49 protein-coding genes and 1 riboswitch are annotated in these 57,671 nt (G+C 71.5%); of the genes, 24 read left to right on the top strand and 25 right to left on the bottom strand.

Features of this window, described 5'->3' with window-relative positions:
- Positions 1–37: 37 nt before the first annotated feature.
- From ADK57_RS44555 to ADK57_RS44535, 5 genes are read left to right on the top strand one after another with little or no spacing between them, the layout of a single operon-like run.
- Entirely contained in the window at positions 38–895 is an 858-nt protein-coding gene (locus ADK57_RS44555) for a transporter substrate-binding domain-containing protein (RefSeq protein ID WP_053755489.1), read from the top strand.
- Positions 892–1,728, top strand: a complete 837-nt coding sequence (locus ADK57_RS44550) for an amino acid ABC transporter permease (protein ID WP_053755488.1) — start codon at positions 892–894, stop codon at positions 1,726–1,728. Before ADK57_RS44555 ends, ADK57_RS44550 begins: the two co-directional genes overlap by 4 nt.
- Positions 1,725–2,534 (top strand): amino acid ABC transporter ATP-binding protein, encoded by an 810-nt coding sequence (locus ADK57_RS44545; RefSeq protein ID WP_053755487.1) that lies wholly within the window; start codon positions 1,725–1,727, stop codon positions 2,532–2,534. Before ADK57_RS44550 ends, ADK57_RS44545 begins: the two co-directional genes overlap by 4 nt.
- Before the next feature lie 55 nt (positions 2,535–2,589).
- Positions 2,590–3,381, top strand: a complete 792-nt coding sequence (locus ADK57_RS44540; RefSeq protein ID WP_053755486.1) for a PIG-L deacetylase family protein — start codon at positions 2,590–2,592, stop codon at positions 3,379–3,381.
- A gap of 30 nt (positions 3,382–3,411) precedes the next feature.
- The gene (locus ADK57_RS44535) at positions 3,412–4,503 is read left to right on the top strand and encodes an amidohydrolase family protein (RefSeq protein WP_053755485.1); all 1,092 of its coding nucleotides are present in this window, start codon (positions 3,412–3,414) and stop codon (positions 4,501–4,503) included.
- 10 nt (positions 4,504–4,513) lie between these two features.
- On the opposite strand, the gene ADK57_RS44530 is transcribed toward ADK57_RS44535, so the two are convergent.
- Together ADK57_RS44530 and ADK57_RS44525 are read right to left on the bottom strand one after the other, a co-directional pair.
- Positions 4,514–4,996: an SUKH-4 family immunity protein gene (locus ADK57_RS44530; protein ID WP_053755484.1), complete on the bottom strand. Its 483-nt coding sequence runs from the start codon at positions 4,994–4,996 to the stop codon at positions 4,514–4,516.
- Positions 4,997–5,080: 84 nt separating this feature from the next.
- Complete coding sequence (locus ADK57_RS44525; RefSeq protein WP_053755483.1) at positions 5,081–12,130, bottom strand: nucleic acid/nucleotide deaminase domain-containing protein; 7,050 nt, start codon at positions 12,128–12,130, stop codon at positions 5,081–5,083.
- A gap of 251 nt (positions 12,131–12,381) precedes the next feature.
- Between ADK57_RS44525 and ADK57_RS44520 the strand changes: the two genes are divergently transcribed.
- From ADK57_RS44520 to ADK57_RS44495, 6 genes are all read left to right on the top strand, one after another.
- Positions 12,382–13,287, top strand: coding sequence for an SCO1860 family LAETG-anchored protein (locus ADK57_RS44520; RefSeq protein ID WP_053755482.1), 906 nt, complete (start codon positions 12,382–12,384; stop codon positions 13,285–13,287).
- 235 nt (positions 13,288–13,522) lie between these two features.
- Positions 13,523–14,377 carry an ABC transporter permease gene (locus ADK57_RS44515; RefSeq protein ID WP_053755481.1) on the top strand — a complete coding sequence of 285 codons (855 nt, stop codon included), beginning with the start codon at positions 13,523–13,525 and terminating at the stop codon, positions 14,375–14,377.
- Positions 14,374–15,261, top strand: a complete 888-nt coding sequence (locus ADK57_RS44510) for a carbohydrate ABC transporter permease (RefSeq protein WP_053755480.1) — start codon at positions 14,374–14,376, stop codon at positions 15,259–15,261. Before ADK57_RS44515 ends, ADK57_RS44510 begins: the two co-directional genes overlap by 4 nt.
- A gap of 56 nt (positions 15,262–15,317) precedes the next feature.
- Positions 15,318–16,967 (top strand): extracellular solute-binding protein, encoded by a 1,650-nt coding sequence (locus tag ADK57_RS44505; RefSeq protein ID WP_053755479.1) that lies wholly within the window; start codon positions 15,318–15,320, stop codon positions 16,965–16,967.
- A gap of 40 nt (positions 16,968–17,007) precedes the next feature.
- A complete protein-coding gene (locus ADK57_RS44500; protein WP_420711979.1) occupies positions 17,008–18,069 on the top strand; it encodes a LacI family DNA-binding transcriptional regulator in 1,062 nt (353 codons plus the stop codon).
- A gap of 32 nt (positions 18,070–18,101) precedes the next feature.
- Positions 18,102–20,042, top strand: a complete 1,941-nt coding sequence (locus ADK57_RS44495; protein ID WP_078973677.1) for a DUF2264 domain-containing protein — start codon at positions 18,102–18,104, stop codon at positions 20,040–20,042.
- Here ADK57_RS44495 and cobC read toward each other — a convergent pair.
- The 6 genes from cobC to cobM are packed head-to-tail and all read right to left on the bottom strand — an operon-like array spanning position 19,990 to position 26,307.
- On the bottom strand, positions 19,990–21,051 hold the full coding sequence (cobC, locus tag ADK57_RS44490) for an Rv2231c family pyridoxal phosphate-dependent protein CobC (RefSeq protein ID WP_234390593.1): 1,062 nt from the start codon (positions 21,049–21,051) through the stop codon (positions 19,990–19,992). The two genes, ADK57_RS44495 and cobC, sit on opposite strands and share 53 nt — an antisense overlap.
- Positions 21,041–21,964 carry a sirohydrochlorin chelatase gene (locus ADK57_RS44485; protein WP_053755477.1) on the bottom strand — a complete coding sequence of 308 codons (924 nt, stop codon included), beginning with the start codon at positions 21,962–21,964 and terminating at the stop codon, positions 21,041–21,043. The genes cobC and ADK57_RS44485 overlap by 11 nt, the downstream gene beginning before the upstream one ends.
- Entirely contained in the window at positions 21,961–22,551 is a 591-nt protein-coding gene (locus tag ADK57_RS44480) for a precorrin-8X methylmutase (RefSeq protein WP_053755581.1), read from the bottom strand. Before ADK57_RS44480 ends, ADK57_RS44485 begins: the two co-directional genes overlap by 4 nt.
- A gap of 5 nt (positions 22,552–22,556) precedes the next feature.
- Positions 22,557–24,251 (bottom strand): precorrin-3B C(17)-methyltransferase, encoded by a 1,695-nt coding sequence (gene cobJ, locus ADK57_RS44475; RefSeq protein ID WP_053755476.1) that lies wholly within the window; start codon positions 24,249–24,251, stop codon positions 22,557–22,559.
- The gene (locus tag ADK57_RS44470) at positions 24,248–25,492 is read right to left on the bottom strand and encodes a bifunctional cobalt-precorrin-7 (C(5))-methyltransferase/cobalt-precorrin-6B (C(15))-methyltransferase (protein WP_053755475.1); all 1,245 of its coding nucleotides are present in this window, start codon (positions 25,490–25,492) and stop codon (positions 24,248–24,250) included. The genes cobJ and ADK57_RS44470 overlap by 4 nt, the downstream gene beginning before the upstream one ends.
- The gene (gene cobM, locus ADK57_RS44465; RefSeq protein ID WP_053755474.1) at positions 25,489–26,307 is read right to left on the bottom strand and encodes a precorrin-4 C(11)-methyltransferase; all 819 of its coding nucleotides are present in this window, start codon (positions 26,305–26,307) and stop codon (positions 25,489–25,491) included. Before cobM ends, ADK57_RS44470 begins: the two co-directional genes overlap by 4 nt.
- A gap of 110 nt (positions 26,308–26,417) precedes the next feature.
- Between cobM and ADK57_RS44460 the strand changes: the two genes are divergently transcribed.
- Complete coding sequence (locus ADK57_RS44460; RefSeq protein ID WP_053755473.1) at positions 26,418–27,146, top strand: ZIP family metal transporter; 729 nt, start codon at positions 26,418–26,420, stop codon at positions 27,144–27,146.
- 14 nt (positions 27,147–27,160) lie between these two features.
- Here the strand turns inward: ADK57_RS44460 and cobI are convergent, their stop codons facing one another.
- The 10 genes from cobI to ADK57_RS44410 all read right to left on the bottom strand — a co-directional run bounded on the left by cobI (position 27,161) and on the right by ADK57_RS44410 (position 40,868).
- Positions 27,161–27,892, bottom strand: coding sequence for a precorrin-2 C(20)-methyltransferase (gene cobI / locus ADK57_RS44455; protein ID WP_107091804.1), 732 nt, complete (start codon positions 27,890–27,892; stop codon positions 27,161–27,163).
- Positions 27,889–29,355 carry a cobyrinate a,c-diamide synthase gene (locus ADK57_RS44450; RefSeq protein ID WP_053755580.1) on the bottom strand — a complete coding sequence of 489 codons (1,467 nt, stop codon included), beginning with the start codon at positions 29,353–29,355 and terminating at the stop codon, positions 27,889–27,891. The genes cobI and ADK57_RS44450 overlap by 4 nt, the downstream gene beginning before the upstream one ends.
- The gene (gene cobO, locus ADK57_RS44445) at positions 29,352–29,951 is read right to left on the bottom strand and encodes a cob(I)yrinic acid a,c-diamide adenosyltransferase (RefSeq protein ID WP_053755471.1); all 600 of its coding nucleotides are present in this window, start codon (positions 29,949–29,951) and stop codon (positions 29,352–29,354) included. Before cobO ends, ADK57_RS44450 begins: the two co-directional genes overlap by 4 nt.
- Positions 29,951–31,954: a putative cobaltochelatase gene (locus tag ADK57_RS44440; RefSeq protein ID WP_053755470.1), complete on the bottom strand. Its 2,004-nt coding sequence runs from the start codon at positions 31,952–31,954 to the stop codon at positions 29,951–29,953. Before ADK57_RS44440 ends, cobO begins: the two co-directional genes overlap by 1 nt.
- Positions 31,951–35,622 (bottom strand): cobaltochelatase subunit CobN, encoded by a 3,672-nt coding sequence (cobN, locus tag ADK57_RS44435; protein ID WP_053755469.1) that lies wholly within the window; start codon positions 35,620–35,622, stop codon positions 31,951–31,953. Before cobN ends, ADK57_RS44440 begins: the two co-directional genes overlap by 4 nt.
- A complete protein-coding gene (locus tag ADK57_RS44430) occupies positions 35,619–37,127 on the bottom strand; it encodes a cobyric acid synthase (protein WP_053755468.1) in 1,509 nt (502 codons plus the stop codon). The genes cobN and ADK57_RS44430 overlap by 4 nt, the downstream gene beginning before the upstream one ends.
- Positions 37,124–38,065: a cobalamin biosynthesis protein gene (locus ADK57_RS44425; protein WP_053755467.1), complete on the bottom strand. Its 942-nt coding sequence runs from the start codon at positions 38,063–38,065 to the stop codon at positions 37,124–37,126. Before ADK57_RS44425 ends, ADK57_RS44430 begins: the two co-directional genes overlap by 4 nt.
- Positions 38,066–38,164: 99 nt before the next feature.
- Positions 38,165–38,308: riboswitch (cobalamin riboswitch) on the bottom strand.
- A 144-nt stretch (positions 38,309–38,452) separates the two neighbouring features.
- The gene (locus ADK57_RS44420) at positions 38,453–38,674 is read right to left on the bottom strand and encodes a hypothetical protein (protein ID WP_053755466.1); all 222 of its coding nucleotides are present in this window, start codon (positions 38,672–38,674) and stop codon (positions 38,453–38,455) included.
- Positions 38,675–38,717: 43 nt separating this feature from the next.
- On the bottom strand, positions 38,718–39,965 hold the full coding sequence (locus ADK57_RS44415; RefSeq protein ID WP_053755465.1) for an inorganic phosphate transporter: 1,248 nt from the start codon (positions 39,963–39,965) through the stop codon (positions 38,718–38,720).
- A gap of 153 nt (positions 39,966–40,118) precedes the next feature.
- A complete protein-coding gene (locus ADK57_RS44410; RefSeq protein WP_053755464.1) occupies positions 40,119–40,868 on the bottom strand; it encodes a lysozyme in 750 nt (249 codons plus the stop codon).
- Positions 40,869–41,064: 196 nt separating this feature from the next.
- Here ADK57_RS44410 and ADK57_RS44405 point away from each other — a divergent pair, with 196 nt between their 5' ends.
- The 3 genes from ADK57_RS44405 to ADK57_RS44395 all read left to right on the top strand — a co-directional run bounded on the left by ADK57_RS44405 (position 41,065) and on the right by ADK57_RS44395 (position 44,832).
- Positions 41,065–41,796: a class II aldolase/adducin family protein gene (locus tag ADK57_RS44405; protein ID WP_053755463.1), complete on the top strand. Its 732-nt coding sequence runs from the start codon at positions 41,065–41,067 to the stop codon at positions 41,794–41,796.
- A 91-nt stretch (positions 41,797–41,887) separates the two neighbouring features.
- Positions 41,888–43,018, top strand: coding sequence for an alpha/beta hydrolase (locus ADK57_RS44400; RefSeq protein ID WP_053755462.1), 1,131 nt, complete (start codon positions 41,888–41,890; stop codon positions 43,016–43,018).
- A 395-nt stretch (positions 43,019–43,413) separates the two neighbouring features.
- Positions 43,414–44,832 carry a hypothetical protein gene (locus tag ADK57_RS44395; RefSeq protein WP_199830812.1) on the top strand — a complete coding sequence of 473 codons (1,419 nt, stop codon included), beginning with the start codon at positions 43,414–43,416 and terminating at the stop codon, positions 44,830–44,832.
- A gap of 10 nt (positions 44,833–44,842) precedes the next feature.
- Here the strand turns inward: ADK57_RS44395 and ADK57_RS44390 are convergent, their stop codons facing one another.
- Positions 44,843–45,256 carry a VOC family protein gene (locus tag ADK57_RS44390; protein ID WP_053755460.1) on the bottom strand — a complete coding sequence of 138 codons (414 nt, stop codon included), beginning with the start codon at positions 45,254–45,256 and terminating at the stop codon, positions 44,843–44,845.
- Positions 45,257–45,581: 325 nt separating this feature from the next.
- On the opposite strand from ADK57_RS44390, the gene ADK57_RS44385 reads away from it, so the two are divergent.
- From ADK57_RS44385 to ADK57_RS44375, 3 genes are all read left to right on the top strand, one after another.
- Positions 45,582–47,180, top strand: coding sequence for an ABC-F family ATP-binding cassette domain-containing protein (locus ADK57_RS44385; RefSeq protein ID WP_053755459.1), 1,599 nt, complete (start codon positions 45,582–45,584; stop codon positions 47,178–47,180).
- Positions 47,181–47,541: 361 nt separating this feature from the next.
- Entirely contained in the window at positions 47,542–47,763 is a 222-nt protein-coding gene (locus ADK57_RS44380) for a helix-turn-helix domain-containing protein (protein WP_004002281.1), read from the top strand.
- Positions 47,764–47,880: 117 nt separating this feature from the next.
- On the top strand, positions 47,881–48,684 hold the full coding sequence (locus ADK57_RS44375; protein ID WP_053755458.1) for an enoyl-CoA hydratase/isomerase family protein: 804 nt from the start codon (positions 47,881–47,883) through the stop codon (positions 48,682–48,684).
- 4 nt (positions 48,685–48,688) lie between these two features.
- Here the strand turns inward: ADK57_RS44375 and ADK57_RS44370 are convergent, their stop codons facing one another.
- Positions 48,689–49,396, bottom strand: a complete 708-nt coding sequence (locus ADK57_RS44370; protein WP_053755457.1) for a hypothetical protein — start codon at positions 49,394–49,396, stop codon at positions 48,689–48,691.
- 87 nt (positions 49,397–49,483) lie between these two features.
- Between ADK57_RS44370 and ADK57_RS44365 the strand changes: the two genes are divergently transcribed.
- Genes ADK57_RS44365 through amaP form a run of 5 tightly spaced genes read left to right on the top strand, consistent with a single transcriptional unit; the run spans position 49,484 to position 51,860 of the window.
- Positions 49,484–49,969 (top strand): Asp23/Gls24 family envelope stress response protein, encoded by a 486-nt coding sequence (locus ADK57_RS44365; protein WP_053755456.1) that lies wholly within the window; start codon positions 49,484–49,486, stop codon positions 49,967–49,969.
- Between the two features lie 34 nt (positions 49,970–50,003).
- Entirely contained in the window at positions 50,004–50,198 is a 195-nt protein-coding gene (locus tag ADK57_RS44360) for a hypothetical protein (RefSeq protein ID WP_053755455.1), read from the top strand.
- Positions 50,195–50,614, top strand: a complete 420-nt coding sequence (locus ADK57_RS44355) for an Asp23/Gls24 family envelope stress response protein (RefSeq protein WP_053755454.1) — start codon at positions 50,195–50,197, stop codon at positions 50,612–50,614. Before ADK57_RS44360 ends, ADK57_RS44355 begins: the two co-directional genes overlap by 4 nt.
- A complete protein-coding gene (locus ADK57_RS44350) occupies positions 50,611–51,276 on the top strand; it encodes a DUF6286 domain-containing protein (protein ID WP_053755453.1) in 666 nt (221 codons plus the stop codon). Before ADK57_RS44355 ends, ADK57_RS44350 begins: the two co-directional genes overlap by 4 nt.
- 5 nt (positions 51,277–51,281) lie before the next feature.
- The gene (gene amaP, locus ADK57_RS44345; RefSeq protein WP_053755579.1) at positions 51,282–51,860 is read left to right on the top strand and encodes an alkaline shock response membrane anchor protein AmaP; all 579 of its coding nucleotides are present in this window, start codon (positions 51,282–51,284) and stop codon (positions 51,858–51,860) included.
- Positions 51,861–51,867: 7 nt separating this feature from the next.
- Here amaP and ADK57_RS44340 read toward each other — a convergent pair whose 3' ends face one another.
- The 5 genes from ADK57_RS44340 to ADK57_RS44320 all read right to left on the bottom strand — a co-directional run bounded on the left by ADK57_RS44340 (position 51,868) and on the right by ADK57_RS44320 (position 56,703).
- Complete coding sequence (locus ADK57_RS44340; RefSeq protein ID WP_053755452.1) at positions 51,868–52,623, bottom strand: SDR family oxidoreductase; 756 nt, start codon at positions 52,621–52,623, stop codon at positions 51,868–51,870.
- A 5-nt stretch (positions 52,624–52,628) separates the two neighbouring features.
- Complete coding sequence (locus ADK57_RS44335; protein ID WP_053755451.1) at positions 52,629–54,413, bottom strand: glycoside hydrolase family 15 protein; 1,785 nt, start codon at positions 54,411–54,413, stop codon at positions 52,629–52,631.
- Positions 54,414–54,513: 100 nt separating this feature from the next.
- Positions 54,514–55,308: an SURF1 family protein gene (locus ADK57_RS44330; protein WP_053755578.1), complete on the bottom strand. Its 795-nt coding sequence runs from the start codon at positions 55,306–55,308 to the stop codon at positions 54,514–54,516.
- 71 nt (positions 55,309–55,379) lie between these two features.
- Entirely contained in the window at positions 55,380–55,613 is a 234-nt protein-coding gene (locus tag ADK57_RS44325; RefSeq protein WP_053755450.1) for a hypothetical protein, read from the bottom strand.
- Between the two features lie 103 nt (positions 55,614–55,716).
- On the bottom strand, positions 55,717–56,703 hold the full coding sequence (locus ADK57_RS44320) for a DEDDh family exonuclease (protein WP_053755449.1): 987 nt from the start codon (positions 56,701–56,703) through the stop codon (positions 55,717–55,719).
- A 272-nt stretch (positions 56,704–56,975) separates the two neighbouring features.
- Here ADK57_RS44320 and ADK57_RS44315 point away from each other — a divergent pair.
- Positions 56,976–57,671 (top strand): VIT1/CCC1 transporter family protein (locus tag ADK57_RS44315; RefSeq protein WP_053755577.1); only part of this gene is annotated, 696 nt, incomplete at its 3' end.

Below are 57,671 nucleotides of genomic sequence, written 5' to 3'. Positions count from 1 at the left end.
AATCGGAACCTACAGTTCCCCCACAGGAAGGCCCGCCGTGAACACGCTTCTCGGGCGCCGGACCCGCGTCCTGGCCGCCACCACCGCGACGGCCGGGCTGGTGCTCGTGGCTGTCTCTGCCTGCACCTCCAGCGACGACGGGGGCAGCGGTACGAAGACCGCCGCCGGCGGGGTCGAGCTGGTCAAGGCCGGTCAACTCACCACGTGCACGCACCTGCCGTACCCGCCCTTCCAGTCGGAGATCGACGGCAAGGTCCAGGGCTTCGACGTCTCCCTCATCGACCTGGCCGCCAAGGACCTGGGCGTGAAGCAGGAGATCCTCGACACGCCGTTCGAGAACTTCAAGACCGGTGCCTTCCTCAACTCCGGCGAGTGCGACCTGGCCGCGGCCGGCATGACCATCACCGAGGAGCGCAAGAAGAACGTCGACTTCTCGGACCCGTACTTCGACGCCACCCAGGCCGTTCTGGTCGACAAGGACAGCGGGCTCACCTCCCTCGCCGACGTGAAGGCGAAGGACGCCAAGCTCGGCGCCCAGGCCCAGACCACCGGTGAGGACTACGTCAAGGAGCAGGGCTTCGACCCGGTCTCCTTCGAGTCCTCCGACGCCGTCCTCAACGGCCTGCGCTCCGGCCAGGTCAAGGCCGTCGTCATCGACTACCCGGTCGTCCAGGGCTGGCTGAAGGATAAGGCCAACGCCGACGCCTTCAAGGTCGTCGACAACCTCAACACCGGTGAGCAGTACGGCTTCACGGTGAAGAAGGGCAACACCAAGCTCGTCGCCGCCATCAACAAGGCCATCGCGGACGCCAGGGCCGACGGCACGTACAAGAAGCTCTACGAGCAGTGGATCGGCCCGTACGACGAGTCCGCGGCCTCTCCGTCCGCCTCATGAGCGACGCCACGAAGCTCGAAGTCCAGCCCCGCAAAAAGGGCCTGACCCGACGTCAGAAGCGCAGCCTGTCGCGCGGCATCCAGTACGCGGCCTTCGTCGCCGCCGTGATCGCCTTCGCGGTCTCGGCGGACTGGGGGCGGCTGAAGAACCAGTTCGCGCAGGCGGACATCGCCGAGCAGATGTTCCCGGACGTCATCACGCTGGCGCTGAAGAACACCGTGCTCTACACCTTGTCCGGCTTCGTCGTCGGCCTGGTGCTCGGCATGGTCATCGCGCTGATGCGGCTGTCGTCGGTCGGGCCGTACCGCTGGTTCGCCGGCGTGTACATCGAGATCTTCCGCGGCCTGCCGGCCCTGCTGATCTTCATCTTCATCGGTGTCGCCGTCCCGCTCGCCTTCCCGGGCACGGAGATCATCGGCGGCACGTACGGCAAGGTCGCACTCGCCCTGGGCCTGGTCGCCGCCGCCTACATGGCGGAGACGATCCGCGCGGGCATCCAGGCGGTGCCCAAGGGCCAGCTGGAGGCGGCCCGTTCGCTGGGCTTCTCGCCCGCGAGGGCGATGGTCTCGATCATCATCCCGCAGGCGTTCAGGATCATCCTCCCGCCGCTCACCAACGAGTTGGTGCTGCTCTTCAAGGACTCCTCGCTGGTGCTGTTCCTCGGCGTCACCCTGGAGGAGCGCGAACTGTCCAAGTACGGCCGTGATCTGGCCAGTACGACCGCCAACTCCACGCCCATCCTCGTCGCCGGCCTGTGCTATCTGCTGGTGACGATCCCGCTCGGCTTCGTGGTACGCCGTATGGAGGCGAAGGCCCAGGAGGCCGTGAAATGAGCGAGAAGACTCTTGGAACGCACCCGGAGATCGAAGTACGCGGCCTGCACAAGTCGTTCGGCGACAACGAGGTGCTGCGCGGCATCGACCTGGAGATCAACCAGGGCGAGGTCGTGTGCGTGATCGGCCCGTCGGGCTCGGGCAAGTCGACGTTGCTCCGGTGCGTCAACCTGCTGGAGGCACCCACCAAGGGCCAGGTCTTCATCAGAGGTACCGAACTCACCGACCCCGACGTCGACATCGACGCCGTCCGCCGCCGTATCGGCATGGTCTTCCAGCAGTTCAACCTCTTCCCGCACCTGTCGGTGACGGAGAACCTGACGCTGCCGCAGCGGCGGGTGCTCAGGCGCGGCAAGGCACAGGCCGCCGAGGTGGCCGCCGAGAACCTGGAGCGGGTGGGGCTGGCCGAGAAGGCGGACGCGTACCCCTCCTCGCTCTCCGGCGGCCAGCAGCAGCGCGTGGCGATCGCCCGCGCGCTGGCGATGGGCCCCGAGGTGATGCTGTTCGACGAACCGACGTCGGCGCTCGACCCGGAATTGGTGGGTGACGTACTCGCGGTGATGCGCATGCTCGCCGACGAGGGCATGACGATGATGGTCGTCACCCACGAGATGACCTTCGCCCGCGAGGTCGCCGACCGGGTCGTCTTCATGGACGGCGGGGTGATCGTCGAGGACGGCGCCCCGGAGCAGGTCATCGTCAACCCCCGCCACGAACGCACCCGCCACTTCCTCTCCCGCCTCCTCGACCCCGCCATGGCTGAGGTGGAAGAGGAGACGTCGGACCAGGTGGGCGGGAGCGACTGAAGAGGACATACGTTCCTCTGTCGGTCAGACCGTCAGGACCGCCATCATTCGGTGCATGACGACTCTCGACGACGCGGGCGGCTTCGGAGCCGGCGCCGCGCTTGCGCCGCTGCCGGAGGACTGGGAACGCTGCCTCGCCGTGGCCGCGCACCCGGACGACATCGAGTACGGGACGGCGTCCGCCGTGGCCCGTTGGACGGCCCAGGGCAAGCAGGTCACGTACCTGCTGGTCACGCGGGGCGAGGCGGGCATCGACGGGCTGCACCCGGACGAGGCGGGCCCGCTGCGCGAGGCCGAGGAGCGGGCCGGAGCCCGTGAAGTGGGCGTGGACACGGTCGAGTTCCTCGACCACCGCGACGGGACGATCGAGTACGGGCCGGAGCTGCGCCGCGACATCGTGCGGGCGATCCGACGACACCGCCCCGAGGTCGTGGTGTCGGGGGCCTACACCGTGCGCATGGTCGCCGGAGTGGTCAACCAGGCCGACCACCGGGTGGTCGGCCTCGCCGCGCTCGACGCGGCGCGGGACGCGGGCAACCGGTGGATCTTCCCCGAACTCGCCGACGAGGGTCTCGAACCCTGGGGCGGGGTCCGCTTCGTGTGCTTCGCCGGCGCCGAGCGCCCCACGCACGGTGTGGACGTGTCGGGCGAACCACTGGAGCGGGGCATCGCGTCGCTCGCCGCCCACGCCGAGTACACCAAGGGCCTCGGGGCGGCGGGCTTCGAGCCCCGCCCGTTCCTGACCTGGGCGGCCCGGCAGGGCGGTCCCGTACTCGGCGTCGAGGCGGCGGTCCTCTTCGACGTGTACCGGCTCGCCTTCGAGGGACCACCGCCCTGGGAACAGTGACCGCTCGGAGAGCTGACTAAGGTGCGGTGCATGAGCGATCACGCGGTGCTGCACGTGAAGGGCCGGATCCTGGCCGGGCCCGAGGACGTCCGGGACGAGCTGTGGGTCGTCGACGGCCGGATCTCCTACGAGCGCCCCGTCGCCGCCCGTGACATCCGCACGGTGTCGGGCTGGGCGCTGCCCGGTCTGGTGGACGCGCACTGTCACGTGGGCCTGGGACCGCAGGGCCCGGTGGACGTCGATGTCGCGGAGAAGCAGGCGCTGACGGACCGCGAGGCAGGCACCTTGCTGATCCGGGACGCGGGCTCACCGTCGGACACCCGCTGGATCGACGACCGCGCGGACCTTCCGAAGATCATCCGCGCGGGCCGCCACATCGCCCGCACCCGCCGCTACATCCGCGGTTACGCGTGGGAGATCGAGCCGGAGGACCTGGTCGCGTACGTCGCCCGGGAGGCCCGCCGCGGCGACGGCTGGGTGAAGCTGGTGGGTGACTGGATCGACCGCGAGGCGGGCGACCTGGCACCCAGCTGGCCGCGGGACGCGGTCGAGGCGGCCATCGCTCAGGCACACCGCCTGGGCGCGCGGGTGACGGCGCACTGCTTCGCCGAGAACTCGCTCCGTGACCTGGTGGAGTCGGGCATCGACTGCATCGAGCACGCGACGGGCCTGACGGAGGACTTGATCCCGTTGTTCGCGACGCGCGGTGTGGCCATCGTCCCGACCCTGGTCAACATCGCCACGTTCCCCGCGCTGGCCGACGGCGGCGAGTCCAGGTTCCCCCGCTGGTCGGCCCACATGAGGCGGCTGCACGAACGCCGCTACGACACGGTCCGCAACGCGTACGACGCCGGCATCCCGGTGTTCGTCGGCACGGACGCGGGCGGCACCCTGCCCCACGGACTGGTGGCGGCCGAGGTCGCGGAACTGGTGACGGCCGGAATCCCGCCGGTGGCGGCCCTGTCGGCGACGACCTGGGACGCCCGGAAGTGGCTGGGCCGCCCCGGTCTGGAGGAGGGCGCGGCCGCGGACCTGGTGGTGTACGAACGGGACCCCCGCACGGACGTACGCGTGCTGGGGGCCCCGGTTCGGGTGGTGCTGGACGGGCGGGTCGTGGGCTGAGCCGGGGCCGTCAGTCCTCGGCGTAGTCCCCGATGGCGACGTCGTGCAGGAGGGAGTGCCAGAACCCCGGGTCTTCGCTCAGGGCCGTTCCGTCGATCCGGACGAGCGCTTCTCTCAGCTCGCCCGCCCGTTCCTCCCATTCTTCCGGTTCGCTTTCCTCGTCGCCGTACGGAAATCGTGCGGCGAATTCTTCGAGGCATTCGAGGAAAGCACTCGCGGATTCGTTGACGTGCCAGACGCTTGAATCCTCCGTGTTGAGGGAGACGATTTCACCGGAGTCGATGTCGATGCAGTACTCGTCGTAGTCACCGCCCTGCCCGAGCTTGAGGAGGTGCCTCTCGGAGCCGTTCGCCCGCACGGACCGGGCGGCCGGACCGGTCGCGGCGAACAGCAAGTGGTCCGAGGGCAGGCCGACTTCGGCGAGAAGGCGGCGGGCGGTGGCGTCGCGCACGGACGAGAGGGATTCCGGCGTGTACCTGTGATGCGGCGGCATGGTGAGGGCTCTTTCCCAACGTCAGGCCGGTGACATGATCGAGAGGCCGACCGAAAGAATATCGGTCGGCCTCTCGCGGCGAGACTACCAGATTCCCGCTTTGGCATCGGCGAACAATTGCCGCACCGCGCCTAGTTGGGCATTACGGGACTGTGCTCCCTGGGCGGACGTCGTCCAGTTCCAGGACCACGAGGTCGGAATTCCCTGCAATGCCGGGGCGCAGGAATTCCGGCAGGGCTGGAGTTCCGAGTAGACCTCGGTGATGTTGCCCTTCCCCAGCTGCCGGAGCAGCTTCGCCTCCGCGTGGTTGCCCCGTCCCTTGGAGGAGAAGGCGACCGCGATCTGTTCCATGCCGTTGGCGTCGGTGTAGCGCGCCGCGGCGAAGTTGTTGCCGGTCTTGCCCAGCCGCAGCCGCTCCTGCATGACCGCCTGGCTGAGATCGGTACTGCCGTAGTCGACCTGGCAGTTGTGTACCAGGACCGGCGTCGTGCCTGCCAGGACCTCGTACGTGTGGACACCCGCGACCGAGAAGTTGTGGACGGTCGCCTTCGTCGTCGAGTGTGCGACCGCCGTGATCCGGATCCAGCTGCCGCTGCCCGTGCTGAGCCACTGGCCGGGTTCGAGTTCACCGGCCTTCAGCCAGCGGCCGACGTCCGGCAGCCAGAACGGGTGGCCCTCGGTGGCGGTGATCTTGGAGGTCTTGGCGCCCTCGCCGCCATCGGTGTCGACGGTGACGGTGACCAGATGCCTGGTCCCCTCACCCTTGATGGTCTCGGTGACGGTGCGGGTCTGGGCGTCGTCCGTTTCCACGTCCGACGCGGTGACCTTGTCCCCGATCTCGACGTCCTCGATCGCCTTGGTGGTGCCGTCGGCCATCAGGACCTTGGTGCCGGGCACGAAGCTGTTGCCCAGCTTGCAGGAGGCACCCGTGGCCGGCGGCGCCTCCGGGACCTTCGGCGCGGCCGGAGCCGGTGCGGGCGCCGGGGCCGCCGGAGCAGGCGCCGGGTCGGCCGACGGCGGGTTGGCTCCGCCCGTGGACGGTGCGTCGGCGGCCCCGGTCGACGGAGGATTCGCCCCGCCCGTCGACGGCGTCGCCGCGCCCGGTGGTGTCACGTTGTCGACCTGGCGGCCCACGTCGCCCGCCGTGTCGATCGCGTCCAGTGCCTTGTCGCCGTACTTGGCCGCCTTCGCCGCCGTCGCCCCGTATCCCGCGAACGGGATCGCCGAGGCGCAGGAGAGGGCGGCGTCGACGTAGGCGCCCTCGGCCGCGTACCAGCCGCAGTTGGCGAGGTCGGCGACCTCGCCGAGGCCGGGGACGAGGCCGACGACGTCGAGGGCGAGGTGGCCCAGGTCGGAGAAGGACATCCCGAACAGGTGGCCGTCGATCTCCACGAAGGAGATCGGGTTGCCGCCGGCGAAGGCGTAACGGTTGCCGGTGTAGGGGTCGGTGGCCAGGCCCATGTCGGCCAGGGCGCCGCCGTACATGTCGCGGGTCAGGAAGCGGTTCAGACCTGGGTCGTACGTCCGGAAGCCCATGTCGTACGTGCCGGACGTGGTGTCGTAGCGCTTGCCGTTGAAGCGGTAGGAGTTGTACGGGTCCTCCGGCTCGCCGCCGCCCGATCCCGGCTTGTCCGCGCCCGTGAACTGGGCCGCGTCGTTCTTGCCGTACGCCGTGTAGCCGTACGTCGTCTTGGTGTTGCCGTCCTTGTCGGTCAGTGCCTCGACGTCGCCGTGCGGGTGGTAGAGGTACTGGGTCGTCTCCGGAGCTGCGCCCTCATCGTCTTCCTCGTCCTTGACCTGGGTCAGCTTCTGGCCCCAGGAGGCGTACTGGAAGGACGTGACCCCTTCGTCCGTCACCTCCTCCTTCAGGGAGTTGGACGTGATGCCCAGGTAGGTGAAGAGGGTCGTCTTCGCGTCCTCGCCGCTGCCCACCGCCTCCTTCACCGTGCGGTCGAAGGCGTCGTAGGTCATGCGGGTCGTCTGCGCCGCGTCACCGCTGCCCGCCGTGATCGACGCGGGGCGGTCGAAGCCGTCGTAGCGGTACTTCTGGATCGTCTCGCCGCCGAAGGAGACGGTGTCGAGGCGGCCCAGCGGGTCGTAGTTGTAGGTGGAGGACGCGCCGTCCGCCGTTGAGGTCAAAAGGCGGTTGCGGTCGTAGCGGTGGGTGGTGGTCGTGTCGTCCACCGTCTGCCAGATCACGTTGCCGGCCGCGTCGTGCCGGTACTCCTCGGTCGCCTCGTCGTCGCCGGTCTTGGCGACCTTGGCGATGCGGTCCTGCGGGTCGTACGTGTAGGCGTAGGTGTTGTCGATGGTGGAGCCGTGGTCGTCGGCGTCCATGAGCTTCAGGACGTCCTCGACCTTGTGGCCGTTGGCGTTGTACTTCAGGGCGTGCTCGGCGACGAGGGTGTCGTCGGACTTCTTCTCGCTGGTCTTCTTCGTCGAACCGTCGAGGTAGTAGTCGACGCTCAGCACATTGCCGTTGGGCTTGGTCTGTTCGGCCAGTTCGCCCCGGTCCGTGTATTCGAGCGTGGTGACCTGGCGGTCGTCCGCCGTCGGTGAGGCCGCGTTGGTGATCCGCTCCACCCGGTCCAGGACGTCGTAGTCCAGCTTGCTCCAGGTCAGGTCGTGGGTGGTGGTGAGCGTGTTGCCGTTGGCGTCGTAGGTCAGCGCGGTCGTGTTGCGGACGGCGTCCCCGTCGTGCTCGACGACCTTGCCGAGCTGGTTGAGCTCGTCGTACTCCAGGGTGTAGCGGTCGGTCTCGACGCCGGGGCTGCGGTCGGTGATCTCGATCTGGTTGCCGTTGGCGTCGTACCGGTAGGAGAAGTCCTTCTCCTCGTTGTCGGTGTCACCGGAGTTGTCGCGCACCAGCCGGACCGCGTCCGCGACCACCGTGCCGGTCGCCTTGTCGGTGAGGGTGACGGCCTGGCCGGTGTCCTCGCCGAAGGCGTACTTGCCGAGCGAACGCCACTCACCCGGGAGTTCGGTCTGGTCCAGGGCCTTGGTCCCGGTGCCGTCCTTGTGCTTGATCTCGTAGGTGGCGTCCTTCGCCGCCCCGTCGACCTTCGGGTACCGGACGTAGACCGTGTAGTCGCCGGCCTGCGGGATCGTCAGCTGCCAGACGAAGCGGTCCTCGCCCGAACCGGCCGCATGGGTCTGCGCGTTGTAGCCGTACGAGCCCTCGGCGGCCGTCTCCTCCCAAGTCCCCTGGGTCGCCGTGTTGTTGACGTCGGAGTTGTCGACGAGGGCGACCTGGAGACCGACCGGGACTCCGTCGTCCGAGCGGGACTTGAGCGCACCGCTCGGGTAGAAGGCGGAGTCGAGGGTGCGGGTGACCGAACCGCCCGCGCTGCTCAGGGTGTTCTGGATCTGCTGGCCGAGATCGTTGTACTGGTAGGCGTTTTGGATGTCGAAGGCGTCGGTGGACGTCTTGATCCACCCGGTGTCGAAGTAGGTGTACTCCGTCTCGTTGCGGACGCTCTGGCCCTCGGACGGCGGGGCACTGACCTTCTTCAGCCGGCTCAGCGCGTCGTACTCGTACGTCGTCCGGTCCGGCGTGTTGTAGCGGGCGTCGTCCGGGTCGTAGGGGCTCAGCGTCTTCTTGACCCGGTTCAGCTCGTCGTAGACGGTCTCGGCGGCGAAGTCCTTCGGGTCGTCGCCGGTCTCGATGCCGCGCGGGGTGATGACCCGGGTCTGGTTGCCGACCTCGTCGTACTCGAAGCGGGTGGTGCGTACGACGGCGTCGTCACCGTCGCCGTCGTGCGGGACGCGCGCCTCGACCAGGGCGGCGCGGGCGTCCAGGACCATCTCGGTCCGGTTGCCCTCGGCGTCCGTGGTGGCGACGGTCAGCCCGTCCCAGTCGTAGGTGCTGGTCGTCGACTTGCCGGCCGCGTCGGTGGTCTCAAGGAGACGGTGGTCGAGGTCGTAGCGGAACCTGCTGGTGTAGTCGTCGGGGTCCTCGGTCTCGTTCTTGCGGGCGTCGACGACCTTCACCAGGTCACCGACGTCGTTGTAGACGGCGCTCGCGCGCTTGCCCGCCGCGTTGACCGCCTCGATCGGCTGGTAGACCTCGTCGTACTTCGTCGTCGAGGTGAAGTCGCCGGGCGTCTCGGTGAGGTTGCCCTTGGGCTCGGTCGAGGTGAGCTGGTTGCCGACCTTGTCGTAGGTGAAGGTCGACACGCGGGGTGCCGAGCCCTCCTCGTCGCCGGGCTGGGTGGACTTCAGCGGCTGGTCCGCCGCGTCGAACTCGCTGGTGCTCGCCACCCCGTTCGGGGCGGTGAAGACGAGGGTGTTGTCGTTCGCGTCGTACTTCGGCGCCGGCGTGACGATGAACTCGCCGGCCTTCTGGTCCTTCGGCCTGCGGTTCTCCAGTGGACGCGCGAACACGTCGTAGGTCTGCGTGGTCGTGGCCCCGTCGGCCTCCTCGACCTCGGTGACGTTGCCGCGCACGTCGTACGTCGTCACCGTGCGGTTGCCGACGGCGTCGACGATGACCCGCGGATAGCCGGACGGGTCGTAGTCCTCGAACTTCGTGGTGTGCTCGCCCGCGTCGGTGGCGGAGGTGAGCCGGCCCCGGGTGTCGTAGGCGCTGGTGGACGTGTAGTCGTCCGCCGGCTCGCTCGCCACGCCCTTCGGGTCGGTGACCGCGGTCATGTTGCCGCGTGCGTCGTAGCCGAACTGCCAGGTGCGGCCCTCCGGGGTGACGCGGCGCACCAGGTCGGCGATGTAGCCGTTCTCACCGGTGGCGTAGGCGAGGGTGGCGGCGGGCCGGTCGTTCTTGACGCTCTCGGCGTCCTTCGCCTCCAGCGGGTAGCCCGTCTTGGGGTCGTATTTCCAGTTGCGGGCGGCCCCGTTGTTCTCCTCGAGCCGTGTGACGTTGTTGTCGGCGTCCCAACCCAGCTCGGTGGTGCGCTTCTTGGCGTCGGTGAGCTTCACGGGGCGGCCGTAGCCGTCCATCAGCTGGGTGGCCGGGTTGCCCTCGGCGTCGGTGACGACGGTCCGGATCGCCTTGCCGTCGTGGTCGTCGGGGTCCTCGTAGCGGTACTTGGTCAGCCCGCCGAGCCGGTCGGTGACCGACTTGGTGTAACCCAGGTAGTGCAGCTGGTCCTTGTCGTCGTGCGGACCGACGTAGTCCAGCCTGGTCGCGTTGGAGCGCGGGTCGGTGACCTCGACCAGCTTCACGCCCGGGTGGTCGAACTCCTTGCCGTAACCGAACCTGAAGACCTTCCGCAGATCCCCGTCCGCGGAGTTCGCGCCGTCCGTCAGCCGCGCGAGCAGGCCCTTCTCGGTGAAGGTGAAGTCGATCCGCCGCCCCGAGACGTCGGTGACGGACCGGACCTTGTCGATGATGAACGGGTTGAGGAGGTGCTTGCCCTCACGGACCTTCCCGTCCTCGTCGACGTACGTGTACGCCTCGCCCTTCTCCCAGTAGTCGACGGTGAGCGTGCGCCGGCCCTCGGCGTCGGTGACGTACTTCAGCAGCTTGGACGGGTGCCCGAGCAGCCGCTCCTCGTAGGTGAACTCCATCCGGTTGCCGTTCTTGTCCACCTGGGCGCTCGGGTAGCCCTGGCAGTCGAAGAGGAACCGGGTGCGGTCCGGACGCAGGAACTCCCAGGCCTCCCGCTGGTGGGGCTTGAGCAGACAGTCCTTCTCCAGCTGCTTGACCCGGAAGTGCACACCGGCCGGGGAGTCCCACTCGCCCTTCTTGTTCATGCTGAAGACATGGCTCGTGCCGTCGCCGTCCGTCAGCGTGATCTGCTTGGGCAGCAGCGCGGAGGGGTGGAAGTCCAGCGGGGTGCCGAGCCGTACCGGCGACGACGCCTGCAGCGACCAGCCGGGGCCCGCCGGAGTGCTCGACGCGTCCTGCGAGTTGTAGGCCAGCCGCAGGAACGTCGAGAAGCCGAGCGACGGGTTCGAGAAGGCGTTGTACGACCACACCGCGTTGCCGGCGTAAAGGTTGCTCATCAGCGCGGAACCCGCGCCGGTGTTCTTGCCGGCGTACGAGTGGAAGTCCTCCAGACCGAGCTGGTCGGAGGTCGGGTACTCGGCGGTGACCTCGTGCTTCGACGGCGGCACCCCGTCCGTCTCGGACAGCCAGTCGCCGGTGGCCCTCTCCCGCAGGTCCCACTCCAGCCCGAAGGTCAGCCGCTTGTCGAGCGGGTCGACCAGCACCGGGGCCTTCAACTGCGCGTCGAAGGTGATGGTTTCGCCGGGCGCCACGTCCTTCGGCAACGGGGTGGCGTCCTTGTTGAGCAGGTTGGTGACGTCCTTGCCGTCCAGCGTCCAGCGGTACGACAGGACGCGCTCGCCCTTCGTCCACACCGTGTCCGTGGTGTTGGTGAGCGTCGCCTCGACGGTGGCCGTCTCGCCGGGGATCATCCGCGCGGGCGTGAACGGCAGGAAGTAGGTCTCGGTCTCCGGGGCGGCGAGCAGCTTCGCACCCTTGGTGACCTGGCCCACGGCGGGCAGCTCCACGGCGCGCGCCGGGCCGGCCAGGAGCGTGCCCTGCTTGGTCCGTACGGCGATCCGGTAGTGGTAGGTGCGGCCGTCCCCCTTGAGAGCGGGCGGCGCGGTGCGGTCGGCGAAGGTGGGGGTGCCGCGCTCGACGGGGGCGATCAGTGTCTCGTCGGTCGGCGTGAAGTCCTTCGACGTCGAGCGGTGGACCTCGTACTCGAGGAGGCCCTTGCCGTCGTACGCGGTCCAGGCGAGATCGGCGCCGGTGGCGTGTGCGGTGCGGGGCGCGGCGATGCGGACGCCGTCGGCCTCGCCCGCGACGCGCGGGTGGGTGAGGGAGGCGGCCCCGCGGCTGCGGTCGAGGGTGATGCGGGGCGGCTTGTCGTCGCCGTCGTCCCGGTCGTCCTTCTTGGCGTCGCTGCCGAAGAGGCTGTCCCAGAAGCCGCGGTCGTCCTCGTCGTCGGCGAGTTCGCTGGCGGGGCGCCAGCCTTCGCGGGGGTCGCCGGTGTCGGGTTCGGAGGCGGCCGCGGGTCTCGCCTCGCCCGTGCGTGCGGGGGTCGAGGGAGCGGTGCCGATGATCAACGCCGTGGCCACGGCGCCGACGAGGGCGGCACGCAGACGGATACGGCGCAGGCGGTTGCGGGATGGGCGGAGGCGGATGCGGGTGTGGCCTAAGCGTGCCATGAAGGCTCCTTGTCCCCCGTGGGCACAGGGGTCGCACAGGAATCGCGGGCACACCTGTGTACCAAGGCTCTTCAAAGGCATGTCAATGACATGTCAAATGCAAGGGTGAGTTCCGGACTGTGAACGATTGCCGGAGAGTCTGCACGGATGCGCCACGATGGTGTGAACTCCCGTGGGATCACTGTCGAACGAGCGGCGGTGCGACATCCTTTCGAGGTCCCAAGACTGTTCCCTCTGGGGGTCTCACCACCTTGAACGGCACCAACTTCCGCATGCCCGCACGCCGTCTCGCGACCGTCGCGACGGCCACGGCCCTGGCCGCAGGTCCCGCGGCCCTGGCCGGCGCGGCCTCCGCCCACGCGACCCCCGACCAGGGTCGCGCGAGCGCCGTAGTCCTGCGCACCGGACTCGACGTCTCGCTGCTCGACAAGACCGTGAACGTCCCGCTCGCCCTCGCCCTGAACGAGGTCCAGGCACCGCAGAGTGCCCGGAAGACCGGGCTGACCGCCCGGTTGGACGGGGTCGACGGCGGAGAGCCCTTCAGTGTGCTGCGCGCCGACGCGGCGGATGCGAAGGCCACGGTCACCGCGGAGAAGGCCGAGGGCCGCGTCGACCTCGCCCACGCCCGCCTCCACGTCCCCGGCCTGCCGCTCCTGTCCCTCGTCGAACTCGGCACGGTCACCTCCAGGGCGACCTGCGAGGCCGGCAGGACCCCGGTCGCCACCTCGAACCTGCTCGGTGCGGTGACCGTCCTCGGCAAGAAGGTCACGCTCACCGCCGGCGGCACGACGGAGGTGGAGGTGCCCGGCGTCGGAGAGGTCCGCCTCGACCTCTCGAAGGCGGAGACGACGACCCGTACGGCCGCCGCGACCGCCCTCGAACTCAAGATCTCCGTCAACCCGTCGAACCTGAACGTCGCCGAGGTCACCGGCACCCTGACCCTGGCGAAGGCGACCTGCGAGGCACCAAAGACGTCCACCCCGCCGTCCGCGTCGGGTACGGCTCCCGCCGACGTGTTGCCCCAAGGCGCCCCGGACGAGGCGGGGTTGGCCGATACCGGCGGCAGTTCGACGACGCCGTACCTCGCGGGTGGCGCGATCGCGCTGGTCGTGGCGGGCGGGGGAGCCGTGGCGCTGGCCCGGCGCGGCAGGAACTGACCCGAGGAAGGTCGCAAGGTCAACGCCCTTTGTGTGTCAGGGCTGTTGACCGAGCAATGAAAACGTTTTAATTTCCCCTCACGCCGACTTCGAGACGTGAGGGGGACCCGTGGACGCTGTACTACGGGAACGCGCAGGTACTGAGGAGGTGAGGGCGGCGCGCCGTCGGGCAGACGGTGCGCCCCCGCGACGAAAAGGTTTTCAGAGCAGGGGGTCGCTCGCCCTCGGCCTGCTCATGCTGCCGGGCCTCGCCTACTTCCTGCTGTTCCACTACGGCGCCCTCGTCGGCAACGTCATCGCCTTCAAGGAGTACGTGCCCTTCGACGGCCTCTGGGGCAGCCCCTGGGCCGGTCTCGACAACTTCCGGCGGATGTTCGAGGACGGAGCGTTCTGGGACGCGGTGCTCAACACCGTCTGGATCGCCGTCCTGCAACTGGTCTTCTACTTCCCGGTGCCGCTCGGCCTCGCCCTGCTCCTGCACACCCTCACCTGGAGCTCGGTGCGCCGGTTCGTGCAGTCGGTGGCCTATCTTCCGCACTTCATCTCGTGGGTGATCGTCGTCGCCCTGTTCCAGCAGCTGCTCGGCGACACCGGACTGCTCAACACCTCGCTGGACGGCATGGGCCTGCACACCGCCGACATCATCGGCAACCCCGACGCCTTCAAGCCGCTCGTCGTCGCCCAGGTGATCTGGAAGGACGCCGGCTGGGGCACGATCATCTTCCTCGCCGCGCTGGCCCAGGTCGACGAGCAGCAGTACGAGGCCGCCGCGATCGACGGCGCCGGGCCCTGGCGGCGCTTGTGGAACGTCACGCTGCCCGCGATCCGCCCGGTGATCGTGCTGCTGCTCATCATGCGGCTCGGCGACATCCTCTCCGTCGGCTTCGAGCAGATGCTGCTCCAGCGCGACGCGGTCGGCCCGGAGGCCGCCGAGATCATCGACACCTTCGTCTACTACCAGGGCATCGTCGGCGGCGACTACGGATTCGCCGCCGCCGCGGGCCTGTTCAAGGGCGTCGTCGGGGCACTCCTCGTCTACGCCGCCAACAAGGTCGCCCACCGCCTCGGCGAACAGGGGGTCTACAAGTGAGCAGCCATGTCCGGCCCGGCTGGATGGAGAAGCCGAAGCCCGTGACCCAGGTCGGCAAGGCCCTCGCCCTCGCCGCGGTCGTCCTGCTGGTCTGCGTGCCGTTCCTCGTCATCGTCTCGACCTCGCTGGCCTCCACCGACGAGGTCGTGGAAGGCGGCGGCTGGGTGCTGTGGCCGACCGAGCCGACGCTCGACGCCTACCGCGACATCCTCGACGGCGGCATCGTCACCCACGCCCTCGGCGTCAGCGCCGGCGTCACCATCGTCGGCACCCTGCTCAGCCTCGCCTGCACGGTGACCCTCGCCTACGCCCTGTCCCGCCCCGGGGTCTTCGGCGGCAAACCGGTCCTGCTCCTCATCCTGTTCACGTTCCTCTTCCCGCCCGGCATGATCCCGAGCTTCCTGCTGGTCAAGGAGCTGGGCCTGCTGGACAGTTACGCCTCGCTGGTCCTGCCGGTACTGGTGAACGTCTTCAACCTCGTCGTCCTGCGCGGCTTCTTCCAGGGCATCCCCGAGGAGCTGTACGAGGCGGCGCGGCTCGACGGGGCGGGGGACTGGCGGGTGCTGCTCTCCGTCGTACTGCCGCTGTCCAAGGCCGCGCTGGCCGTCGTGGGGCTCTTCTACGCGGTGGCGTACTGGAACTCCTGGTTCTACGCCTCGCTCTATCTGGAGAGCGACCACTGGCCCCTCCAACAGGTGCTGCGCACCTATGTGGTGGCCGGTTCGGGACTCACCGACGCGACGACCGGGGAGGGCACGATCACCGCCCCGCAGACCGTGCAGATGGCGGTGCTGGTGATCGCCACCGTGCCGATCCTGATCGTCTACCCGTTCCTGCAGAAGTACTTCACGAAGGGCGTGCTCACGGGCGCCATCAAGAGCTGACCCGCATCAGGAACAGACACAGCATCAAGAGCCGTGTGTAGAAAGGTGACTTGCCCATGCCCCGCATGTCCCGACGTACCCTGCTGCGCTCCATGGCCGCGGGCGGCGCAGCGGTCGGTGCCCCCGCCCTGCTGACGGCCTGCTCCACGAGCTCCGGCGACAGCGACGTCTCCAACGCCGGCAAGAAGCTCGCCCCCTGGCCCGCGTACAAGCCCGCCACAGGCCCCAAACCGGACCTCGCCGCCACCGAGGCGGGCGTCCAGGCCGGATACACCGCCTACCCCTCCGACCTGGTGAAGTCCGTCGCCCGTACCCCCGGCGACGGTTCGACCGTCAAGGTCATGTCGGTGTCCTTCGGCACCCCGCCCAAGCCGGCCTCCGCCAACCGGTTCTGGGCGGCCGTGGAGAAGGCCCTCGGCGTGAAGATCGAGTACACGATCATCTCCCAGGCCGACTACCAGAAGAAGATGGCGACCGTGATGGCCGGCGACGCCGACACCCTGCCGGACATCATCAACCTGTTCTCCGGCTTCGTGCTGCCCCGCGAGGCCGAGTTCGTGCAGCGGCGGGCCGAGGACCTCACTCCGTACCTCTCCGGCGAGGCGATCGCCGACTACCCGAACCTCGCGGGCATCCCCACCCACGCCTGGCGCGACATGGGCCGCATCGGCGGCCGCATCTTCGGCATCCCGCTGGAACGCCCGCTGCCCGGCTCCACCCTCTGGCTGAACCAGGACATGTTCACCGACGCGGGCATGACGGAAGGCTGGAGCGCCGACGACTTCGCCGCCGTGGCCAAGCGGGCGACCAGCGGCAGGACGTACGCACTCGGCGCCGCCAACGGCTCCCTGTTCGGCAACGCCGTGCACTCCGCCGCCCACAACGCGCCCCAGGAGTGGGCCGTCACCAAGGACGGCACCTTCCAGCCGGGCTGGGCCGACGAACGCTTCAAGGCGTCGATCGCCTTCCAGACCAGGCTGCGCAAGGACGGCTCCTACCACCCCGACGCCACGTCCATCTCCCAGATCGACCTGACCACCCTCTACTACAACGGCACCGTCGGCTCCATGCAGGACGGCTTCGGCGCCTACCTGCCCAAGTACCGCGAGTCCCAGGGCAAGTTGACCCCGGCCGCCGCACTGCCGTACAGCGTCGACGGCAAGCCCGGCGGTATCGTCGCGGCCCGCCGCTCCTTCGGCTACACCGTGCTGAAGAAGGCGAAGAAGGACCGTATCGAGCTGCTCCTGCGCATCCTCGACCACCTCGCCGCGCCCTTCGGCAGCCAGGAGTGGGAACTCGTCCACTACGGCGTCGAGGGCACCCACTTCACCCGCGGCAAGGACGGCTCCCCGCAGCCCACCGAGCTCGGCGAGGTCGAGAACAACACCAACCTGCCGCTCAAGTACCTCGCCGAAGGCCCCCAGGTGCTGTTCGTGCCGGGCATGCCCGACGCCGTACGCGCCCTGCACGCCTGGCAGCTCAAGGTCGTCCCGCACGCGGTCCGCAACGCCTCCTACGGCCTCCAGTCCCGGACGAAGAACGCCCAGGGCACCACGCTCAAGGCGCTCCTGGAAGACACCGTCACCGGGATCGTCGCCGGGCGGCTGCCGCTGTCCGAGTGGGACGGGGCGGTGAAGAAGTGGCGTGCCCGGGGCGGCGACAGAATGGCCGAGGAGTTCGCGAAGGACTACGCGGCCAACACGTGAACGGCCGTCGGGAAGAGTCGGCGAAGAGGAGACGCGGGGGATGGGGAACGACATGGAGTCCAGGCGGCGGGTCACGATCAGGGAGGTCGCCGAGCGGGCGGGCGTGTCGATGGCGACCGCCTCCCGTGCGCTGAGCGGCAACCACCCGGTGCCCGCCGCGACCCGGGCCCGTGTCCTGCGCGCGGCCCGCGACCTCGACTACGTCGCCAACGCGCACGCCCGCGCCCTGGTCGGCGGCGGCCGCAAGATGGCCGCCGTCGTCGTCCGCCAGGTCACCAGCCCCTTCTACGCCCAGGTCGCCGAGGGTGTCGAGGCGGAGGCCGCCGACCGGGGCTGGCTGTGCGTCGTCGGGGCGACCGGCGGGGACCCGCAGCGCGAGATGGAGTTCGTGCAGCTCATGCGGGAGGAGGGCGCACGCCTGGTGATCCTGGTCGGCGGGGTCGTCGAGGACGACGCCTACCGGGAGCGTGTCGCCCACTACGCCCAGGCCCTGGACGCCACCGGCGCCCGGCTCGTGCTGTGCGGGCGGCCGGCACCGGACCCCGAGATCCCGGCCCTGGTCGTCGAGTTCGACAACGAGGCGGGCGCCCGCGCCATCACCGGTCATCTGCTCTCGGCCGGCCACCGCAGGATCGTCTTCCTCGGCGGTCTGCCCGGCAACACCGCCCTCGACGCCCGCGTCGCCGGCTACCGGGCAGCGCTCGCCGAACACGGGCTGCCGCCCGAGGCCGCGCAGGTCGTCGACTGCGGCCTGGGCCGCGCGGCCGGTCTGCGCGCGATGGCCGAACTCCTCAAGGAAGGCAGGGAGTTCACCGCAGTGTTCGCCGGGGACGACATGGTCGCCGCCGGCACCCTGCGCGCCATCGCGGACGCCGGCCTGCGCGTCCCCGACGACATCTCCGTCGTCGGCTACAACGACATACCGCTGGCCGAGGACTTCAACCCGCCGCTCACCACCGTCCGCACCCCCGCCGAGGAACTCGGCCGCGCCGCCGTCCGCATCGCCCTGCGCGACCCCGAGCACGCCGCCGGCAGCCACCACCTGCTCGGCACCCACATCGTCGTACGCCGTAGCGTCGCCCCGCCCCCGGCTGCCCCTTGAGAGGCACTGACCGACGGAGGACTCACCCCCGTATGACCGCGCCGCACGTGTCGCTCCCCGACGACCCGACGCAGCTGCCGAATCTCCCCGGCCTGCCCCCGACCGACCTCGCGCTCTCACCCGTCACCGGCTGGACCCGCGCCCACTGGGAGGCGATCGCCGACCGGCTCCTCGACGGACTGCTGCCGTACGCGACCCCGGGCTTCGCCCAGTACCGGCTGCCCGGACCGGCCAGCCACTCCGGGCCCTGGTCGGACGGCCTGGAAGGCTTCGCGCGATCGTTCCTGCTGGCCGCCTTCCGCATCGCCGGCTCGAACGGCCGCGTCGCCCCCGCACTCGTCGAGCGGTACGCCACCGGGCTCGCCGCCGGCACCGACCCGCACGGCGACGAACGCTGGCCGCCCATCACCGACCGCGCCCAGCCGATGGTGGAGGCCGCATCGATCGCCATCGCCCTGCACGAGTCCCGCCGGTGGCTGTGGGACCACCTCGACGACCGGGTACGCGGACAGGTCGCCGACTGGCTGGGCGGTTTCGTCGGCGCCGAGGTCAACGACTCCAACTGGCGCCTGTTCCAGGTCATCACGGAGGAGTTCCTGGCCTCCGTCGGTGCCCCGCACAGCCGTGCCGAGATCGACGCCGGACTCGCCCGCCTGGACGACTGGTACCGGGGCGGGGGCTGGTACACCGACGGCGACGGGCGCAAGTTCGACTACTACAACGCCTGGGCCCTGCACCTGTATCCGGTGCTGTGGGCGCGGATCGCGGGAGCTCGCGCCGACGCGGCGACGGTCGACCGGCACCGCACCCGCCTCGCCGAGTTCCTCGCCGTCCACCAGCACTTCTTCGGCTCCGACGGCGCCCCGGTCCACCAGGGCCGCTCCCTCACCTACCGTTTCGCGACCACCGCCCCGCTGTGGGCGGGCGCCCTCGCCGACGCCACCCCGCTGCCGCCCGGCCGCACCCGCCGTCTCGCCTCGGGAGCCCTGAGGCACTTCGCCGAGCACGGCGTTCCCGACGAGCGGGGGCTGCTCACCCTCGGCTGGTACCGGCCCTTCCGCCCCGTCACCCAGCGCTACTCGGGCCCGGCCTCCCCGTACTGGGCGAGCAAGGCCTTCCTCGGCCTGCTCCTGCCCGAGACCCACCCCGTGTGGACGGCCGCCGAAGAGCCCGGCCCCGTCGACACGGCCGACACCACCCTGGCCCTGCCCGCCCCCGGCTGGCTGCTGCACTCCACCGCCGCCGACGGGATCGTACGGCTCGTCAACCACGGCAGCGACCGGCTCCCGCCCCCGCCCGCCACGGCCGACGACAGCCCGCACTACGCCCGGTTCGCCTACTCCAGTGCCGCCGCCCCCGAGACCCCCACGGGCCCCGACAACCACCTCGCCCTGCTCGCACCCGACGGCACCCCGTCCCCGCGCGGCCGCATCCACCCGCTGTTCGCCGACGGCGGGCCGGCCGCTTCCTGGCATCGCGCGCGAGGGCATCGGATCGAGACGGTGAGCGTGGTGCGGGGGCCGTGGGAGGTGCGCGTGCACCACCTCGACGTACCGCCCGGGACTCCGGTGCGCGAAGGCGGCTGGGCCGTCGCGGACGACAGCGCACCCCCGGTGGCCCGGACGGGCCCCGGCCGGGCCACGGCCCGCCGCGCGGACGGTCTGACCAGCGCGATCGTCGGCCTGTACGGCTGGGGCGGTGCCGAGGCCACGGTGGTGCGGGCCGAGGGCGCCAATGCCGTCGGCCGGCACTCGGCGACGCCCTGCCTCGAACTGGGCGGCGGCGCCCCGCTGTTGGTGACGCTGGTGGTGCTGAGCGCCGACCCGGACGTGTCGCTCACCGGGGCGAGCGCGTCGGTCGCCGCGGACACAAGCGTGGAGATCCGCTTCCCCGACGGCGCCCGGGAGCGGGTACCCCGCGTCAGCCCCCGGTCAGAGTCACCGCCCGGTCCAGCGCCTGAAGGAAGGAGTTGACCGTCGCCCGGTCCCGCACCGCCAGCCGCAGCCACTCCTCGCCCAGACCCGGGAACGTGTCGCCACGCCGGACCGCGAACCCCAGGTCGCGCAGATGGCGGCGGACGGCAGTGGCGCGCGGCAGCCGTACGAGGACGAAGGACCCCTCGGCCGGTCCGGCCACCCGCAGCCCGTCCGTGGCGAACTCTTCCAGTCCCGCCACCAGATGGGCCCGGTCCGCGGCGATGCGGTGGGCCGCGTGGGCCGCCTCCGCCAGGGCCCGCGGCGAGACGCACGCCTGTGCCGCCGCGAGGGCGGGGGTGGACACCGGCCACAGGGGCTGGGCCCGCTCCAGGTCCGCGATCGTCTCCGGGGCCGCCAGTACGTACCCGATGCGCAGCCCGGCCAGCCCCCACGTCTTGGTGAGGCTGCGCAGGACCACGAGACCGGGTACGTCCGTCCGCCCGGCCAGCGCCTCCCGCTCGCCGGGAACCGCGTCCATGAACGCCTCGTCCACGACCAACGTCCGTCCGGGACGGGCCAGTCGGGCGATCGTGGCGGCCGGGTGCAGCACCGAGGTCGGATTGGTCGGGTTGCCGATCACCACCAGGTCGGCGTCCTCCGGGACGGCCGACGGGTCCAGCCGGAAGCCGTCCTCCTCGCGCAGCAGTACCCGGTCGACGGTGTGGCCGGCATCCCGCAGGGCCGCCTCCGGCTCAGTGAACTGCGGGTGCACGACGACCGGCTGACGGACCTTCAGGGCGCGGGCGAGCAGCACGAACGCCTCCGCGGCGCCCGCCGTCAGCAGCACCCGCTCCGCCGGCAGCCCGTGCCGTGCCGCGACCGCCGCCCGCGCGGCCCGCCCGTCCGGATACGCGGCCAGCCCGGTCAGCGACTCGGCGATCCGCTCCCGCAGCCACGCCGGAGGCGTGTCCGCGCGGACGTTCACGGCGAGGTCGACCAGCGCCGAACCGTCGTCACGCACCTCGGCGTCGCCGTGGTGCCGCAGGTCGTGTGCCTCAGTGGGCATGGGAGTGAGCGCCATGGTGGTGGTGTCCGTGGTGGTGGCCGTCGTCGTCGGGATGGAAGTGCGGCTGCTGCGGCAGCCCCACCTTGTCCTCGAAGCCCGGCAGCGCGATCCGGTACACGCAGGAGTCGCAGTTCATCCGCAGGTCGCCCTTGAGGGCCTCCTCGTACCGCTCCATCACCAGGTCGAGCAGCTCCGGCTCCGGGCCGATCACGTCCGCGGACCGCACCTCGACCTCCGGGTGCGCGGCCGCCCAGCCCTCCGTCTGCTGCTGCACCCGGTCCGGGAGGATGCCGGTGAAGAGGAAGTAGGGGAGGACGACGATCCGCCGCGCCCCCAGCTTCACGCACCGGTCGAGCCCGCTCGGCACGTCCGGCGCCGCCAGCGACACGAACGCCGTCTCCACGCCCGCGTACCCGCGCCCCTCCCACAGCAGCCGCGCCGCCTTGTGCACCTCGGCGTTCGCGTCGGGGTCCGTCGACCCGCGCCCGACCAGCAGCACGGTCACGTCGGCCCGGTCCTCGGGCCTGCGCGCCGCACCGCCGAGCGCCTCGTCCAGGCGTCGCTCCAGCACGCGCAGCAGCGACGGATGCGGGCCCAGCGGACGGCCGTACGTGTACGAGATCCCGGGGTGCCGCTCCTTCTCCCTCGCCAGCGCCGCCGGGATGTCCCCCTTGGCGTGTCCGGCGGACACCAGCATCAGCGGCACGGCGGCGAACCGTCGAACGCCGCGCTCCACCAGCTCGGTGACCGCGTCCCCCAGCGGCGGCGGGGACAGCTCGATGAAGCCGCCCGCGACGGGCAGTTCGGGGTGGCGGCTGCCCAGCTCCCGGACGAAGTCGCGGAACGCCTCGGCTCCGGCATCGTCCCGGGTGCCATGGCCGGCGATGAGCAGGGCGGGCGGCGGGGTGGTCACGATTGCTCCTCGGAGTGCGAAGTGGGGTGGTACAGCAGGGCGTTGAGCGCGGCCGCGGCCACGGCCGAACCGCCCTTCTCGGACACGTTGCTCACGGCGGGCAGTCCGCTCTCACGCAGCGCGGCCTTGGACTCGGCCGCGCCGACGAAGCCGACCGGCAGACCGATCACGAGCGCGGGGGAGGCGTCCAGGGTCAGCAGTTCCTCCAGGGCGGTCGGCGCACAGCCGATCACCCAGAGCGCGCCGGGGCCGACCTGTTCGTAGGCCAGACGCACGGCGTGTGCCGAACGGGTCAGCTCCGGCCCGGACCTGGCGTCCTTGAGACGGCAGACGGTCTCCCGCCGGGTGATCCCGGCCGCCACCATCTCCACGTCCACCACGACGGGCGCCCCGGCGTGCAGGGCAGTGTGCGCCTTCTCCAACTGCCCCTCGTCCATGACGAGATCGGCCGCGTACTCCAGGTCGGCGGCGGAGTGGATGACCCGCTCCACCACCGCCCGGGTCAGCGGCGGGAAGTGCGAGGTGTCCAGGCGGGCACGCAGCCGGCGGAAGGACTCCTGCTCGATCGGATGAACCACACGATCCACACGGTTCACTTGGGCTCCTCCTGCGTGCTCTCCTGCCAGCGGTAGCCGCGTGGCGTCACCATGCGCCCCGCGATGTCCCGGGTCGCCGTGTTGCCCACCGTCACGACGGTCATCATGTCGACCGTGGCCGGGTCGAGGGCGGCCAGTGTCGTGAGACGACCGGACTCGTCCGGCCGCGACGCGTTGCGTACGACGCCGACCGGCGTCGTCGGCTCCCGGTGCTCCGCGAGGATCGCGAGCGCCTTCGGCAGCTGCCAGTCCCGGCCCCGGCTGCGCGGGTTGTAGAACGTCACGACGATGTCCGCCTCGGCCGCCGCCCGTACCCGCCGCTCGATGACCTCCCACGGAGTGTGCAGGTCGGACAGGCTGATCGACGCGTGGTCGTGCCCGAGCGGGGCACCGAGGACGGCGGCGGCGGCGAGTGCCGCGGTCACGCCCGGTACGCCGATCACGTCGATGTCGTCGGACGCCTCGGCGAGCGCGGGGGAGGCCATGGCGTACACGCCGGCGTCCCCGCTGCCGATCAGCGCGACGGCCCGTCCCTTGCGCGCCTCCTCCACGGCCGTCCGAGCCCGCTCCTCCTCGGCCCCGAGCCCCGACTCCAGGACCCGGGTGCCCGGCCGCAGCAGGTCACGGATCTGGTCGACGTACTGGTCGAGCCCGACGAGCACGGAAGCGCGCCGCAACTCCGCCTTCGCGCGGGGCGTGAGCAGGTCCCGGGCGCCCGGGCCGAGCCCGACGACCGCGAGCCGGCCGCGCGCGGGCCGCCGCACGACGGCACAGGTCGCCATGGCGGGATTCGCCGCCGACTTCCGCTTGGGAACGAGGAGTTCACCCCCACCCACGAGCGCGGCGGCCTCGGCCACGGACGGTGTGCCGACGGCGGCGAGCGGCGCCTGGGAGGGATTGGGCACGTCCACGGCGGCCAACTCCTGTGCGGAGTAGGTCACCAGAGGCACGCCCAGCCGCTCGGCCGCCTCGACGATCCCGGCTTCCTCCGCCTTGGCGTCGACGGTGGCGAGTTCGGCGATGCTACGGGCGGACAGTCCCGCATCCCGCAGCGCGGCCTCGACCAGCTCCAGCACCTCGTCGGCCGGGGCACCCTTGGAGGCGCCGACGCCGACGACGAGGGACGGGGGGCGCAGGACGACCTCGTGCCCGGCGGGCTCGACGAGGCGATCCGTCAGCCGGATCGCGTACGACCCGTTGGCGGTGACCCGGAGCGCCGGAAGCGGCCAGGCGAAGTCCGCCTTCAGGGCCACCGGTTCGCCGTCGAGCACGGCTCGCGAAACGCCCGCGACATCGCCCTCCACGGGGAACCCGAGGGTGTCGAGGCCGGGCACTCCCACCGCGTCGGTCGCCGTCGTCACCACGGGCTGCGCCCCCAGCAACTCCCCGACCTCCGAGGCGAGTTCATTGGCCCCGCCGCCGTGCCCGCCGACCAGCGACACGGCGAACCGCCCGCCTTCGTCGACGCACACCACACCCGGGTCGGACGTCTTGTCGCCGAGCAGCGGCGCGACCAGTCGTACGACCGCTCCCGTCGCCAGAAAACACACGAGCTGCTCGCACTCCGCGAACGCGGCTCGTACGGCGTCCCCCACGGGACCCTCGTACACGCGCGTACGATCCGGCCACGCAGCGGCCAGCCGGTCCCGCGCAGCCGCCCCCGCCGCGGTGGCGGAAATGAGGCCGATCACTGAGCAACTCCTTCTCTTTCAAGGCCCTGAGGCCGGACGCCCCACAGCAGGAAAACGGGATTGGTCGCCGCGAGCCGGGTCACGTCACCGGGCAGCGGCGCGAGCCGGGACGACTGCAGCAGCAGCCCGTCGCAGACGAACCCGGCGCCCGTGAGCGCCGCGCGCGCGGCCGGTACCCGGTCGAGCGCCGCCATGGCGACGACGACCGTACGCCGGGCCCGCCGCGCGCACGCCGTGACGACGGAGGGCAGTTCGCGCCCTCCGCCGCCGACGAACACGGCATCGGGATCGGCGAGGTCGGACAGCACGGTCGGCGCCGCCCCGTGCACGACCCGTACGTCGACCCCGTGCGCGGCGGCGTTCGCGCGGATCCGCCCGACGCCGTCCAGGGTCTTCTCGACCGCCGTGACGGCGGCGCCGAACCGCGCGCACTCCACCGCCACGGAACCGGAGCCCGCGCCGACATCCCACACCAGGTCGCCGAGGCGCGGCCCGAGCCGGGCCAGCGCCAGCGCACGCACCTCGAATTTGGTGATCATCGAGTCCCGGTGCGTGAACTCGCCCTCGTCCAGGGCCCATCGGGAGGGCCCGGCGGGCGGCCCGGCGACCGTGCGCACGGCACCGAGCGCCCGCGTCTCGTCCAGGCACAGCACCACGCTCACCGCCGTACCCCAGTCGCGGGCGGCGGCCTCGGCCGGTGTCACCCGCTCCAGGCGCTCGTCCGGGGAGCCCAGCGCGGAGGCGACGACCAGGACGCGCGCATGGGCCCGGAGCGCGGCGCCGAGTTCCGCCGGCCCGGCCCCCGGCCCCGTCAGCACGGCGACCTTCGGCCGGGCCCGGCACACGTTGACCGCCGTCCGCAGATCACGGCCGTGCGCGCTGACGACCACCGCGTCGTCCCACGGCAGCCCGGCCCGCGCGAAGGCGGCGGCCACGGACGAGACCCCTGGCCGGACATCGAGCACGTCCGCGCCGAACCGCTCGGCCAGCACCCGCACGATCCCGAAGAACCCGGGATCTCCGGAGGCCAGCACGACGACGGGGTTGCGCTTCTCCAGGTGCCGTTCGATGACGTCCAGCGCGGGCGCCAGCGCACCGAGGACCACCTGCTCGGCGTCCTCGGGGACCGGCGCGGCGGCCAGATGCCGGCGGCCGCCCACGACCAGCCGGGCCCCGGCCACGGCGGCCGCGGCATCGGCGGGAAGCGGCGCCCCCGTCCCCGTACCGACCACCGTGATCACGTGCTCGCACCCCGCGCGCGCAAGGCCCTGCGGGCCTCCGGGTCGGCCTTGCGGTAGCCGTGGAAGTGACCGGGGTGGTAGAGGTGCGAGCGCGTGCCCTGGGCGTCGAGGGCCGGGCCGACCAGGAAGAGAGTGTGCTTCCAGAGCTTGTGCTCCTTGACCGTCTCCTCCAGCGTCTCGATCGTGCATCGCACGATCAGCTCCTCCGGCCAGGTCGCCTGGTACGCGACCACGACCGGCGTACCGGTCGGATAGCCGCCCTCCAGCAGCTCCCGCACGAGCTGTCCGCTGCGGGCCGCCGAAAGGAAGATCGCCATGGTCGTGCCGTGCTTGGCGAACTCCCGTACCTCCTCCCCGGGCGGCATCGGCGTCTTGCCGCCGCCGAGCCGGGTGAGCACGACGGACTGCGCGACCTCGGGGATGGTCAGCTCGCGCTGCACGAGCGCGGCGACGGCGGAGAAGGCGGAGACACCCGGGATCACCTCGGTGTCGATGCCGATCCGGGCACACCGGTCGAGCTGCTCCTGCGTACCGCCCCACAGGGCCGGGTCGCCGGAGTGGATACGGGCCACCCGCAGGCCCTCAGCCAGCGCCCGCTCGTACACGGCCACCACGTCCTCCAGGGACATCGTCGCCGAGTCGAGGATCTCCGCGCCCTCGCGTGCGTGCTCGAGGACCTCCGCCTGAACCAGGCTGGCCGCCCAGATCACGACGTCGGCCTCGGCGATGGCACGCGCGGCACGGAACGTCAGCAGATCGGCGGCGCCGGGGCCGGCACCGACGAAGGTCACCTTGCCGGTGGGGGCTTCGGCCATGGGAACGGTCCTCTCTTCAAGGTCTTGCGAGGTCTTACGGGGTCTTACGAGTACTGCGGGCGCCTGCGTCGGATGTGCGTGAACGGGGCTTGATCGGATACCAAGAGCACATGGCGGTCTTCGTCGCGCTCGGCGCGTTCCTGATGACGCTGGCCGGCGGCTGGACGGCACTGCGTGTGACCGACCGCCGCCATCTCGTACTGGGCCTGGCCGGCGGCCTGATGCTGGGCGTGGTCGGCCTGGACCTGCTGCCGGAGGCGCTGGACGCGGCCGGTCACGAGGTGTTCGGCGTACCGGCGGCCCTGCTCCTGTTCGTGGCCGGGTTCCTGATGGCCCATCTGGTGGAACGACTGCTGGCGGTACGGCAGGCCGCGCACGGCGCCGAGGAGCACAACGGCCGCGCGCCCGAGGTGGGCCTCACTGCGGCGGCCGCGATGGTCGGTCACAGTGCCATGGACGGCGTGGCGATCGGCGCGGCCTTCCAGGTGGGCGGCGGCATGGGCGCGGCGGTGGCGCTGGCCGTCGTCGCCCACGACTTCGCGGACGGCTTCAACACGTACACGATCACGAGCCTGTACGGGAACGCCCGCCGCAGGGCGCTCGCCATGCTGTTCGCGGACGCGGCCGCACCCGTGCTGGGCGCGGCCTCGACGCTCCTGTTCACCATCCCGGAGACCCTGCTCGGCAGCTATCTCGGCCTCTTCGGAGGGGCGCTCCTGTACCTCGCGGCGGCCGAGATCCTGCCCGAGGCCCACCACGAACATGCCGCCCGCTCGACCGTGCTGTGCACGATCGCGGGCGCGTTGTTCATCTGGCTGGTGGTGGGCATCGCCGAGTGATGCTCTGTGGGGTGTCACAGCTTGCCGCCTCGCCCGCCGTCGCGCCGCGCGGGCGCGATGAGCGTCGAGAGATAGGGCAGGGGCTCCCCGTCCAGCTCGGCGGCGGGCCGGATGGACTCCTCCGACAGTCCGAGCGCCGACCCCCACACCGCGTCGTCGATCCGCCCCGTCTCCCGCAGCGCCTCGGCCACCTCCTGCGCCTGCCGCCCGAACTTGTAGGCGACGACGGTCCCGGGCCCGTTCAAGGCGTCCTTGAGCACGGCGGCCCCGGCGGTCACCGGCACCAGCGTCAGCGGCTCGGTCCCCTCCGTGAGCACCGCCCCGGAACGCGCCGCCAGGTCCTGCATCGCGGTGATCCCGGGCACGGTCTCCACGACGACGCCCGGCACCAGCTCGCCGATGGTCTGCGCGAGATAGGTGAACGTGGAGTACACGTTCGGATCGCCGATGGTCGCGAAGGCGACGGAGCCATGGGCTTCCAGCAGCCGGGCGACCCGGTCCCCGGCCGCGTCCCAGGCGGCCTCCCGCCGCACCCGGTCACTGCGCTCGTTGAGCGCGAACACGACCCGTACGACCTTCTCCTCGGGCACGTAGTGCAACACGGTCGCTTCAGCTCGCCCCCGCTCACCCGTATCCATCACGGGTACGACGACGACCTCGGCGGCGCGCAGAGCGTTGACGCCCTTGACGGTCACCAGCTCCGGATCCCCGGGCCCGACCCCGACTCCGACCAGTCTGCTGCTCATGACGTCCGGCACCTCTCCACGAACCTACGGGCGACACCGGGCTCCGACGCCCAGTGCGTGTGCAGATAACTCGCGTGCACCGCGCGCTCCACAAAACCTTCGACCCGCCGGTTCGGGGTCCGCACACCCCAGGCGGGAGCGTCCCCCGCCCCCGGCTCCACGACCGTCCGATGAAACTCGTGCCCGCGCATCCGCGTCCCCGCGGCGGCAAGCACACTGTCACTCACGGCCACGGCGTCCCGGTAGCCGAGGGTGAGCCGCTCGCCCATCCGTGCGGTGGCATCGAGCACCCCGCACATGGGCTGCCCGTCGAGCTCACGGCAGAGATAGAGGAGCCCGGCACACTCCGCGGCGATCGGAGCACCACCGAGGGCGAGTTCGGCAACGGCCTTGCGCAGCGGCTCGTTGGCGGACAGCTCGGCGGCGTACACCTCGGGGAATCCGCCGCCGATGACCAACCCGCCGGTTCGGTCCGGCAGTTGCTCATCACGGAGAGGATCGAAAACGACGACCTCAGCTCCGGCGGCGCCGAGCAACTCGGAGTGCTCCGCATAGGAGAACGTGAACGCGGCCCCTCCGGCGACAGCGATCCGCACCCTTGAGCCCGGGCCGGCCGCACCCAGCCCGTCCGGCGTTTGAGGACAAGGCCCCTTCAGGGCCGAAGGGGGGTCTGGGGGCGCAGCCCCCAGGGACGGGACGGGAAGGGGCGGCGGGGGCGAGGAAACCAGGACCTCAGCCGCATCCCAAGCCGCACAGGACAACGCACCAGCACCTCGCGCCAGCGCAACCAACGCCTCCAGATCACACCCGGCACGCACCTGCTCGGCCATCGCGGCAACGGCCTCGACAGCTGCCCCCTGCCGCTCGGCAACCGGCACCAACCCCAAATGCCGCGACGGCGTCGACACCTGAGCCACCCGCCGCAACACCCCCAGTACCGGCACCCCGGCGGAGTCCAACGCCTCCCGCAGCAGCTCCTCGTGCCGATCGGACGCGACCTTGTTCAGGATCACGCCCCCGACCCGCACCTCCGGATCCCACGACGCGAACCCGTGCACCAGCGCCGCCACCGACCGCGACTGCGACGACGCGTCGACGACCAGCACCACCGGCGCCCGCAGCAACTTCGCCACATGAGCGGTGGACGCCAGTTCACCCTCCCCGGCGGCCCCGTCGTACAGCCCCATCACACCCTCGACGACGGCGATGTCACACCCCCGCGCGCCATGCGCGAACAACGGCCCGATCAGCTCGGCTCCGCACAGATACGCGTCGAGATTCCGCCCCACCCGCCCGGTGGCGAGCGTGTGATACCCGGGGTCGATGTAGTCCGGCCCGACCTTGTGCGGGGACACGGCAAGCCCCCGCGCGGCGAGCGCGGCCATCAACCCCGTGGCAACGGTGGTCTTGCCGCTGCCCGAAGAGGGCGCGGCAATGACCAGCCGAGGGACGGAAGCAGTCACCACTCGATGCCCCTCTGCCCCTTCTGCCCGGCGTCCATCGGGTGCTTGACCTTGGACATGTCGGTCACAAGATCGGCGAACTCGACGAGCTTCTCGGGAGCATTGCGCCCGGTGATCACCACATGCTGGGTCCCGGGCCGGTCCCGCAGCACGGAGACGACCTCATCGACATCGATCCACCCCCAGTGCATGGGGTACGCGAACTCGTCCAGCACATACAGCCTGTACGTCTCGGCGGCCAGGTTCCGCTTGACCTGCTCCCAGCCCTCGCGGGCCTTCTCCTCGTTGTCCATCTGCGCGTCGCGCTGCACCCACGACCAGCCCTCGCCCATCTTGTGCCAGTCGACGGACCCGCCTTCACCACTGGCCCCCAGCACCCGCAGCGCGTTCTCCTCGCCGACCTTCCACTTCGCCGACTTGACGAACTGGAACACCCCGATCGGCCACCCCTGGTTCCAGGCGCGCAGCGCAAGCCCGAAAGCAGCGGTGGACTTGCCCTTCCCGATCCCCGTGTGCACGACGACGAGAGGCCGGTTACGACGCTGACGGGTCGTCAGACCGTCCTCCGGCACGACACTCGGCTGCCCCTGCGGCATTACGCGGCCCTCCTCGAATTGCCCTGAACTTCCCTGACCAGCCCGGCGATGGAGTCCGCCCGCAGCTCGTCCAGCGTCACCGCCGTACCACCCAGCTCACCCGCGAGCTGCCCGGCCAGCCCCAGCCGCACGGGCCCCGACTCGCAGTCCACGACCACGGAGGCGACCCCCTCGGCCGCGAACAGCCGAGCCGCACGCCCGGCGAGCGCCACCGGCTCCGGCCCACCCGTGGCGCGACCGTCGGTCACGACCACGACCAGCGCGCGCCGCGCGGGATCCCGCAGCCGCTCCACCCGCAGCACCTCGTGCGCCCGCAGCAGGCCCGCCGCGAGCGGCGTCCGTCCACCGGTGGGCAGCGACTCCAGCCGAACCGCCGCGGCGTCGACGGACGAGGTCGGCGGCAACGCGACCTCGGCGGCGGACCCGCGGAAGGTCACCAGCCCCACCTTGTCCCGCCGCTGGTAGGCATCGAGCAGCAGCGACAGCACGGCGCCCTTCACCGCGCTCATCCGCTGCCGAGCCGCCATCGAGCCCGACGCATCGACGACGAACAGCACGAGATTCCCCTCGCGTCCTTCCCGCGTCGCCTGCCGCAGATCGTCACGGCGTACGACGAGACCGCGCCCCGACCGCCCCCGCGCCCGCTGATGCGGCGCGGCCGCCTGTACGGTCGCCGCCAGGTGCAGCTTGGTCAGCGCCCCTCGGGGTCGCCGGGCCCCGGTCGTCCGCCCGTGCTCGGTCCGCGCCCGCGAACGCCGCCCGGCGGCCCCCTCACCGAGTCCGGGCACGCTCAGCACCTTGGTACGGAAGGGCTCGGAGGCCCGGGCCGGCTGCTGCTCACCCGAGCCGCCACCGGAAGGCTGCGGCTCGCCGCCCTCCTCCCCGGCCTCGGGCCGCGCACCGGTGTCGCCTCCCTCAGGGCCGTCCTCCGACGGCGGCTGCCCGCCACCGCCACCGGGCCCGTCGGGATCCGGATCCTCCTCGCCGGAGTCGCCCCCGAACTCCTCGAGGGTCTCGTCGAGCTTGTCCTCGTCAAGTCCGGGCGCGTCAAAGGGATTACGACGCCTGCGGTGCGGCAGCGCGAGCAGCGCGGCCTGCCGTACGTCCTCCGCGATCACCTCGGTCCGCCCGGCCCACGCGGCCAGTGCGGTCGCCGTCCGAGCCATCACGATGTCGGCCCGCATGCCGTCCACCTCGAAGGCGGCACAGGTCGCCGCGATCTGCCTGAGCGCCCCGTCGCCCAGCAGCACCGACGGCAGCAGCTCCCGCGCCGCCACGATCCGCGCCCGTACGGCGGTCTCCTCGTCGGCCCACCGCGCGGCGAAGCCGGCCGGGTCGTCGTCGTACGCGAGCCGCCGACGTACGACCTCCACCCGCTGGTCGGGCTCCCGCGAGGCCGCGACCTCGACGGTCAGCCCGAACCGGTCGAGCAACTGCGGCCGCAGCTCGCCCTCTTCGGGGTTCATGGTCCCGACGAGCAGGAACTTCGAGGCATGCCGTACGGAGACGCCCTCGCGTTCGACGTACGACGCACCCATCGCCGCCGCGTCGAGGAGCAGGTCGACGAGGTGGTCGTGGAGGAGGTTGACCTCGTCGACGTAGAGGATCCCGCGGTGCGCGTCGGCGAGCAGTCCGGGCTCGAAGGCCTTCACGCCCTCGGCGAGCGCCCGCTCGATGTCGAGGGCGCCGACGAGCCGGTCCTCGGAGGCCCCGACGGGGAGTTCGACCATGCGGGCCGGGCGCGCGGTGCCGTTGCCGGGCTCGTGCGGCCCGTCGGGGCAGGCGGGGTCCGGCCCCGCGGGGTCGCACGAGAATCGGCAGCCGGAAACGACCAAGACCTCCGGCAGCAGCGCCGAAAGGGCCCGCACCGCCGTCGACTTGGCGGTGCCCTTCTCGCCGCGCACCAGCACACCGCCGACCGCCGGGGACACGGCGTTCAGCAGCAGCGCGAGGCGCAGGTCGTCCTGGCCGACGACGGCCGTGAACGGGAACGGGGTACTCACTTGTCGTCGCCCTCCAAGTCGCCTTCCAGCTCCAGGTAGGTGGCCCGCAGCCGCTCGATCGTGTCGGCGTCCGGCTCGGCCCACAGTCCGCGGTCGGCGGCCTCCAGAAGCCGTTCCGTGATGCCGCGCAGCGCCCAGGGGTTGGACTTCTTCATGAAGTCCCGGTTCTCCTGGTCGAAGACGTACTCCGCGCTGAGCTTCTCGTACATCCAGTCGTCCACGACCCCGGCCGTGGCGTCGTACCCGAAGAGGTAGTCGACGGTCGCCGCCATCTCGAAGGCACCCTTGTAGCCGTGCCGGCGCATGGCCGCCATCCAGCGCGGGTTGACCACCCGGGCGCGGAAGACGCGGTGCGTCTCCTCGCCGAGCGTGCGGGTCTTCACCTGGTCCGGTGTGGCCGAGTCACCGACGTACGCCTCGGGGGAGGCGCCCGTCAGGTGCCGGACCATGGCGACCATGCCGCCGTGGTACTGGAAGTAGTCGTCGGCGTCGACGAGGTCGTGCTCGCGGGTGTCGACGTTCTTCGCCGCCACGGCGATCCGCTTGAACGCCGTCTCCATGTCCCCGCGCGCCGCCCGCCCTGCGAGCCCGCGCCCGTACGCGTAGCCGCCCCACACCGCGTACACCTCGGCGAGGTCGGCGTCGCTGCGCCAGTTGCGGGCGTCGATCAGCGGCAGCAGACCCGCTCCGTACGCGCCCGGCTTGGAGCCGAAGATACGGGCCGTCGCGCGCCGCCTGTCGCCGTGCTCGGCGGTGTCCTCGTCGGCATGCGCCTTCACGAAGTTCCCCTCGGCCGGCTCGTCCAGCTCGGCCACCGCCTGCACGGCGTCGTCGATCAGCCCCACGACGTGCGGGAACGCGTCCCGGAAGAAGCCGGAGATGCGGACCGTGACGTCGATGCGGGGCCGCCCGAGCTCGGCCAGGGGCACGACCTCGAAGCCGGTCACCCGGCGCGAGGCGTCGTCCCACACCGGGCGGCAGCCCAGCAGGGCCAGGATCTCGGCGATGTCGTCGCCCTGGGTGCGCATCGCGGACGTGCCCCACACGGTCAGGCCGACGGACTTCGGGTAGTCACCGGTGTCCTGCAGGTACCGCTGCACCAGCGAGTCCGCGAGGGACTGCCCGACCTCCCAACTCAGCCTGGAGGGAATGGCCTTGGGGTCCACGGAGTAGAAGTTGCGCCCGGTCGGGAGGACGTTGACCAGGCCGCGCGTCGGCGAACCGGACGGCCCCGCGGGGACGTAACCGCCGTCGAGGGCCTTGAGGATGTGGCCGATCTCGTCGGTGGTCTTCTCCAGGCGAGGCACGACCTCGTTGCAGGCGAACTCCAGCACGGCGACGGCGGAGGGGAGTTCGGTGCCGATGACCTCCCGGATGAGCGCACGGCTGTCGCCCGCCGCCCAACCGCGCGCCTCCATGCCCTCCGCGATCCGCCGGCACAGCTGCTCCAGCAGGTCGATGGCGTCGGCGGCCGAGCGGGCCGGGCCCTCGACGAGGTCCGTCAGCTCCACCGGGACCTTGACCGGCGCCCCGGGCTCGGCCAGCAACTCCTTTTCGGTGAGCCCGAAATGAGCCGCGAGGCAGGCCCGCAGCCCCGGGAGGGCGTTCGCCTGCCCTCCCCACACCTGCGAGGCACGCAGCACGGCGAGCACGAGGTTCACGCGCGGTTCGGCGACCGGACCGCCGCCGAGGATGTGCAGCCCGTCCCGGATCTGCACGTCCTTGATCTCGCACAGATAGCCGTCGATGTGCATGACGAACTCGTCGAACGCGTCGTCGTCGGGCTGGTCGTCGACGTGCAGGTCGTGGTGCAGCTCGGCCGCCTTCACCAGCGTCCAGATCTGCGCGCGCACGGCGGGCGCCTTCGTCGGGTCCAGGTCGGAGACCAGCGCGTACTCGTCGAGCAGCTGCTCCAGTTTGGCCAGGTCGCCGTAGGTGTCGGCCCGGGCCATCGGCGGCACCAGGTGGTCGACGACCGTGGCGTGGCCGCGCCGCTTGGCCTGGGTGCCCTCGCCGGGGTCGTTGACGATGAAGGGGTAGATGAGGGGGAGTGCACCGAGCACGGCGTCGGGGGCGCAGCCGCCGCTGAGGCCGAGCCCCTTGCCCGGCAGCCATTCCATGGTGCCGTGCTTGCCCATGTGCACGATGGCGTCGGCGCCGAAGCCCCCCTGCGACGTTGCAGCCTCCAGCCACCGGTAGGCAGCCATGTAGTGGTGCGACGGCGGCATGTCCGGGTCGTGGTAGATCGCGATCGGGTTCTCGCCGAAGCCGCGCGGCGGCTGGATCATCACGACGACGTTCCCGAACTGGAGCGAGGCCAGCACGATGTCGTCCCCGTCCACGTAGAGGCTGCCCGGCGGCTCGCCCCACGCCTCCAGCATCGCTTCCTGCAATGCCGGGTCGAGCTTCTCGAACCACGCCCGGTAGTCCGCCAGCGGCACGCGCGCGGGCGCCGCGGCGAGCTGCTCCTCGGTGAGCCATTCGACGTCGTGGCCACCGGCGTTGATCAGCCGGTGGATCAGCTCGTCACCGTTGTCTGGATGCCCTTCGACGCCGTACCCGGCGTCCCGGAGCGCGTCCAGGACGCGGATCGCCGAGGCGGGCGTGTCGAGGCCGACCGCGTTCCCGACCCGCGAGTGCTTGGTCGGGTAGGCGGTGAAGACGAGCGCGAGCTTCTTGTCCTGGTTCGGCTTGTGCTTCAACCGCGCATGCCGTACGGCGATTCCGGCGACCCGCGCGGCCCGCTCCGGGTCGGCGACGTACACGGGAACGTCGTCCGGCCCCTGCTCCTTGAAGGAGAAGGGGACCGTGATCAGCCGCCCGTCGAACTCCGGGATCGCGACCTGCATCGCCGCGTCCATGGGGGAGAGGGCGGCGTCGGACTCGTCCCAGGCCTGCTTGGAGGACGTCAGGCAAAGCCCCTGCAGCACAGGGACGTCGAGGTCGGCGAGCGCCCCGATGTCCCAGGCCTCCTCGTCACCGCCGGCCGACGCCTGCGAGGCGTGCGTGCCGCCGGCGGCGAGGACGGTCGCGACCAGGCTGTCGGTCCTGCCGAGGATCTCGTACAGCCCGGCGTCGGCGCCGCGCAGCGAACCGCAGTACACGGGAAGGGCGTTGGCGCCCCGCGCCTCGATCGCGTCGCACAGCGTGTCCACGAAGGCGGTGTTGCCGCTGAGTTCATGGGCGCGGTAGAAGAGCACGCCGACGGTCGGACGGCCGTCCTGGACCGGACGGTCCCCATGGACGCCGTACTCCGGCATCTTCTGCGGCTCGACGAACCCCTCGCCCGTCAGCAGCACGGTGTCGGAGAGGAAACGCGCGAGTTCGGTGAGGTTGGCGGGCCCGCCCTCGACGAGATACCGCAGCGCCTCGGCCACCACACCGGCAGGCACGGACGACTCGGCCATGAGCTCCGCGTCGGGCACGGCCTCTCCGCCGAGCAGGACGGTCGGGATCCCCGAGGCCCTGAGGGCGGCCAGCCCGTCCTCCCAGGCCCGCTTGCCGCCCAGTAGTCGGACGACGGCGATGTCCGAGCCCTCGACGAGCCGCGGAAGCTCCTCCGCGACATCCACCCGGGTCGGATTGCCGATCCGGTACGACGCATCGGCAGCGGCCCGGGCCGCCAGCAGATCCGTGTCGGCGGTCGACAACAACAACACTGTGCTCATGCGGGCGCTCCCGGTGGAATGAAAGGCAGTCCTTGCGGCGCGCCGGACTCGATGAGCCGCCACAGCGCGTCCGTGTCCGCGTGCTGTTCGATCAGGTCGCCGAGCCGGTCGAGCTGCTCCTCGCGCAGCGCGGCGAACGAGGTGTCGGCGGCCGGCACGAAACGACGGCCCGCGGCGGCCGCCACCTCGCGCAGGAACGCCCGCCGGAATCCGTCCGACTCCAGCGAGCCGTGCCAGTGGGTGCCCCAGGTGCCACCGACCCGGCAGCCGTCCAGGAAGGGATCCCCGCCATTGATCTCGGCGACCCCGTGATGGATCTCGTACCCCTCGACGTGCTCGCCGAGGGCCTCGCCGACGGGCCGGGTGAGGGTCTTCTCGCGGGCGAACCGCACACGGACGGGGAGGATTCCGAGCCCGTCGACCTGCCCGCGCCGGCTCTCGACGTCGTCCTCGATGTGCTCGCCGAGGACCTGGAAGCCGCCGCAGATGCCGAGGACGGGCTTTTGCTCGGCGGCCCTTCGGACGATGGCTTCCGCAAGCCCCCGCTCCCGCAGCCACTCCAGCGCCCGGACCGTCCCCCGGGTCCCCGGAATCACCACGAGGTCGGCGTCCGCCAGTTCCTCCGGCCGGTCCACGAACCGCACGACGACGCCCGGTTCGGCGGCCAGGGCGTCCACGTCGGTGAAGTTGGACATGAGGGGGATCGCGCAGACGGCGACGCGCAGGACGTCTTCGCCGACGGGCGGGGCCGTGTTCGACTCCCGTACGGTTCCCCGCAACGACACCCGCAGCCCGTCCTCCTCGTCGATGCCGAGCCCGTGCCGGAAGGGCAGGACGCCGTACGTGTGCCGCCCGGTGAGCCCGTGCAGCATGTCCAGGCCCGGCTCCAGGAGCGACACGTCCCCCCGGAACTTGTTGACGAGGAACCCGGCGACGAGCGCCTGGTCCTCCGGTGAGAGCAGCGCGACGGTGCCGAAGAAGGAGGCGAAGACCCCGCCACGGTCGATGTCACCCACCACCAGCACAGGCAGCCCGGCGTTCCGGGCGATCCCCATGTTCACGATGTCCGTCCGCCGCAGATTGATCTCGGCGGGGCTCCCGGCCCCCTCACAAATCACCGCGTCATACGTGCCCCGCAACTCGGCGAGACAGTCGAGAACGGTCCCGAGAAGCTTCTGCTGCCGCCCCCCGTGATACCCACGCGCGCTGAGCTCACCGACCGGCTTCCCGAGCAGCACGACCTGACTGCTCTGCTCGCCGCCCGGCTTCAGCAGCACGGGATTCATGAGCGCCGTCGGCTCGACCCGACAGGCCTGGGCCTGCATCGCCTGGGCCCGCCCGATCTCGGCCCCTTCCCTGGTCACGAACGAATTGAGGGACATGTTCTGCGCCTTGAAGGGCGCCACCTTGACCCCCTGCCGCACCAGCCACCGACAGATCCCGGCGGTGACGACACTCTTGCCCGCGTCGGAGGTGGTGCCGGCGACGAGAAGACCACCGTTCATGACATACGCCCCTTCGCCACGAGCCGTGCGGCGACGCTGACTCCGAGCGCGAGCCAACCGACGCTACGGGACAGTCGTACGGCCCGTTCGATGTCCTGGACGGCGACGGCGCGCCCTTCGTCATTCAGCACGGGCCGGTGCTCCACCCGGCCCCCGTACGACAGCGTCCCGCCGAGCCGCACCCCCAGCGCCCCCGCGAACGAGGCCTCCACGGGGCCGGCATTGGGGCTCGGATGCTTCGCGGCATCGGCACGCCAGGCCCGTACGGCCCCCCGCGGATCCGGACCCGCCACCGCGGCCAGTACGGCGGTCAGCCGCGCCCCGGGCCATCCCGCGACGTCGTCGAGCCGGGCGGAAGCCCACCCGTATCGCCGGTACTTGGCCGACTTGTGCCCGACCATGGCGTCGAGGGTGTTGACGGCCCGGAACCCGAGCAGCCCCGGCACGCCACCGACGGCCCCCCAGACGAGCGCCCCCACGACGGCGTCGGAGGTGTTCTCGGCGACGGACTCGACCACGGCCCGGGCGATCCCGTCGGCGTCGAGGGCCTGCGGATCCCGCCCGCACAGATGCGGCAGCCGCGCCCGGGCCCCGTCGACGTCCCCCGCTTCCAGGGCACGCCCGACGATCCGGGCCTCCCGGGCAAGCGAAGTCCCCCCGACGACGGCCCAGGTGGCGGCGCCGGTCAGCGCGATGGAGACGGCAGGGGACGTACGGACGGCGCGAGCGGCCACGCCCCCCAGGGCAACAGCGCCCCCGGCGCACACGACGGCGTGCAGCGCGCCCCACCCCCGGTGGTCCCGCCACAGCACCCGTTCCACGGCACCAGCGGCCCGCCCGAACACGGCGACCGGATGCCCGCGGCGTGGATCGCCCAGCAGGAGGTCGCAGAGAAGGCCGGCGGCGGCGCCGTACGCGAAAACGCGATCGGCACGCATGGACTCAGCCGACCGCTGTCACAGACAGGGTGCTGGTGTTGAACCTCGAACGGCAGCCGCGCATGGCGATATGTCCTCACTCAGGGTGTCCACGCCCTGGTTCGACGAGATCGGCGGTGAGAGTTCCTGGCTCCCGGGGCTTCCTACCCCGGTGACAGTGGCGGGACCGCGCCGGACTCACACCGGGCTTCCTCTCCTGCCGCCGTACATGGCTCCGGCAGTCCACCACGGGGTTGGAAGGGCCGTCAACTTGCTGTTGACCTGGGGCGGAGGAGTGTGCTGAGGCCCACATGCGTACACAAAGCCGTGGGGCGGGGAAGCATGCTTCCCCGCCCCACGGAACGGTGTCTCGAGTCGCTGTGCCGACGCTCCGCGCGTCGGGCGGACTCAGGCCACGATCAGATAGATCCCGTACCCCACAGCCGCCGCACACGCCGCGAAGCACGCGTACGCCCCTGTCGCCGCCAGCCCCGCGGACCCGCCCTGGGCCGCCGCCCGCTCCTGGCGGGACAGGCCGACGATGCCGAGGGTGAAGAGGGCCACGAGGGCCACGGTGATTACGAGGCTGACGCCGAAGACGGAGCCGAGGGCCGCCCAGTCGATCTTCATGCTGGTTCTTCCTTCAGGAGGGGTGGTGCCTGGGTGGCGGGGCTCAGACGGTGGTGGCCGAAGGGGCCGCGGGGTCGGCGGCGTTGGCCGCGGCCGGCGCCGGGATCGTGGCCGTGAGGTCCTCGGCCACCGTGCCCGTGGGCGGCGGCGTCACGGCGGCGATCGCCGTGGTCACCACGCCGGCCGGCTCCTCGGCGTCGTTGACGTTGCTGTGGTCGACGACCTCGCGGCGCGAGAGCTTCCAGATCGCGGCGCTGGAAGCGATCAGGAAGACGGCGACGACGGCCGTGCCCCAGGTACCGATGCCGGTCACGTACTCCGCGAGCGCGCCGACCAGGGCCGCGGCCGGGAGCGTGAGGCCCCAGGCGACGAACATGCGGGTGGCCGTCGACCAGCGGACCACGCCGCCCTTGCGGCCGAGGCCCGCGCCCATCACCGAGCCGGAGACGGAGTGCGTGGTGGAGAGGGAGAAGCCGATGTGGGAGGAGGCCAGGATGACCGTGGCCGCGCTGGTCTGGGCGGCGAAGCCCTGCTGCGGCTGGAGGTCGGTCAGGCCCTTGCCCATGGTGCGGATGATGCGCCAGCCGCCGAGGTAGGTGCCGAGCGCGATGGCGAGGCCCGCGGAGAGGATGACCCAGGTGGGCGGGTCGGAGTCGGGGGCGACGGCGCCGCCCGCGACCAGGGCGAGGGTGATGATGCCCATCGTCTTCTGCGCGTCGTTCGTGCCGTGGGCGAGCGAGACCAGGCCCGCGGAGGCGATCTGGCCGGCGCGGTAGCCCTTCTCGGCGGCCTTGCCGTCGGCCTTCTTGCCGACGCGGTACGACAGGCGCGTGGCGAGCATCGCGGCCAGGCCGGCCACGATCGGAGCGGCGATCGCCGGGATCAGGACCTTGGTGACCAGGACGTCACCGTGCACCGCGCCGACGCCCGCCGAGGCGATGGTGGCGCCGATCAGGCCGCCCATGAGGGCGTGCGAGGAGCTGGAGGGGAGCCCGACCAGCCAGGTGAGCAGGTTCCAGAGGATCGCGCCGACCAGGGCGGCGAAGATGACCTCGGGACGGATGCCGGTCTCGTCGACGAGACCCTTGGAGATCGTGTTGGCGACCTCCACGGAGAGGAAAGCGCCCACAAGGTTCAGCACGGCGGACATGGCCACCGCGACCTTGGGCTTGAGTGCACCGGTCGAGATGGTGGTGGCCATCGCGTTGGCGGTGTCGTGGAAACCGTTCGTGAAATCGAACGCGAGTGCGGTTACGACCACAATCGCGAGGATCAGCGAGAAGTTTTCCATTTACCCAGGCAATCGTTCGAGGTCATTGGTCGTATGAACGTAGGTAACCTGGGTGAACGGAAGGTGAACTGAGCAGGACCGCACGGTGTCTGGAGTCGATGGTTCTCGCACCGTCGAACCCCAGGCGCTCCGCGCGGCCCGGATGCCGCACGGTCAACTGCCTCCGGCGAACTTCCTCAGCCGGGTCATGGACCCGTTGAAGAGATTCTGGTCACCCGGCAGACTGCCGCTGTTGTCGTACTGCCAGATCGTCCAGAACGACCAGCCGGCCGGCAGCGCTCCCGCGTCCGCGGAGTTGTAACGGGCGACCCACAGCGCGTGGTTCGAGGCGAAGGCGCGGCTGCTGCCGGTGCACGTGTTCCACCAGTGGGTGGTCGTGTAGATCACCGGACGGCGGCCGGTGAGCCGCTTCGTCTCGTCGCTGAACGACTTGATCCAGCTGACCATCTTCGCTTTGGTCAGGCCGTAGCACTTGTGCTTCTTGTCGTACGGGTTGTACTCGATGTCGAGTGCGGGAGGCAGCGTCCAGCCGTCCGCACTCCATCTGCCGCCGTTGCGCACGAAGTGCGCCGCCTGCGACGTGCCGGACGACTTGTTCGGCAGGGCGAAATGGTATGCCCCGCGGAGGATGCCCGCGTTGCGCGCGCCGTTGTACTGCCGGCCGAAGTAGGGGTTGCGGTAGGTGGTGGACTCGGTCGCCTTGACGTAGACGAACTTGGCGCCCTTCGTCCTGGCCTTCTGCCAGTCGACGTTCTTCTGGTGGGAAGAGACGTCGTGCCCCTTCGGCAGGCCGGCTGCCGAGGCGGGCGTCTCGGCGAGGGCCATCCCCCCGACGGTGAGTGCCGCCACGGACACCGCAAAAGCACGGGTGTGGCGGCAGGACGGATTGCGATCACGGGCCATATGTCCCCCCGGAATGGCGACGTGCACGAAAAATCTCCCAGAGATTACTGGAAGATCATCCAATCTTCGACGATCTCCGGCCAAGCGATCGAAGAAGCCCATGTATGCCTATATGCGATCTTTCGGAGCCGCCGGTTCCGGCCTAAAGTGCCCACGTCCGGGGGCGGGTCGGTGCCGCGCCTGGCAGGATCGCGGCATGGCTGAGGAGTGGCGGGACGCGCGGGGCGTGCGGGGCGTCGGGGAGGGCGCACAGGATGTGCGGGCGCCGCGAGGGAGAAGTGTGCGCCCCGAGGAGGCGCACGCCTGGGAGGCGCTCGTCGCGACGGCCCGCCGGACGGTGTCCGACGGACTGGTCGTCGGCACCTCGGGCAACGTCTCGATACGCATCGAGGACACCGTCCTGGTCACACCGTCGGGCGTCCCCTACGACCGGCTCGCGCCGGAGGACGTCACCGGCGTCGACCTCGACGGCCGCCAGGTCCTCGGCGCCCTCGTCCCCACCAGCGAACTGCCCATGCATCTGGCCGTCTACCGCGCCACCGAAGCCCGTGCCGTCGTCCACACCCACGCCGTGCACGCCACGGCCGTCTCGACGCTCGTCGCCGAGCTCCCGGCGATCCACTACATGGCCGCCGCGCTGGGCGGCTCCGTCCGAGTTGCCCCGTATGCCGCATACGGCACCGACGAGTTGGCCGAGAACATGCTCCACGCCCTCGCCGACCGCTCCGCCTGCCTCCTCCAGAACCACGGCACCCTCACCTACGGCACCACCCTGGACCAGGCCTACGACCGCACGGCCCAGCTGGAATGGATGTGCCGCCTGTGGCTGACGGCGTCCTCGGTGCCGGGGTTGTCGCCCTCCCTGCTGTCCGAGGCACAGGTGGCGGAGGCGGGGGACCGGCTGCGGGGGTACGGGCAGCGGGGCTGACCCCCCCGCACGCCGCGCGCCCCCGGCGGAGTCGTCACCCCGGACCGCCCTCCCACTGGCCGTCGGCGAGGTCCGCCAGGACACTGGACGGGTGCGCACCGTCACCGCAACAGCCGCCGCCGTCACCGCAGCCCTGGCTGCCGGCGCCGCCGGGATCGCCGCCGGCCGGCTCGCCAGCGACGCCGCGCTCAAGGCGCCCCCGGGCCGGCCCCTGCCCACCGAACCCCGGCTCACCGTGCACGCGACGGCGGCCGGCCGCATCGCCCTCACCCGCGATCTGGCCGCCCTGCGCCCCGGCATGTACGGCCTCGGCGGCGAGGGCTCGCACGCGGTCGTCGGCCCCGTGCTCGACGCGGAGTCCCACTCCGCCGACACCGTCGTACGCCGCCTGGAGCGCGTCACGCACGGCACCCTGAAGCCCGGCGACAAGGTCTGGCTCACCCCGAACGTGTACGTCGGCGACCCCCGTGCCGCCCTCGGCCTGGACCACGCCGACGTCGACATCCCCGGCGAACTCGGCACCCTGCCCGCCTGGTTCGTGCCCGGCATGCGAGGCACCTGGGTGATCGCGGTGCACGGTCTCGGCACCACCCGCGAACACTCCATGAACGTCATGGAGTTCCTGCACCGCCACCGCTTCCCGGTGCTCGCCCTCGCCTACCGCGGCGACCTCGGCGCCCCCCGTCCGCCGGACGGCCTGAACCACCTCGGCGAGACCGAGTGGCGCGACCTGGACGCGGCGATCCGCTACGCCGTCCACCACGGCGCCCGGCAGGTCGTCCTGCACGGCTGGTCCACCGGCGCCACGATGGCGCTGCGCGCCGCCGCGCACTCGGGGCTGCGCGAGCGGATCTCGGGACTCGTCCTGGACTCCCCGGTCCTCAGCTGGGAAGCGACCCTGCGCGCCCTCGCCTCGGCCCGCCGCACCCCGGGCGCCCTCCTGCCGCTCGCGGTACGCGCCGCGCAGGGCCGCACCGGCCTGTACGGCGACCGCCTGGACGCCGCCGCGGCCCCCGAGCTGCTCGACATCCCGCCGACCCTGATCTTCCACGGCCCGGACGACACCGTGGCCCCCTGGCGCCACTCCCGCCGCCTCGCCGCGATCCGTCCCGACCGGGTCGCCCTCCACACGGTCCGTCAGGCGCCCCACGCGGCCATGTGGAACGCCGACCCCAAGGCCTACGAAGAGGTCCTGCGCCGCTTCCTGACGCCCTTGATGTGACGGGCCGCGAACGGCCTTGATGTGACGGGCCGCGAACGGCCTTGATGTGACGGGCCGCGAACGCCCCTGGCGTGACGGGCCGCGAACGCCCCTGGCGTGACGGGCCGCGAACGCCCTTGATGTGACAGGCCGCGAACGGCCCCTGATGTGAAACCCCCTTGTTGCCGTCCCCTCATCCGGTGCTCGCCGCACAGCACTCCACCCCGCCCGTGTAACCCTGGCCCACCCCTGGCCCACTCCCGGTCCACCTCCGGTCCCACCGGTTCCGTTTAACGCCGTACCACTGGCCTGATCTCGGCCTACGACCCCCCGCCGGGGCTCGGCGTTGGCCATCCCCGTCGCCCGCCGTGACATTCCGTTTGGGTTTTCGGACCGTCAACCGGAAGACTGCACCCGTGACGTCCCGTATCCCGCGCGACTCCAGGCTTCGACTCGTCCGCCCGCGACCCCTGGCCGCCGCCCCCAGAGCTGTGAACCAGCGGCGCCCGCGCCGCGCCGCACCCCGCCCGCCCGAAGGCACTCCGGCCCCCGCGGAGCTGGCCAGAATGGCACGCTCCGGACTGGCCGCCGCGGCCCGCGTCGCCCACTGGGCGGACGCCGCGCTGCGCCCCCGCCGGGACGGCGCGAACCCCGACAGCAAGGGCACCCTCTCCGACGAGACCGCGGAACGGGCCGCCGCCGACCTGGGCCTGACCGCGGGTCAGGTCCGCGCCGACTGGGACACCGCCCGTCTCGCCGGACTCGTCGAGGTGCACGGCGGCAGCGCCCGCCCCGGCTGGCGGCTGCGTGCCTGGGACCGCGACGACAGCGCGGTGCTGCGCGGCTGGGTGGCCCTCTTCGACGCCTGGTCGCTCGCCTTTGCCGAACCCGCCGACCACGAGCCGGCCGCCGTCGCCGAGGTCGTCTCGGCGATGCCCCAGGTGCTCTCCTTCCTCCAGCTGTCCGCCGGCCCCGTGCCCGTGGAGCAGCTCCTCGACCTCCTCGAGCAGCGGGTCACCGAGCTGCGCACCGAGCGCTGCGAGATCCCGTACGGCCCACAGCCGGTACCGGTACCCGCGCCGACGCCCCCGGCCCCGCCGGGGCCCGCCGACGCCTCGCTCTCCCCCCTCCTCGACTGGGCGCTGCGCGCCCTCGCCTCCGTCGGTGCGCTCACCTACGGCGACGGGCAGGCCACGCTCACCCCGCTCGGCAACTGGGCGGTCTGGGTCAAGCTGGAGCAGATCTGCGTCGCCGCGCAGAGCCCCGCCGGGAACATCGAGCAGGCGGCCGAGGACATGCTCCGCGGCTGCGCCCAGCTGCGCCCGAACGCGGCTCGCGCCGAGTACCGCGCCTGGCTCGCCGCCCGCCCCGTCGGCAGCGCCGTCACCGAGCTGCTCGGCGCCGCCCGCGGCGAGGACGCCCTGCTGCGCGGCCTCGCCTTCGAGGCGCTGCGCGTCGTCGGCGCCCCCGCCGAGCCCGACGTGCGCTCCGTGGCCGACGAGCCCACGCTGCGGCCGTACGCCCTGCTGTGGCTGGCCGAGCACGACGGCATCGACCCGGAGGACGCCCACGAGGTCCTCACCCGGGAGGAGGCGACCTGGCTGTGGGTCGACACCGCCGCCGCCGTCGCCGACCACGGCGAGGCTCCGATGCTCGTGCGGCACCTGGAGTCCGCGGTGCAGCCGACCGTCCCCTCGCTCCTCGACGAGGTGCGGGCCGTCGGTCACCCCCGCACCGTGCAGGTCCTGGTCGCGCTGGCCGCCGCGCATCCCGACCCCGCCCTGGCGAAGGCGGTACGCCGGGCGGCCTTCCAGGTGCACACCGGAGGAAGCTGACGCGGGGCCGTCAGCCCTCCATCTCGGGGGCGTACGTGCCGAAACTCCAGATGTTGCCCTCGGCGTCCCGGGCCATGTAGTCCCGCGAGCCGTAGTCCTGGTCCGTCGGGGGCATCAGGATCTCCACGCCGTGGTCCACGGCCCGCCGGTGATGTGCGTCGACGTCGTCCACGACGACGTACACCCCGCCGGGGCCCGCGCCCTTCATCGCCGCGTCGAAGACCCCTCCGCGGCCCTTGGAGCCGAGCATCACCCCGCCGTTGCCCTGCACCAGCTCGGCGTGCAGCACCGAGCCGTCCTCACCCTCGTACACCGAGAGTTCCGTGAAGCCCAAGGCCTCCGTGAGCTGCCGGATCGCCGCTTTGGCGTCCGCGTACAGCAGAGTCGGATAGATGCTGGGCCGTTCGCTGTTCGTTCCTGCCATGCCGACCACTCCTTCGTGACCCGCCGGAAATGTCACCCGTCGCCCAGTCTGGCAGCGACCACTGACAACGCCCCGCGGGCAGCGTCCGCCCCGCTGCCGCCATCCTCACCCCATCCCGGGCCGGGCGCCGGACCAGGAGTCGAACGGGGGACAGGCTGCGCTCCGCCGCCGCCTCGCCCCGGCAGCCGGCCCGAACATGCATACGCAGAAAAAGTGGTTGCACGGCCCCGTTAGACTGGCCCCATGGCCATTCTCCTCGCGCATTAGACGGCGGGAACGTCCTCAGCCGCCCACCCGCCTCCCCAATCCGCCCTGGAGTCTGTCCGTGATCTCCGCCTCCGGTATCGAGCTGCGCGCCGGTGCGCGCGTCCTCATCGAGTCCGCCACCTTCCGTGTCGCCAAGGGTGACCGCATCGGTCTGGTCGGCCGCAACGGCGCCGGCAAGACCACCCTCACCAAGTGCCTCGCCGGCGAGGGCGTCCCCGCCGGCGGCACCATCACCCGCTCCGGCGAGGTCGGCTACCTCCCCCAGGACCCCCGCACCGGCGACCTCGACGTGCTCGCCCGCGACCGCATCCTCTCCGCGCGCGGTCTCGACACACTGATCCGCAAGATGCGCGACAACGAACAGCGCATCGCGAACGGCACGGGCGCCACCCGCGACAAGGCCCTCAGGCAGTACGAGCGCCAGGAGACGGAGTTCCTCACCAAGGGCGGCTACTCCGCCGAGGCCGAGGCCGCCACCATCGCCGCCGCGCTCAACCTGCCCGACCGGGTGCTCGGCCAGCCGCTCCATACGCTCTCCGGCGGTCAGCGCCGCCGTATCGAGCTGGCCCGCATCCTGTTCTCGGACGCGGACACGCTGCTCCTCGACGAGCCGACGAACCACCTCGACGCCGACTCGATCATCTGGCTGCGGGACTACCTCAAGACCTACCGCGGCGGCTTCATCGTGATCTCCCACGATGTCGACCTCGTCGAGACGGTCGTGAACAAGGTCTTCTACCTGGACGCCAACCGCTCCCAGATCGACGTCTACAACATGGGCTGGAAGCTCTACCAGCAGCAGCGCGAGGCCGACGAGAAGCGCCGCAAGCGCGAGCGGCAGAACGCCGAGAAGAAGGCCGCCGCGCTGCACTCGCAGGCGGACAAGATGCGTGCCAAGGCCACCAAGACCGTCGCCGCACAGAACATGGCCCGCCGCGCCGACAGGCTGCTCTCCGGCCTTGAAGCGGTGCGTCAGAGCGACAAGGTGGCCAAGCTGCGCTTCCCCGAGCCGGCACCCTGCGGCAAGACCCCGTTGACTGCCGAGGGCCTGTCGAAGTCGTACGGCTCGCTGGAGATCTTCACCGACGTCGACCTGGCCGTCGACAAGGGTTCGAGGGTGGTCATCCTCGGCCTGAACGGCGCCGGGAAGACGACCCTGCTCCGGCTTCTCGCCGGCGTCGAGCAGCCCGACACGGGCGCGGTCGTTCCCGGCCACGGCCTCAAGATCGGCTACTACGCCCAGGAGCACGAGACCCTGGATGCCGACCGTTCGGTCCTGGAGAACATGCGCTCCGCCAACCCCGACCTGGACCTGGTCGAGGTCCGCAAGACGCTCGGCTCGTTCCTGTTCTCCGGCGACGACGTCGACAAGCCCGCCGGCGTCCTCTCCGGCGGCGAGAAGACCCGCCTCGCGCTCGCGACCCTGGTGGTCTCGTCGGCGAACGTGCTGCTCCTCGACGAGCCCACCAACAACCTCGACCCTGCCAGCCGCGAGGAGATTCTCGGCGCGCTGCGCACCTACAAGGGCGCGGTCATCCTCGTCACCCACGACGAGGGCGCCGTCGAGGCGCTCGAGCCGGAGCGGATCATCCTCCTGCCCGACGGCGTCGAGGACCTCTGGGGCGCGGACTACGCGGACCTCGTCGCCCTCGCCTGAGGGTCCGACGGGCCGGGAACGCTTGATCGAAGACGTGATCCACTGCGTCTGGATCATTCGGCCCATCGGTGATCCACCATCTGTGTGAGATCTCCTCGTACCGAGGTGTGTCCTACATCGATTTCACGGCCGAGCCCTTTATCGACAAGGGCTCGGCCGTCGTACGTCCCTGACCTGGCACTTCACGAAAGAACTCGTTCGGCGGTACGAACGCCCTCGCGTGGAATTGCGGATTCCGCTTGTGGGGACGCGCTCCTGTCGTCAAAACCGTGTCTTACGGACCTTGCCGAATGGGTGGCCAGGACGGCCCGGAGGGGTGATCATGAGGAGACCAGAGCGCACTTCCCATGAGGAGGCACGGGTGGCCGAGACTCTGAAGAAGGGCAGCCGGGTAACCGGCGCCGCGCGCGACAAGCTCGCGGCAGACCTGAAGAAGAAGTACGACTCCGGTGCGAGCATTCGAGCGCTGGCCGAGGAAACCGGCCGCTCGTATGGCTTCGTGCACCGGATGCTCAGCGAGTCGGGCGTCACGCTTCGTGGGCGTGGCGGGGCGACGCGGGGCAAGAAGGCCGCCTCGTCCTGAACCCGGGTGGTTCATCGGCTTCGATGGTGACCACCCGGTCGGTCGGCTGATCGGCCGGGTGGTTACTGTGCAGTCACTTAGCTTCGCTCTGCTGACCGCACTCATCGGAGGCACCCCATGGCTTCGCCCGACCAGGAACTCGTTCCCCTGCTCGACAAGGACGGCGTACGGCTCGCCGTGGACGACGCGCTCGCCACGGTGACGCTGACCAACCCGGCCAAGCGCAACGCCCAAAGTCCCGCTCTGTGGCGGGCGTTGGCCGAAGCCGGGAGGTTGCTGCCGGGCTCCGTCCGAGTGGTCGTGCTGCGCGGAGAAGGCAAGTCCTTCTCCGCCGGGCTCGACCGGCAGATGTTCACGCCCGAGGGGATCGAGGGCGAGCCGTCCTTCATCGATCTCGCGCGCAGTGGCGACGCCGAACTCGACGGCGCCATCGCGGAGTTCCAGGAGGGCTTCACCTGGTGGCGGCGCAACGACGTCGTGTCGATCGCCGCCGTCCAGGGCCACGCCATCGGCGCGGGCTTCCAGCTCGCGCTCGCCTGTGACCTGCGCGTCGTCGCCGACGACGTGCAGTTCGCCATGCGCGAGACCAGCCTGGGGCTGGTGCCGGACCTGACCGGTACGCACCCGCTCGTGAGCCTGGTCGGCTATGCCCGGGCGCTGGAGATCTGCGCGACCGGGCGGGTCGTGCACGCCGAAGAGGCCGTGAGCACCGGGCTGGCGAACGTCGCCGTGCCCTTGGACCAGCTCGACGGCGCCGCACGGGACCTGGCGGCGGCGCTCCTTGCCGCGCCCCGGGACGCGGTCATCGAGACCAAGGCGCTGCTGCGCGGCGCCCAGGACCGGGACTACGACGCCCAGCGCGCCGCCGAACGCGCAGCGCAGGCACGTCGGCTGCGGGACCTGGCCGGCGCCGGCGAATGAGCCCTCAGCCGACCGCGGTCACCAGCACCGCCACCGTCGGATGATCAGGTAGCGCCTGCTCCACCCTCGCGCGGACCTCCCGGGCCACGTCCAGGGCCCGGTGGTCCGCGTGTACCGCCAGTTCGACCCGGACATGGCGGCGCGGCAGCTCGTTCTCGCCCTGCCGTTCCTCGACATGCACCGGCCGGCCCAGCAGGTCCGTCAGGCGGGCCACGCCCGGGACCGTCAGTACGGCGGCCGCCGCGCGGCCTTCGTCACCGGCGCCGGTCTCCGCGGGGCGCGCCGCGTCGGACGGCCGTACCGAAGAAGGTTCGGTCTCCTCGTCCAGCAGTTCCGTCACCCGCAGGTCCACCTCCGCCACCGCCAGGCCGAGTCCTTCCGTCGCGGCCGCCAGTAGATCGCGCAGCCGGTCCGCCGTCGTCGGCAGCGGCTGAGACGGTGTGGCCGCGAACTCCGCCGTCACCCGCAGCGGACCGGGCGGCAGCGCACTCGGCGGCGGTGGTACGGCGGGCTCGTGCACGTCCTGCGGGTCGGCGAGCCCGATCCGCAGCGGGCCCAGCCGTACGCCGGGCAGATCCTCCGCCGCGCGCTGGAGCACCGCTTCCGTCGCCTCCTCGGAGATCCACGCGCCGTCGCGCGGGCCGCCCAGAGGCAGGAGTCTGCCGAGCCGCAGTCGCTGCCGTACCGCTTGTGTGAATGGGTCCGCCGTCATTACTCCAGCCTGCCGCATCCCCGGCGCGCGATCGCGTAACCCGGCTTACCGTGGTCGAAGAGGGACGACCGGAAGGGACGTACGGCGATGACTGAGATGACGGAGCGGAACCGGACGCAGAGCCCCGAGGGCGAGATCGAGTCGCCGGTGCAGACCCGCAAGGCCGTCAAGCGCGGCGGCGGGGACGCGGCCACCCGAGGGCGGACCACCATTGCCGACGGAGTCGTGGAGAAGATCGCCGGGATGGCCGCCCGGGACGTCGTCGGCGTGCACGCGATGGGCAGTGGGCTGAGCCGCACCTTCGGCGCCGTGCGGGACCGGGTGCCCGGCGGGTCCAAGGCCGTGACGCGCGGGGTCAAGGTCGAGGTCGGCGAGGTGCAGACCGCGCTCGACCTGGAGATCGTCGTCGAGTACGGCGTGGCGATCGCCGATGTGGCCGAGGCCGTGCGGGAGAACGTCATCGCGGCGGTGGAACGGATGACCGGCCTCGAAGTCGTCGAGGTCAACATCGCGGTGAGTGACGTGAAGCTGCCGGACGAAGAGGAAGAGGAACCGGAGTCCCGACTGCAGTGACACGGGCCGCGACCGGTAACCGAACGGAGGCACCATGAGCATGGCCGTGGTCGGCATGATCGTCGGCATGGCACTGGGCTTCGCCGGGTATTTCGGCGGGTTCGGCGCCTTCCTGCTGGTGGCGGCCCTCGGCGCCATCGGTTTCGTCGTCGGCAGGTTCCTCGAAGGGGACCTGGACGTCCGCGACTTCTTCCACACCCGTGACAACCGGCGTGACGGGCGGCGGTGACGGCCGTGAGCGGCGGGGCCGATGAGCTCCGCAGACCTCCGGCCGTCGTCCCGCCGGGCGAGCGCGGGGCGACCCGGATCGCCGACCGGGTCGTCTCGAAGATCGCCGCGCGGGCGGCGCGGGAGGCGCTGGGCGAGCTGCCCGAGGACGCCTCGCCCCCGTACGCCACCGTCGTCGTCCTCCCTCACTCCCGGCCCCGCTCGGGCGGGGGGACCCCCATCCGGGCCGCCCGGATCCGCCTGCACCTGGAGCTCGACTATCCCTGCGACATCGGCGCCCGCTGCAGTCGGGTGCGTCGTCATGTCGTGGAGCGGGTAGGCGCGTTGGTGGGCATGGAGGTGCCGGAGGTCGCCGTTCAGGTCGAGCGGCTGCATTCGGTGACGGCGCACGGCGCGGCACAGGGGAGGACGCGATGAGCGAGCCCCAGGGCTCCGAGGGCACCACACAGCGGCTGCCGGTCATGGAGAAGGCGGCCGGTACAGGTGGGGAGTACGAGGCTCCACCTGTACCGGCCGGCGAAGGAGGCGAGGCCGCCGGCGGCAGGCGGTTCTGGTCGGCGCGCCGGTGGCCGGCAGGGATCGTGGCGCTGCTGCTCCTGGTCGTCGCGGGTGCCTTCCTGTACGACGTCGCCGCCGTGCGGGCCGACCGGGACGCCCTGGCCTGGCGCCGGGAACTGGCCCGGCAGCTCGCCGAGCGCCCCCTCGACGACGTCTGGGTGCTCGTCGGCGCGGGCGTCGCCGCGGCCCTCGGCCTGTGGCTGATCGTGCTGGCGGTGACGCCCGGCCTGCGGGCGGTGCTGCCGATGCGGCGCACGCATGCCGACGTACGTGCCGGACTGCACAAGAAGGCGGCGGCCATGGTGCTGCGCGACCGGGCCATGGAGGTGGCCGGAGTGCAGTCGGTCCGGGTGCGGATGCGCCGCGCCCGCGCCGATGTCCGCGCGGTCTCCCACTTCCGCGAACCGGACGACGTACGCGCCGACTTGGACGCCACGCTCGGCGAAGCCGTGCGGGGACTGGGGCTGACCCGGCCGCCCACGCTGTCGGTGCACGTGGCACGGCCCGGACGGAAGGGGTGAGTACGGTGCTCAGGACCGTCAACCGTGTACTGCTCGGGGTCGTCGGCCTCGCCCTGGTCGTCGTCGGGGGTTCCGTGCTCGCCGTCGGACTGGGTGCCCCGGCACCCTCATGGTGGATCCACGACGGCCGCCACGACGTGCTGCTCGATGACGCCGAGCGCACCCGGTGGCGGGACGACGGCTGGTGGTGGCCGACCGTCATCGCCGTGCTGGCCGTCCTCGTCCTGCTCGCCCTGTGGTGGCTGACCGCGGTCCTGCGCAGGCACCGGCTCCGCGAGGTCCTCGTCGACACCGGCGACGGAGAGGGCGCGCTGCTGCGAGGGCGTGCGCTGGAGGGCGTACTGGGAGGTGACGCGGGCGAGCTGGACGGCGTCGCGCACGCCCAGGTTCTGCTCACGGGGCGCCCGAGTGCGCCGAAGGCGCGCGTACGCCTCCAACTGGAGCCGCATGTGGACCCGGGGACGGCCCTCGACGACCTCACGGCCGGGGCACTGACGCACGCCCGCAATTCGGCGGGTCTGGCGTCACTCCCGGCCGAGGTGAGGCTGAGCGGGGTCAAGCACCGTGCGGAGAGGGTCAGTTGAGGACGGCTCAGAACCCGTGCCGCATCCCCCCGTCGACCGGCACCATGATCCCCGTCAGATAGGAAGCGGCCGGCGACAGCAAGAACGCGGCCGTACGCCCGAACTCCTCCGGCCTCCCGTACCGCCGAAGCGGAATCCGGGACTCGTTCGCCGCCCGAGTCGCCTCCGGGTCGGCAGACAGACCGTCCAGCTCGCGCACGCGATCCGTGTCGATGCGGGCCGGAAGCAGTCCGACGACCCGAATCCCCCGCGGCCCCAGCTCATCGGCCAGCGACTTGGCGAACCCGGCGAGACCGGGCCGCAGTCCGTTCGAGATCGTCAGCCCCGGGATCGGCTCGTGCACCGACCCGGACAGCACGAACCCGATGACACCCCCGGTCTCCAGCTCACCCGCCGCCGCCCGCGCGAGCCGCACCGCGCCGAGGAACACCGACTCGAACGCTGTCTGCCACTGCTCGTCCGTGTTGTCGGCGACGAACCCCGGCGCCGGCCCGCCGACGCTGACGAGGATGCCGTCGAAGCCGCCGAAGTGCTCGCGCGCGGCGGCGATCAGCCGTGCGGCCGCCTCCGGTTCGGCGTTGTCCGCCGCCACCCCGAGCGCGTTCGGGCCGAGGGCGGCGGCCGCGTCGGCGGCGCTCTTCTCGTCGCGGCCGGTGATGACCACCTTCGCGCCGTCGGCGACCAGCTCGCGCGCGGCGGCGTTGCCGAGGCCGCGGGTGGCCCCGGTGACTACGTACACCCGGTCCTTCAGTCCAAGATCCATGGCCCCTATCCTGCCCGCTCGTCCCCGTACAGGGCGAGTGCGGTGTTCACGAGGCCGATGTGGCTGAACGCCTGCGGGAAGTTGCCGAGCTGCACGCCCGCCACCGGGTCGTACTCCTCGGACAGCAGTCCCACGTCGTTGGCGAGGCCCACCAGCCGTTCGAACAGTTGCCGAGCCTCCTTCGTGCGGCCCGTCATGTGCAGCGCGTCCGCGAGCCAGAACGAGCACGCCAGGAAGGTGCCCTCGGCGCCCGGCAGCCCGTCGACGGGGGTCTCCTCGGCGCTGTAGCGGTGTACGAGCCCGCCGTGCCCCAGCTCGTCGCGGATCGCGTCGATGGTGCCGACCACGCGCGGGTCGTCGGGCGGCAGGAAGCCGACGCGGGGGATGAGCAGCAGCGCGGCGTCGAGTTCGCGAGAGCCGTAATACTGCGTGAAGGTGTTCCGCTCGGGGTCGTAGCCCTTCTCGCACACCTCGCGGTGCACCTCGTCGCGCAGCGCGCGCCAGCCGTCCAGGTCGCCGCTCAGCTGCGGGAAGTACTCCAGGGCGCGCACGGCGCGGTCGGCGGCCACCCACACCATCACCTTCGAGTGCACGAAGCTGCGGCGGCCACCGCGCACCTCCCACAGCCCCTCGTCCGGCTGTCGCCAGGACGACCGGAGGAACTCCAGCAGGATGCTCTGCATGGACCACACGTGCGGCTTGGCGGGCAGGCCCGCCCGCCGGGCCAGCGACAGCGAGTCCATGACCTCGCCGTACACGTCCAGCTGGAGCTGCTTCACGGCCTCGTTGCCGATCCGTACGGGTCTGGAGCCGGCGAAACCGGACAGCCACGGCACCTCGAACTCGGGCAGCCGCCGCTCGCCCGCGAGGCCGTACATGATCTGGAGGTCCGCCGGGTCGCCGGCGGCCGCGCGCACCAGCCAGTCCCGCCAGGCCTCGGCCTCCTCCTGGTAACCGCACGACAGCAGGGCGCCCAGGGTGAGGGTGGAGTCGCGCAGCCAGCAGTAGCGGTAGTCCCAGTTGCGCACCCCGCCCAGCTCCTCGGGCAATGAGGTCGTCGCGGCGGCCACGATGCCGCCGGTCGGTTTGTAGGTGAGCGCCTTCAGGGTGATCAGGGAGCGGACCACGGCGTCCCGGTGCGGACCGTCGTAACGGCAGCGGGCCGCCCACGCCTGCCAGTCGGCGACGCTGGTCTCCAGTGCCTCGTACGGGTCGACGAGCGGCGGGCGCGGCTCGTGCGAGGGGTGCCAGGTGAGGACGAAGGCGACCTTCTCGCCCTCCTCGACGGTGAACTCCGAGTGCGTACCGAAGTCCTCGCCCCAGGTCCGCACGGCGGGCTCGCTGCGCAGCCACGCCGAGTCGGGTCCCGCGACGGCCACCCGATGACCGTCGGAGCGGCGCATCCACGGCACGACCGAGCCGTAGTCGAAGCGCAGCCGCAGTGTGCTGCGCACGGTGACCCGGCCGCGGACGCCCTCCACCACGCGTACGAGGTCGGGTGCACGGTGGCGCTGCGGCATCAGGTCGGTGACCCGCACGCTGCCCTCGTCGGTCTCCCACTCGGTGTCCAGGACGAGGGTGTCGGGGCGGTAGGACCGCCTCGTACACCGGTCCGCGCCCTTCGGAGCGATCCGCCAGTGGCCGTTCTCCTTGTCGCCGAGGAGTCTGGCGAAGCAGGCCGCCGAGTCGAAGCGGGGCAGGCACAGCCAGTCGACGGAGCCGTCCAGGCCGACCAGAGCAGCGGTCTGTTCGTCGCCGATGAGGGCGTAGTCCTCGATACGGGGGTGCACGCAGTGCGGGTTCCCGGAGCCCCGGGGTGGCAATCCGGGGCGAGGGCCGGGTGGGTGAAGCGAGGCGGGGGCGGAGACGGGCGTGAGCGAGGCCGGGTGTCTACACCGGAGCCGGTTCCGACTCGGCCGCGCTCTGGTGGGCCTGCGACTCCCGGCGGTCGCGCAGTTCCCGCCGGACCAGGACCACCCAGCCGATCGGCACGCCCGCGGAGAACAGCCACCACTGGATGGCGTACGCGTAGTTCAGCGCCGCGTCCTCGCTGCCGGGCCGGCCGACCAGTTCCGGGGTGTCGCCCTTCGGCTCGGGCGCCGTCTGTGCGATGTAGCCGCCGAGCACCTTGGCGCCGAGGCGGCGCGCCTCCTGCTCGCTGTTGATCAGCATGACCTGCCGGTCCGGCAGTCCCTCGAGGTTCTTGATCCCGCTGGCCGCGGTCGTCTCGTCGGGCATCAGCCGCCCGGTGACGGTGGTCTCGCCGCTCGGCGGTGCGGGGATCTCGGGGAACGCGGTCTGGCTCGGGCCGTCCGCCGGGATCCAGCCGCGGTTGACGAGCAGCACCTTGCCGTCCGTGAGGACGAACGGGGTCAGGACGTGGTAGCCGACCTCGTCGTCGGAGTTGGTGCGGCGGCGGACGACGACCTCGTCGGCGGTGTCGAAGCGGCCCTTCGCGGTCACGCTGTGGTACCGCTCGTCGGTGGTGACGGTGTGTCCGGGGGAGGTCAGCCGCTCCACGGGCACCGCGTCGGCGGAGAGCGCGTCGGAGACCAGCTGGTTCCGGGCCGTGCGCTCCTCGTAGCGGTGCATCTGCCAGATACCCAGCCTGATCATCGTGGGGATGAGGAGCAGGGCGACCAGCGTGAGGATCACCCACTGCCGGGACAACAGGAAGCGGTACACCCCACGACCGTACAACTCGGTCGTGGGGTGCAGGGAGGCGGGTACCGGAAGCAGGGCTTCCGGCGGGCGCTTCACACCTTGTCGACGATCCCCGCCTTTCCCTCCGCGCGGGCGCAGTGGGCGCCGCAGAACCAGTGGCCCTCGACCTCGACGCCCTGGCCGATGATCTGGACTCTGCAGTGCTCGCAGATGGGTGCCATGCGGTGGATCGCACAGGAGAAGCAGTCGAAGACATGCACCGCGCCCTGCGCGTGCACCTCGAAGGTCATTCCGTAGTTGTTGCCGCAAACTTCGCAAGTCGCCATGCGCCACAGGGTGAGCGCTCGGCGCGGCGCGGGCGAGCGGGCGCCGGGCGAGTCGCACGGCAATCACCCGTCCGTACGGTCGCCGGCGCGAGGTGGCGTGCGGTCATCCCTCCGACGCCGGTTCGACATCCCCGAGGAGCTGCCCGAACGCGGCCTCGTCCACCACCGGCGTCCCGAACTGCCGGGCCTTGACCACCTTGGACGTGCCCGAGTCCGGGTCGTTGGTGACGAGCAGGCTGGTCAGCCGGGACAGGCTGGTCGCGACATGCAGCCCGGCCTCGGTCGCGCGGTCCTCCAGCAGATCGCGCTCGATCGACGTGTCCCCGGAGAAGGCGACTCGCATGCCCTGCTTGAGCCTCTTGCCCTCTTCGTACCGACCTGGGTTGGGATGGGGGCAGGCGGGCCGTTTGCGGGCGGGGCGCCAACTCGTCTGCCGATAGCTGCCGTAGCCCGCCGTCTGCTGCCGGGGCACGGCCCGGTCCGTCCACTCGGTCAGCGGCCGGCACTCGTGCAGCGGCAGCCGCACCCCACCCGCCGCCGCGGCCCGCAGGCTCGGCCGGAACGTCTCCGCCAGCACCCGCGCATCGTCCAGCGCGTGGTGCGCACGCTGCTGTACGACGCCGAAGTGCGCGGCCAGGGTCTCCAGCTTGTGGTTGGGCAGCGGCAGCCCCAGCTCCTTGGAGAGCGCGATGGTGCACAGCCGCTGCCGCACCGGCGCCTCGCGCTCCGCGCGTGCGTACTCCCGCGCGATCATCTGCCAGTCGAAGACCGCGTTGTGCGCGACGAGTACCCGGCCGTCCAGGCGGGCCGAGAACTCCTCGGCGATCTCCGGGAAGAGGGGCGCGCCCTCCAGGACATCGCTCGTCAGACCGTGGATCCACACCGGGCCCGGGTCCCGCTCCGGGTTGACCAGCGTGTACCAGTGGTCCTCGACCTCACCGCGCGCGTCCAGACGGTAGACGCCCGCGGAGATTATCCGGTCGTCCCGGGCCAGGCCGGTGGTCTCCACGTCAACGACCGCGTATCCCTTCGGATACGCGGCCGGCCAGGCGGTGGGGGAGGACGCTGCCCTCATGCGGTCTTCGAGCATGGTCCCTGAGGATACGGGCCACGACTGACAGTCCCGTCCCGCACCCATCCGTCAGCCACCCTGCCGGGTCCGCCTGTTCGAGCGCCGGTGGGCTTGTGCGGGTGACGTCGTCGGCTGCCGTGCGCCGAAGTTCCCGCCCACGGTGGACGGTTCGGGCCTCGACCCCGGTCCGCTGGCGGCACGCTTGCCCGCACGGGTCCGGCGCGGCCGGACCCGTGCCCGCGCGGAGCGTCGGACGGAGCTCGGGGCGCCCGGAGTGCGATCCTCCGACTGTGACCGAACCCACGCATGACGAGGCCCATGGCGGAACGCTCGGCTCGCGCCTCAACTGGCTGCGCGCCGCGGTCCTGGGTGCGAATGACGGCATCGTGTCCACCGCGGGCCTCGTCGTCGGCGTGGCCGGTGCCACGGACGACCGCGCCACTCTGCTGACCGCCGGCCTCGCGGGCCTGCTCGCCGGTTCCATGTCGATGGCGGCCGGCGAGTACGTGTCCGTGTCGACGCAGCGGGACTCCGAGGAGGCCGCTCTCGCGCTGGAGAAGCGGGAGTTGCGTGAGCAGCCGGAGGCCGAGCTGGAGGAGCTGACCGACCTGCTGGAAGACCGCGGGCTCACCCGGGACGTGGCCCGCGAGGCCGCCGTCCAGCTGACGGAACGCGACGCCCTCAGGGCGCACGCGCGCGTGGAGCTCGGCATCGACCCCGACGACCTCACCAACCCCTGGCACGCGGCCGGCGCGAGCTTTCTGGCCTTCACGGTGGGGGCGCTGCTGCCGCTGCTGGCGATCGTGCTGCCGCCCGCGGACTGGCGGCTGGCGGTGACGGTGGCGTCGGTGCTGGTTGCGTTGGCCTTCACCGGGTGGAGCAGTGCACGGCTGGGGGCGGCGCGACCGGGCCGCGCAGTCCTGCGGAACATGGCGGGCGGGGCGTTGGCCATGGGGGTGACGTATGCGGCGGGGGCTCTGTTGGGG

This window comes from Streptomyces sp. MMG1533, assembly GCF_001279775.1.
Classification (GTDB): domain Bacteria; phylum Actinomycetota; class Actinomycetes; order Streptomycetales; family Streptomycetaceae; genus Streptomyces.
This window is presented reverse-complemented; position numbering and strand designations above follow the sequence as displayed.

Bases quoted from the DNA above. Each gene is read 5' to 3' on its own strand.
- ADK57_RS44550 (WP_053755488.1), top strand. From the start codon at position 892: ATGAGCGACGCCACGAAGCTCGAAGTCCAGCCCCGCAAAAAGGGCCTG.
- ADK57_RS44545 (WP_053755487.1), top strand. From the start codon at position 1,725: ATGAGCGAGAAGACTCTTGGAACGCACCCGGAGATCGAAGTACGCGGC.
- ADK57_RS44540 (WP_053755486.1), top strand. From the start codon at position 2,590: ATGACGACTCTCGACGACGCGGGCGGCTTCGGAGCCGGCGCCGCGCTT.
- ADK57_RS44535 (WP_053755485.1), top strand. From the start codon at position 3,412: ATGAGCGATCACGCGGTGCTGCACGTGAAGGGCCGGATCCTGGCCGGG.
- ADK57_RS44530 (WP_053755484.1), bottom strand. From the start codon at position 4,996: ATGCCGCCGCATCACAGGTACACGCCGGAATCCCTCTCGTCCGTGCGC.
- ADK57_RS44525 (WP_053755483.1), bottom strand. From the start codon at position 12,130: ATGGCACGCTTAGGCCACACCCGCATCCGCCTCCGCCCATCCCGCAAC.
- ADK57_RS44515 (WP_053755481.1), top strand. From the start codon at position 13,523: ATGCTGCCGGGCCTCGCCTACTTCCTGCTGTTCCACTACGGCGCCCTC.
- ADK57_RS44505 (WP_053755479.1), top strand. From the start codon at position 15,318: ATGCCCCGCATGTCCCGACGTACCCTGCTGCGCTCCATGGCCGCGGGC.
- ADK57_RS44500 (WP_420711979.1), top strand. From the start codon at position 17,008: ATGGGGAACGACATGGAGTCCAGGCGGCGGGTCACGATCAGGGAGGTC.
- ADK57_RS44495 (WP_078973677.1), top strand. From the start codon at position 18,102: ATGACCGCGCCGCACGTGTCGCTCCCCGACGACCCGACGCAGCTGCCG.
- cobC (WP_234390593.1), bottom strand. From the start codon at position 21,051: ATGCCCACTGAGGCACACGACCTGCGGCACCACGGCGACGCCGAGGTG.
- cobM (WP_053755474.1), bottom strand. From the start codon at position 26,307: ATGGCCGAAGCCCCCACCGGCAAGGTGACCTTCGTCGGTGCCGGCCCC.
- ADK57_RS44460 (WP_053755473.1), top strand. From the start codon at position 26,418: ATGGCGGTCTTCGTCGCGCTCGGCGCGTTCCTGATGACGCTGGCCGGC.
- cobI (WP_107091804.1), bottom strand. From the start codon at position 27,892: ATGAGCAGCAGACTGGTCGGAGTCGGGGTCGGGCCCGGGGATCCGGAG.
- cobO (WP_053755471.1), bottom strand. From the start codon at position 29,951: ATGCCGCAGGGGCAGCCGAGTGTCGTGCCGGAGGACGGTCTGACGACC.
- cobN (WP_053755469.1), bottom strand. From the start codon at position 35,622: ATGAGCACAGTGTTGTTGTTGTCGACCGCCGACACGGATCTGCTGGCG.
- ADK57_RS44430 (WP_053755468.1), bottom strand. From the start codon at position 37,127: ATGAACGGTGGTCTTCTCGTCGCCGGCACCACCTCCGACGCGGGCAAG.
- ADK57_RS44425 (WP_053755467.1), bottom strand. From the start codon at position 38,065: ATGCGTGCCGATCGCGTTTTCGCGTACGGCGCCGCCGCCGGCCTTCTC.
- ADK57_RS44420 (WP_053755466.1), bottom strand. From the start codon at position 38,674: ATGAAGATCGACTGGGCGGCCCTCGGCTCCGTCTTCGGCGTCAGCCTC.
- ADK57_RS44415 (WP_053755465.1), bottom strand. From the start codon at position 39,965: ATGGAAAACTTCTCGCTGATCCTCGCGATTGTGGTCGTAACCGCACTC.
- ADK57_RS44410 (WP_053755464.1), bottom strand. From the start codon at position 40,868: ATGGCCCGTGATCGCAATCCGTCCTGCCGCCACACCCGTGCTTTTGCG.
- ADK57_RS44405 (WP_053755463.1), top strand. From the start codon at position 41,065: ATGGCTGAGGAGTGGCGGGACGCGCGGGGCGTGCGGGGCGTCGGGGAG.
- ADK57_RS44390 (WP_053755460.1), bottom strand. From the start codon at position 45,256: ATGGCAGGAACGAACAGCGAACGGCCCAGCATCTATCCGACTCTGCTG.
- ADK57_RS44375 (WP_053755458.1), top strand. From the start codon at position 47,881: ATGGCTTCGCCCGACCAGGAACTCGTTCCCCTGCTCGACAAGGACGGC.
- ADK57_RS44370 (WP_053755457.1), bottom strand. From the start codon at position 49,396: ATGACGGCGGACCCATTCACACAAGCGGTACGGCAGCGACTGCGGCTC.
- ADK57_RS44365 (WP_053755456.1), top strand. From the start codon at position 49,484: ATGACTGAGATGACGGAGCGGAACCGGACGCAGAGCCCCGAGGGCGAG.
- ADK57_RS44360 (WP_053755455.1), top strand. From the start codon at position 50,004: ATGAGCATGGCCGTGGTCGGCATGATCGTCGGCATGGCACTGGGCTTC.
- ADK57_RS44350 (WP_053755453.1), top strand. From the start codon at position 50,611: ATGAGCGAGCCCCAGGGCTCCGAGGGCACCACACAGCGGCTGCCGGTC.
- ADK57_RS44340 (WP_053755452.1), bottom strand. From the start codon at position 52,623: ATGGATCTTGGACTGAAGGACCGGGTGTACGTAGTCACCGGGGCCACC.
- ADK57_RS44325 (WP_053755450.1), bottom strand. From the start codon at position 55,613: ATGGCGACTTGCGAAGTTTGCGGCAACAACTACGGAATGACCTTCGAG.
- ADK57_RS44320 (WP_053755449.1), bottom strand. From the start codon at position 56,703: ATGCTCGAAGACCGCATGAGGGCAGCGTCCTCCCCCACCGCCTGGCCG.